The following is a 57,671-nucleotide window of genomic DNA, read 5'->3' as shown; positions in this document are numbered from 1 at the left end:
AGTGGTGTTTCTTGCCTGTCATATTGTCAAGAACAACCGCACATAGCAGCGACTCGATCGCGCCAAGGACAGCCATCGAGAAAGCCGCGGGCATCAATGCGGTGATCATCGACCAGCTAATAGGGGGGCTGCCGGGAAGCTGCCATGGCAAAATAAACTGAGGTAAGATAGGGGGGATACCGTTACCTTCTGAGCCATCGGGCAATAAATAGCTAAATTGTGAGCCGATGGTAGCAACGTTTTTATCAAACAGAGAAAGCACCCACATAACCAGTGTACCTGCTACGAGAGCAGGTAAGTGACCCGGTAACTTTAGTCCTAGCTTAGGCCATAAAATTAAAACGAAGAGTGTCACTAAACCAATCAAAGTATCGCTGAATTGGAGTGTCGGCAAAGCGTTGACTAAGGCGATAACTTTATCGACATAGTTTTCAGGAACATATGCCATTTGTAAGCCAAAAAAATCTTTAATTTGCATGGTCGCAATGGTAATTGCGATACCAGAAGTAAAGCCTAGCGTGACAGAGACAGGAATGTATTCAATAAACTTACCAAAACGAGCGAACCCCATTGCAAGCAAAATAATACCAGACATTAAGGTTGCAACGAGTAGCCCACTTAACCCGAATTGCTGTGAGACGGGATAGAGAATGACGACGAAAGCGGCCGTTGGCCCTGAAACACTGTAACGTGAGCCGCCAGTGATTGCGATAACAATACCCGCGATAGCAGCAGTATAAAGGCCATATTGTGGTGGAACTCCACTTGCTATTGCCAGTGCCATTGCTAATGGAATGGCGATAATCCCAACGGTAACCCCGGCAATTAAATCTTTAATAAAGCGAGCAAATGTATATTTCTCTTTCCAACACGAATCTATTAATGCGCTAAATAGGCGCAAGCTATTAATTTTTTTTGTACTCATTGTACCCCACCAAAATAACAGGGTTAAATAACGGAAAACAGAACCAAAGGATACGCGGAACTTACACAAAAAAATCTGCTATGTGTCAATGAACTCGCAATTATCATAACGTTTACGGGTACAAAAGTAAAAAAACCTGCGAATATTCTGTATGAATATATCTAAAAATGAATTGTTGAAGTTTTTGTTATAGCGCAAGTTATATTTAAGATAGTGTGTATAATAAATTAAATTTCATTATTAATTTCCCGTTAATAATGAAATTAAAACCCACAACCAGAGTAAAATAGTCAATAATAGTGTGTAATTGAATAATCTCTTTGTGCCAGCCCAGCGCTGCTCCATAGTAGCAACGGGTTGTTTTTTAGGGAAAAGGTAATGTAGAGCAAGGTCAAAATGATAGGGCTCTTGTCGCTGGTATAATATTTTAAAAAGATGGCTGTCAAACCATAACCGGAAAATAAAATAGTGGCTCACAATAAAAAGGAGTGTGCTAATAAAGAAGGTGAGATTATCAATTAATGAGTAAATAAATAAGATAAATTGACAAATAAAAGCGAGTAGTGATGCACAACAAAAATAACGCCAACTTGTTGTAAAAATAACCATGACATCGCCACATTGTTTATCAGATAAATGATTCATGATGATGCTCGCTTTAAATAATAGTGTTGATACCAATAATGTAATTGTTCAAGAGTTGCTGAGTTTAGGATCACTTTTGGTCTGGCTTGAGTGATTAGCGCAATCGCATCATCAATCGTTTTAGATTGTTGACTATGAACTAACCATGCAGCGGCGACGGTCGCACTGCGCGAATAGCCTAATTTGCAGTGAACATAAATTGTGCCGCTTTCTGCAAGCTCATCCATTGTGTGCACGGCGCTTTCAATATCCTTTGCACTTAGTGGTAACAAATCGATTTGAGGTTGGCTACGATAATTTAAATCGTGGCTATAGGAATTGCGAGGCCACTCGCAAGTCATATCGAAAACGGCTTGAGCTTGCAAAGGATAAAGCGGGCGTCCACCCAAAATAAGTTTATCGTTAATTTTGCTAGGTTGTCGACACGCCTTGGCATAGTAATGATAAGTTCCTACGGCAATTAATCGATACGGGAGTAGCAAGAGGAGCGCCGAAGGTGACATGCTACCCATCGGAGTTTTTTGGAATACAGAAGCGCCTAGACCTAAGTAGCCAATCGCGACGATAAATAACGCAATAGCAGGCCATAGGAGTAGCCATGCGATACCTTGAAGCGTTATTGCGAGTAACAAACAGGCAAACGCCCCTAAGCCATAATTCGTGCTCATTTTAAAGCTACGACGGCTGCCGGTGTAGTGCCAGTGCCATTGGCTTTCAATAGGCAATAGATAACTAATAAGGACACCAACGGCAAAGCCACTGATAACATCAATAAAATGGTGTTGCCACGTCGTGAGGACAGAAATGAGGATCAGTAGCGACCAGCTATGTAGCAACCAATGCCATTTAGTCGGCATATGAGCTCGGAAACGTAACCACAATAGCCACAGTAAAATAATATGTAATGAGGGGGCTTGGTTATAAGGGAGGTCAAATAATTCAAGGCTATCGAACATCCAACCGGTGATACCGCTTGTGTCAGGCCGAGGGAAGCTAAATTTTAAGGGGAATAATAAAAAGCCAACACAGGCGGCTAATGAGGCAGCGATTAAGCGTAGCCCTTGGATTGTTTGCTCTCTTAAAGAGGTGCAAATAAAAAGGGATAGGCCATAAAACAGGTCAATACTCCAATAAGGGATAATCGTCCAAGGTAAAAAAGGAATATGTGTTTCCCATGAATAAACATAAGAGGGAACATTGGCTAGCGTAGACGTATAAGTGTTAACTTGCCCATAGGTAAGAAAGAAAAAAGGGGCTAAAAAGACTAACCAAAAGAAACCGTATAACCAAATTTTTCGCCGCGGCGAGGAAGGCAAGGGCTTATGTGTGGTTGTCATTCATCTATCCGTTTAGCTAGTTTAATTGATATTGAGATGGGAATTAAAAAGAGTATCGCGTTCACTCAGTGAGTTGTTGCAAGCTATTAGTATATCAGCTTTATTGAATATTAAAGGGGATAAGGTAGTGATGGTTGTCACCACCTTATCAAGCAAAATATCAGGTTCGTTTATGCTCAAATACGCTTAACGGCGTCGAGCAATAGAAACACTGAATATGCCCCAGTTATCAATTAACTGATTAAGTTTTTCGAATCCAGCTTCGTCGACAAGTGCGTCCATTTCACCTTGGCTCCGGCAACGCATCACCCATGCTTGTCCACCTTGGTGACTTGGTAAGACGCGAGCGATCATTTCAACCTGAGGGTGCCAAGGTTGGCAGGTGTAGATAAGTAGGCCACCAGAAGGGATCGCCTGAGATAAACCACTCAGTGAAGCTCGAATCAGGTCATTACTTGGGAAAAGTTCGTATAAACCACTTACGATACCAAGTGTAGGGGCTGGCGTTATGGAAGCTAAGTCATTCGTATCAAAGGCATTGCCTTCTTCAAAACGCACTTTATCTTCAAGATAGCGCTCTTTAATATGTGAACGACCTTGCTCAACATTGACAGGGCTATAGTCTCGCAGTAAGACGGACTCCACTTTGCCATAGTCATTAATAGCGTCGAAGACGTAACGACCTTGTCCGGCGGCTATATCGACAATACGCACTGGCTGGTGTTGTTCAGTTAGCTCACGAATAGCTTGTCGAATGATATTTTCGATGTTGGTTTTACGTTGGCGGATCCCTTGCCAGCCGATGCTATTGAGGTATTGCCTATCAATGATTCGGCCAAATAACCCTTTACCTTGTGCTTTATCACGGTAAATGTAGTCAAGGGTCGACCCAGAGTCAAAACCTTTGTCATAACCAATGCGGACACCTTCTGAAGCCTTGCCTAGTGTACTCATAGAACGGCTAAGTAGCTTATAACCAAGGTTTTTAGGGCACCATGCAGGCAGAGGTTGCGTTAGCTCGCGATAAGCGTCTGCACTCACGCTCCAAGTATCTTCATATTGGTAATCATGTTGATAGCGAGGAACTGAGAATAGTTTGCCAATGAATTCACGGATTTTGGCAATAGGGATATGGCGCTCTTTTTCACCCAGTGTATCGTGATAGAAGCCAGGTAAAATATGTTTCTCTTTAATGGGAGTATTAAGGCGCTCATAAAATTGATGCTGTGGTTTATGGTGTACCACATGATCACTACCAGAAATAAACAGTTGTGTTGGGAGGGTAATCGCACCTGCATCAGCCACTATTCTATCAGCAGTTTTGTACAGTTCGAGCAGGATATTAACTGCAATAGGGCGCGTAATTAATGGGTCACGGTTGAATGAGGCTATGCGGCTTTGGTCGTGAGTTAGGAATTTAGCTTTCACATATGAGTTAACATAAAACAGCCCCCGCATTTTTTGCATCAAAGCAAGTCCTGTGCGCGCAAATGGTACATACAACTTAACTTTAAAAGCTGGGGATGCTAATACCATCCCTCTAATAGGAGGGGCATAGTCATGTACCCAAGCAGAGACTAACACGGCACCAACGCTTTGACCAATGACGATAATATTTGCTAATGGTATTTGGTACTGGGATGACACATAACGTACAAATTCATCCACATCATGAATAGAGGTGCCAAGGGATGGGCTATAACCACGAGGGCCATCATTTCTGCCATGGCCTCGGGCATCCCATGCGAACATGGCGTAGTCAGGCAAGTCTAACTCATCGACAAGATGAGCAACGCGTCCTGAGTGTTCGTGGCCGCGGTGAAATAGAATAATGGCTTTATCTGTTGATTGTTCTGTTGGCCAGTAACGATAAAACAGCGGAGTACGGTCACTGGTGATAAACTGAGATTCAATGACAGGACGTTGAGTTAAATAGTCTGTCTGAGCGTTCATAATGGTTCCTTATGATGATCCGTTTGTGTATTAAGCTCACTTAAGGCCTTACGGATACGGTTGTAGCAGGTGTAAAACAGCAACAATGAAAGGACAATAAAAATAGCAGTAAACCAGTTAGAAGAAGTGATTTGGGGAAAGAGTGCGACTAATAGCCCAAAAGTACCGAAAATAAATGCACGGTCACTCTTACCGATAGGGCCATCATAGCGACGTGAAGCGCCAATAGCTTGTGCGATAACCCCAATAAACTCTGTTAATAATGACAAGAAAAGGATCAGTAAAATCCATCCAAAATCATGAGGGAACAACAAAACAAAAGGGATATACAAGGCCATATCGGAGATAACATCCCCCGTTTCATTTAATATTGCACCGAGATGACTTTTTTGGTGATGTTCACGTGCGAGCATACCGTCAATGGCGTTCAGCGCCATGCGAATAAATAAAACAAAGGGTAATAAAATAAACAGGTGTGGGTTAGGAAAAATAAATAGCAGTGCTCCGATCAAAATAGATAATAGCATTGCAGCCAATGTTACCTGATTTGCTGTCACGCCTGCGTCATAAAGCTTTTGTACGATAGGCCGTAGCAGGTTCTGAAATTTAGGTTTCAGATCATAAATTGTCATTTATTCATCCTTGCAAATTACAACCATAATGGTGCAAATATAGCGTATATGAATACGCGATTATTTTTTAGCTGCAATAAGAGCTATCCTAAGTTAGATTTCTCTCTTGTGATGATAACCTGTGTTCGTGGATATTGCCTTTCTATAATATATTGATTGTAAATGAATAATTCATTATCGTAAAATTAAGTGTTTATTTATTGTTCATTTACTTTTATGTTTCGTAATTGTAATAAATTAATTAAGTCGATTTTATAAAGTAATAGAAAATTTTAATCAAAAAGTGAATCAATAACGTAAAAAGAATGCTCAAGTGGCGTATAAAAATCATCCATTGCAGAAATAATAGTATCGCCGAGCTGGATATCATGAGTGTTGAATATCGAAAGTAAAAAAACATCTTAAAATAAGATGTTTTCTGTAATAAAACAGTTTCTATTGGGATGAGATTATTTAAACAAGTTGCTCTTCAACGCGATATCTATTGGCAATATTCAACCTCATCCGTTTAAATTGGCTTGGGGTCATTGTCGTCATTTCTTTAAATTTCCGACAAAATGCACTGTGATCAGCATAAGCACATTTTATGGATATTTCAGTAATCGAATAATCTTCTTCGAGTAATTCAATCGCATGTTCAAGACGTTTTTTTTGAATATATTGTTGGGGAGTTATGTGGAATATGGCTTTAAATTGGCGATTTAGTTGGGATAAAGACAAGCCCGATATATCTGCAAGAGTGGTTATTTTTATTGGCATATCAAAGTGTTCGCTAATAAATTGTTCCACCTGACCCAACTGCTTGTTTAATTTTTGACTGACCGACTTGACATCTTGCAAATCTACCGAAATCCCAGCCACACCAATCACTTGGTTATGCGTATTGAAGATAGGAACTTTGGTTGTGACGCACCAACCTAATATGCCTGCTTTATATAAATGCAATTCTAATTTGTTAATGACGCTGATCTTTTTTTGCATCACCAGATAATCCTGAGAGCTATAACTGCGACCTAACTCATGATGAAAAATATCTTCGGCTCGCTTCCCAATGACATCGTTAGTCGTAGCCATTTTACAGCGTTTGGCTAGGTTCTCATTAGCAAGAAGATATTTAGCATTACGATCTTTAACAAAAAAAGTGACATTCGGTAATGTGTTAATTAATGGCATGACCAGCCCGAGGTGATTTAAAAGTATTTCAATATTATCAACGGGAAACAGCATATTTTCCTGACTAATTAATAGCAGCTTATTTAAATTAATCATGCGGCCTCCAACAAGTTCAACAAATATGATTAGTTCTCTGAAATATTTTTATATTGTGCCGAATTGCGCATCAGTGAGCACGAAAGATATCAAGATCCTTTAACAAAAATCAAGCATTCTGTTAACAATTAAAGTGAGCAGAGGATGCAATATGCACAAGCGCTATACACAAATTGAGGTAATTGATTCACATACGGCGGGTGAACCAACTCGATTAGTTATTGATGGTTTTCCTGATCTTGGTAATGGCTCTATGGCATCTCGTTTACAGCGTTTAAGGCACGAGCATGACCTATGGCGTACCACCACCATATTAGAGCCACGAGGCAGTGACATTTTAGTCGGTGCGCTACTTTGCAAACCTCAAAATCCACAAGCCACTGCGGGCGTCATCTTTTTTAATAACGAAGGATATTTAGGCATGTGTGGGCATGGCACGATTGGCCTTATTGCTTCGTTAGCTTACCTAGGAACAATTACGGTTGGCGAACATACCATTGAAACGCCAGTGGGTGATGTTCAGGCGACATTGCACCCAGACGGCAGTGTCAGTATCCAAAATGTTTACTCTTATCGCTACCGCAAATCGGTCGCGGTGAAGGTTCCTGACGTGGGAATGGTGACGGGGGATATTGCTTGGGGAGGAAATTGGTTCTTTCTGGTTGAGCAATCACCGGTAGAGATACATCACCGCAATACCAAGGCGTTGACTGAAACGTGCTTAAAAATAAAAGCGGCCTTAGTTGAACAACATATTTATGGCAAAGATGACCAAGAAATTGACCACATTGAACTTTTTGCTGCGTCTTCACAGGCCGATAGCCAAAGTTTTGTGTTATGCCCCGGAGGGGCTTATGACCGTTCACCTTGTGGAACAGGCACGAGTGCCAAACTCGCGTGTTTAGCCGCTGATGGCAAGTTAAACGAAGGGGCGATTTGGCGTCAAGCGAGTGTCATCGGTAGCCAATTTGAAGCCAGTTATCTCTGGGCTGATGGGAATGGCATTATCCCAACCATTCGAGGTACGGCCTATATCAGTGGGCGTAATACCTTGCTTATCGATGAAGCCGATCCATTTCGTTGGGGGATCACGGTGTCGTGAGAGGTTGATATGGATAAGAAACGTTCAGTGATTGTTATCGGTGGCGGCATTATTGGCTTAAGTATCGCGCTGACATTACAAGCGGATGGAACAGATGTTTTGCTGGTCGAGAAAGAGCAGGTCGGCGCTGGAGCATCAATGGGGAATGCTGGACATATCGCGACGGAGCAAGTTTTCCCTGTAGCTGACCCATCAATTTTAAAATCGATTCCTGCGATGTTGTTTGATCCTCTAGGGGCACTGCGTCTCGATTGGCGTTATTTATTGCCATTGACGCCTTGGTTACTACGTTTGTTGGGAAATATGCGACATAAACCCTTTCAACGTATTCATCATGCGTTATCCACAATTAATGGTGCATCACTGGCTGCGTGGCAAGCGTTCAGCGATGACTGGCAACTGGCTGATCTTGTAAAAATTCAAGGTTCACTGCTGGTGGCAGAGAGGGAAGCTTCCTATGAAAAACTGCAAAAGCAAGGTGAGTACCTCAACTCCATAGGAGTGAAAAATCAACTATTAACTCAGGCACAACTATTGGCACGAGAGCCTGCTTTGGCTGGTAATCAATTAGGTGGGCTTTATTACCCAGATACGGGGCATGTCGTAGATCTCAATGCACTACATACTCAATTAACAAATCACTTTTTGAGATTGGGGGGTGAGTTACTTTCTCAGTGTGAAGTTACGGGCATTCATACCACTTCAGGTAATACAGTGCGCCTGACAACCTCACAAGGACAATTGGTGGCGCAGCGAGTAGTGATTTCAGGAGGCGCATTTTCTAAATCATTGGTCAAGATGGTTTGCCGTATACGTGTTCCACTTGAAACAGAGCGTGGCTATCACCTTATGTTGCCTAAAGAGACAAGTAGGTTAAGCGTTCCTGTTTCAAGTATCGATAGGCGCTTTATCATGACGCCCATGAAAGGTGGATTGCGCCTTGCGGGTACGGTTGAATATGCGGGATTGAAACGTCCAGCCAATATGCAACGTGCTCGACACTTTATTCCTCTAGCTGATCCCATGCTTAACACACCGCTAAATAGCGAGCAAGCAACTGAATGGATGGGATTTAGACCGACTCTCTCAGATTCGTTGCCAGTGATTGATAAAAAAGGACCTTATATTTTTGCCTTTGGTCATCAACACTTAGGTCTAACTCAAGCGGCCATCACGGCAAAAATTGTACATAGCTTATTCAAAGAACAGCCGACACCGATCGATTGTTCACCTTATTCCATTGAACGATTTATATAAAAGTTAAGGAGATTTCACATGAATTTTCACGGCATTATTGTTCCAATTGTGACGCCATTTCACAGTGATTTTTCATTAAATGTTAGTGGGCTAGCACAATTAACTGAAACCTTAATTGAACAAGGTGTATCAGGACTTGTTGTGTGTGGCACGACTGGGGAGTATTACGCATTAAACGAGAAAGAGCGTGAAGTGGTGCTGACTACCGTGAGTAAAGTCGCCAAAGGGCGAGTTACCTTGATTGCAGGGATTAATGACCTATCGACAGAAGGGGCGATTAAGCGTGCAGAGCAAGCGGTTTCATTAGGTTATGAAGGCTTGATGTTAGCACCGCCACCATACAGTTTACCGGATCAGCAAGGGGTAATTGCGCATTATGAGCAGGTTGCTTCAGCAACACCATTACCCATCATCATGTATAACTTCCCTGCGCGTATTGGGATCGAAATCGAATACGACACTGTCATACACCTATCTAAGGTGAAAAATATTGTTGCGATTAAAGAAAGTAGTGGTGATTTCAGCCGAGCGCTACGTTTATTACAAACTCAATTCGACAATTTTGAGGTGATTTGTGGCTGTGATGATCAGCCTGTCGATTTCTTTTTTTGGGGCGCGAAAAGTTGGATTGCGGGGGCTGGAAATGTATTCCCAGCAGAGCAAGTGGCAATTTATCAGGCCGCACAGCAAGGGGATTGGTCTACGGCGAAACGGATCATGTCAGAAATTTATCCTGCAATTTATTCGATGGAATCTGGGGATTATAACCAAAAAGCCAAAGCGGGTTGTATCAAGGGTACTGTCGATGTTGGGCCAGTTAGAATGCCACTTTCCAATATTTCACCGCAACAACAACGTGAATTTCTCGCCTTGATAAAATAAGGAAAAACGCCATGAAAGTGACCAAAGAAGCAGTATTTGAGCGAGCTCGTTCAGGTTTATTGTGGGCGGGTAACTTGATAGAAAACTACCAAGGGAGCAATGAAAAATTAGAAACCAGAACGCCTATTGATGACAGCATTATTGGATTTATTGCCGATGGTGATGCTCAAGATGTCGATGCCGCAGTTTCAGTGGCAAGAAAAACCTTTAGTGATGGCTGTTGGCAAGGTTTGTCGCCGCAAGAGCGCAAACAAGTCATGCTGCGTTGGGCACAGTTGATTGAGTTACATCAGGAAGAGCTTGCTGCATTAGATTGTGTTGATGCGGGTAAGCCAATCACAGAATGCTTAAATACAGATATGCCAGCGACCATTGAAACTTTTTATTGGTATGCCGAAGCACTGGACAAAATGTTTGGAAAAGTTGCGCCGACAGGTCATCAGGCGTTGGGGTTGATTGTACATGAGCCAATAGGTGTTGTGGGGGCTGTTTTACCGTGGAATTTCCCCGCACAAATGTTTGCATGGAAAGTTGCTCCAGCGTTAGCTGCGGGGAACTCAGTGATTGTAAAGCCCGCGGAGCTGACCTCATTGAGTGCTTACCGAATGGTTGAATTGGCTTATGAAGCTGGGGTGCCAAAAGGTGCTCTGAGCTTAATTTGCGGATTAGGGGAAAAAGTGGGTGAGGCGATAGGTCGACATAGGGATATCGATATTGTCTCTTTTACCGGTTCGACTGAGGTGGGGCGGTTATTCCTTAAATACTCTGCTGAAAGTAACTTAAAAGAGATCGTGTTGGAGTGTGGTGGGAAAAGCCCGCAAGTGGTCTTTGAAGATGCCGATCTTGATGCTGCTGTGCCTCATATTCTATCAGCCGCTTTCTGGAATATGAGTGAAAATTGCAGTTGCGGCTCTCGCCTAATTGTTCATGAAAGTATCCGTCAAAAGCTATTAGATAAACTCGTTGCAGCATTAGCTGAGTGGAAAGTTGGTGATCCCATGGATGAAACTGTCTCCATTGGGCCAATGGTTGAAAAAGCTCACTTTGAGAAAGTGAAGTCATTTATTGATCTTTCTGTGAAACAGGGCGCAAACATTGTTGCAGGTGGAAAAATCCACAGTGAAATGGGCAGTGGTTGGTACATTGAGCCGACAATATTCGATAACGTCACTCCAGAGATGTCATTATTCCAAAATGAGGTTTTTGGACCCTTACTTGCCGTGTCAACGTTCGCAACAGAAGAAGAAGCGATTGCCCTCGCTAATAATACTCACTATGGGTTAGCGGCCTCATTCTATAGTCAAAATATTCATCGAGTGATGAAAGTTGCTCGGCAAATTAATGCAGGCACAGTGTCGGTGAATGGATTTAGTGAAGGTAATATCACGACGCCTTTTGGTGGCTTTAAGCAGTCAGGCTTTGGCGGCAAAGATAACGGATTAGAAGCTTTCGAACAATATACTCAAACAAAAGTCATTTGGATGATTAATCATTAATTTATTCACAACCTGAACAGCGTTAAGTTCAGGTTTTTTTATCCCTACAAATACATAATGACAATAACGAAGGAGTACTCATATGGAAGCCATCGTTAACACACTCGTTGGATACATTTGGGGCAACGCATTAGTGATTTTATCGCTCGGTGTCGGGCTCTATTTTACATTAGCTACACGCGGTGTTCAGTTTCGCTATTTGATTAAAATGGTCTGTTTGCTCAAAGAAAATAAATCATCAAAAGAGGGCATATCTTCATTCCAAGCTTTTTGTCTTGCGCTATCAGGGCGGGTAGGTGTAGGTAATATTGCTGGTGTGGCTACTGCCATTGCGGCGGGCGGGCCAGGGGCGATATTTTGGATGGTAGTGATGGGGCTTTTAGGTGGTGCTAGTGCATTTATTGAATCGACACTCGCTCAGATCTATAAGCAACGCTCCGATGGGCAATACCGAGGTGGCTCGCCTTACTATATCGAAAAAGGGTTAAAACTAAAGCCATTTGCGATTATTGTCGCTGCTGTGATCTGTCTATCTTACGGTGTGTTAGTGCCGGGGATCCAAGCGAATACCATTGCTGACTCTTTCCAAACGTCTTTCAACATTCCGCCTATCGTTACAGGTGTGATTATTACCTTATTGATGGCGTGGTTGATTTTCGGCGGTGTTAAGCGTATTGCCAGTGCTGCCGATAAAATCGTTCCTCTGATGGCGGTCGCTTATATTGTCATGATGGTGATAATTTTAGGTAGCCATTATGACAAAGTACCTGCCATGTTTAGCCTAATCTTTCGGAGCGCTTTAGGGATGGATGCCGTTTTTGGTGGCATCGTCGGTACCGCGGTTTCGTGGGGTGTTCGACGCGCTGTATTTTCTAATGTCGCGGGTGCGGGGGAGGCCACGTTTAGTTCGGCGGCGGCTGAAGTGAGTCATCCGGCGAAGCAGGGGTTGATTCAAGCGTTCTCAATCTATATTGATACTCTTGTGGTGTGCACGGCTTCAGGGCTCATGATCCTAGTCACCAATATGTACAATGTTTTTCCCGATGGAGGAGCAACGGCGCTGATTGAACATGTCCCGGGAGTGGCTGCAGGAACTGCGTGGACACAAATGGCCGTCTCAACAGTATTTGAATCAACGGGCTCTGGTTTTGTCTCAATTGCCGTGTTTTTATTCGCATTTACCACCTTGATGGCATATTACTATATCGCAGAGACAACCATTGTTTATCTAGACCGTCAACTCAAATACCCCATTCTCAAGTTGGTCCTAAAAATGGTCTTTTTGCTTATTCTGTTTATGGGGAGTGTGCAGTCCGTTAGCATGATGTGGAGCCTTGGTGATATTGGGTTTGGTAGTATGAGTTATCTTAACTTAATCGCGATAGTCTTTTTATCTAAACCAGCACTTCGCGCACTACGTGACTATGAACGCCAAGAAAAATTGGGAATCGATCCGGTTTTCGACCCGAAAGTCGCGGGCGTTGAAAATGCACAATTATGGGAAGAGATCAGTCGCGAATATCAATCGCAAACACAATCACCACAACATAAACAGATAGGAAAATTAACCGAAGAGCAGGAATAACATAAGAGGGCATTGATTTGATTAAAAATGGCGGTGAGGGAGGGATTCGAACCCTCGATACGTTGCCGTATACACACTTTCCAGGCGTGCTCCTTCAGCCTCTCGGACACCTCACCGTATTTTTAAATGCAGGTTGCTAACAAACGATATAACTTGTGTTGCAACGGGGCGCTACTATAGGGAAAAGCCGGGCTTGCGTCAACTCCCTATTTGCGCTTTTTACAGTTTTACTGCTTGTTTAGTTAAATATAAAACAATTTGGTTATTATCTAATCTTGAATGGTGAATCTGTGATCGACTTAAACTTCAAGTATTAATTATAAAATTCGTTAGCGGCTTAACAAAATGCTCATCATAACATTCATCAACCGTTGTATTCGCTTGAAAATGAGACATTTTCGGCACACTCTGTTGTAAACATAAGAGGAGTTGTCATGAATATTCTATTTTATCATCCATTTTTTGATGCTAATGAGTGGATCGACGGCATGAAAGCTAGACTTCCACAAGCCAATATTCGTCAATGGGTTAGGGGCGATAAACAAAGTGCCGATTATGCTATGGTTTGGCTCCCTCCTTATGAATGTCTAGCAGGGCGAAAAGATCTGAAAGGTATATTTGCGTTGGGGGCGGGTGTTGACGCCATTTTGAAGCAAGAGCATGAGAACCCAGGAACATTACCTGCTGGCGTGCCTTTAATGCGCTTAGAAGACACGGGCATGGCATTACAAATGGAAGAGTATGCGATGGCGAAAGTCCTCTATTACTTTCGTCGAATGGATGAATACCGCCAATTTCAATCGCAACGTCAATGGAAACCGTTGCCAGCCTATCGCCATGATGAGTTTGTCGTCGGGGTAATGGGGGCTGGCGCATTGGGGCAAGCGGTGGCTAAAAGGCTCGTGGAATTTGGTTTTCATGTGAGAACGTGGAGCCGAAGCGCAAAACAGCTCAACAACGTAAAGAGCTATTATGGACAAGAACAGTTAGGGGCGTTTCTGCAAGGTACACGGGTGATTATTAATTTATTGCCAAGTACCCCCCAAACAGTCGGAATTTTGAATCAAAGCTTATTTAGTCAGTTACAAAAAAATGCCTTTATTATTAACCTTGCTCGTGGCTCGCATCTTATTGAACAAGACTTATTGGCAGCATTAGAGTCGGGGCAAGTTGCAGGTGCCTCTTTGGACGTATTTGCCAGTGAACCTTTACCACAAATGCATCCTTTTTGGACACACCCGCGCGTTGCGATTACACCCCATATTGCCGCGATTACACTACCGCAAGAAGCGATGGACATGATCAGCAGCAATATTCAACGCATTGAAAATGGGCAAACACCTGTCGGGATTGTTGATATGCAACGCGGTTATTAAGGTATACTTATTTTATTTCAGGTTGCAGCTTGGTTGATGGCACTGCTTTATATTCTTCATGCCATCATTTCTTATCCTTGCTGCGCCTCAAATGACTTAGAGTATGCTGGTGATAAGCCACCGTATAATGCGAAAACAGGAACCTGACATGAACGAATTTTCGATCGTCTGCCGTATTTTGGGAACACTCTTTCAGCGCTCCCCCGATGATAGTGTGGTAAAGCCATTACTGGATATGATAGCCCAAGATAAATTAAAGGCATCTTGGCCATTGGAGCAAGATGAGTATTGGGCGCGCATGGCAAAATCGGTTGATATGGCAGCGATTACCGCCGACTATCAAACGTTATTTGGTGGAGAAACACCTGCGGTTTCGGTGTTTGCCCATGATTATGATGATGAAATCGCGGAAGCGGAAATCCGTGAATTTCTTGTTGAGAGGGGGATGGCTCTGACAAACGCGAGAACCGATGCCTTTGGTGCGCTCTTATTGGCGGCATCTTGGCTTGAGGATCAAGCGGCAGAAGATGAAACAGCGGCGCAAATTGAGCTATTTGATAGCTTTATATTGAGTTGGTATGGTGCATTTCTAGGCAAAATGGAAGCTCATGCGACAACGGCATTTTATCGTACGCTGGCGCAAATTGCGCGTGATGCAGTGATTGCATTACGTGATGAATTAGAGTCAGAGTGACAGCGTCACTTTTGGTGTAATAAAATCCGCCTCTAAGCGAACCTTGTCAATGTAAATTGGCTATCAGAAAAACGAGGTAAGCCACTTAAGAGGTTTTTGTATTGGTATTAAGTATAACGCGTAGCATTTTGATAAACGCGTATATAGGTAGATAAAGAAAAGGCAACGTCTAAAAACGTTGCCTTTTGTGCTGTTTTCAATCGAAAATTTTTATGGATGTTAGTCAACTAAAGGAATAACGAGCTTGCCTGGTTTGATTTCAAGCCCTTTTGCTAATTTTTTAGCCGTTGCCTCAGCTGCACTATTTTCTGGATTCAACACATAAACCGGTTGTGTCTCAAAAAAGGTTTCTAATGAACTGTTGAGGTATGGGATCACGGCAGCAATAGCGGTATCCATACTCTCAGGAGTGACAGTGTATTGGCTGATGTTCAGCTCTTTTAAGTAAATGGCGCCTGCTTGAGCGTCAAAATAAGGGCGAGCCGTTAGGGTAAGCGCTATTTTGGCCTCGGCTTTACCTAATAAAGTATCTAAGTTGACTGCGGCATCCCCCGTTAAGGCGATTTTCCCCGGCTCACTGCGACCAATTTCTGATTTCAAGTTGGTTAATTGGATGTCTGCATCCGCGACGCCAGAAATACCAACTTTATTGTTATATTTAACTTTATTTGCAAGATACTGATTAACCGTATTTTCGCTAATCGAAAATTCAGTAAGTTGGCTACAGCCAGTGAGTAAAGTCAAACAGCCAATCAGAGCCGCCAATATAAATTGTTTCATAAACACTCCTTTTACAGTAACTTGACTATCTTATCCTATAATTATGGTTAATTGGCCTTTTACCCACATTTTTGTTAGTTAAAGTTTAAATTTATGGGCGTGTAGAGTCTAAATATCTCCGTTATTAACCACTTAACATGGCAGATTCAATTTTCTTACGGTTAAATTGTTTATGCAGTGCCCAAAGAGTGATGAAACCAATTACACCTAATAAAAACCACGGTAATTGTGGCAGATCCCATTGGTGACCAATATCGTACATCCAACCTCCACCAGTGTAGCCAACAGCACCTCCTAAAGCTAATCCTAAGCGGCTAAACCCCATATAACTACCGCGTGCACGTGGATCTGCCAGTGAAGCACTTAATGTTTCTCGTGCAGGATCGGCGGTTACAGTGCCTAAATAAAATAAGCATATTAATCCAAATAAAACAGGTAAAGAGCTCGTCATACCGATAGGAAACATGCTTAAACTCATTAAAAACAATCCAGCCATTAAACGCTGCTCAAGGCGAAAATATTTTTCACTCCAACGGGCGATGGGATAAAGTAACGTTAATGAAATAACGGCTTCAATGGCATACATCCATTTCACTGCGGTTGGCGTGCCTGCGATTTCATTCACAACAATAGGGAACATCAGCATAACCTGTACAGAGAGCATAAAATAACCAGCTAACGTGACCACATAGGTCACAAAACGGGTATCTTTGAGTACTCGGCTCATACCTTCTTTGATTGGTGTTCTTACCGTTGAAATACGGTAGGCCGGGAGTAGCCAAGCATTACAAATAGCGGCAAGTACAAAGACGGCCGCGCCAGCCCAACAGACATAATGGAAATCGTATTGCAGTAACCAACTACCAATCAGTGCACCAATAACGGCGCCCGCGCTGTCTTGCATGAGCAGCAGAGAATAAAAGCGTCCACGCTCATAAGGCCTTGTTAGCTTAATAACTAATGCGGTTCTTGGAGGATCAAATAGTGTTCCACCTAATGCTGACAAGACACAGGAGAGCCACAACACCCAAGGGTCATTGGCAATTGCCATGAGCACAAAGCCACAGGCTCGCAATAGCATCCCTATGACTATCATTGGCTTAGCGCCAAAGCGGTCTGCAATAGCACCACCAAAGATCCCAAGTCCTTGCTGAACAAATTGTCTCAGACCTAAAGCAAAGCCAACAATGACGGCGGCCCAACCTAGCTGGTCAACAAAGCGAATAGAGATCAATGGAAACACTACAAAAAAACCGAGAACAACCAGCATGTTGTCTAGGAGTAAAAAATATTTACCTAGACTTCTTGCCTGTGACACCTGCGCCATGACACACCATCGTAAAAAATAATAAAGAGGGAAGGATTCTTAATGTTTCTCATCAATAATATCAGTAGAATAGAAAGGGGAAGATGATATTTTTTTATCGTTATACCTAATGGTTATTGATAATGTGTTTTTATCCTTATGCCATTTCTGGCGATTTAATTTTTAAAAGGGTTAACGATGTTTGGTTATCGGACAAATGAACCAAAAGTGCGTCTTGTGACAGAAAGGATGGTTGTACGGTTAGCATATGAGCGTGACGGCTATCGATTAGCAGATTACTACAGCGAAAACAGAGAATTTTTGAAACCTTGGGAGCCAACCCGAGACAGTTCACATTTCAATCCATCAAGCTGGAATAGTCGCCTACATTTAATGACCGAGCTGCATCGTCAGGGAAACGCCTATCATTTTTTACTCTTAGACAGTCAAGAAAATGAAGTGATGGGTGTGGCGAATTTCAGTAATGTATTGCGTGGTGCTTTTCATGCGTGCTATCTAGGCTACTCATTAGGTGAAAAGTGGCAGGGGCAAGGGTTGATGTATGAAGCCCTTTCACAAGCTATCCGTTATATGCAAAAACATCAAGGGATGCACCGCATTATGGCTAATTACATGCCACACAATTTGCGTAGCGGTAACCTTTTGGCTCGTCTCGGTTTTGAGCGAGAAGGGTATGCCAAACAATATTTGCAGATTGACGGCCAGTGGCGTGACCATGTACTTACGGCGTTAACCGATGCAAATTGGAAACCGGTGAAACCCTAATTAACGGTATACGCCTAATAATTCGAGTGCAGCGTATCAAAATTATCAGCTTGCTGCTCTCGGACTCGGGCAAGTAACCTCTGATTTTATCATCCAATCATAGTCAGTCATGCTCCACGCTGATAAACTGGCATAATTGTTTTCTTTTAGTCTACCTATCATGAATTTATTAAAATCATTAGCAGCGATAAGCTCTATGACTATGATGTCTCGGGTTCTTGGATTTATCCGTGACGCAATTATCGCTCGGGTATTTGGTGCAGGGGCAGCCGCGGACGCCTTTTTTGTCGCCTTCAAATTACCTAATTTATTACGCCGTATTTTTGCAGAAGGGGCGTTCTCACAAGCATTCGTGCCAATACTGGCGGAATATAAAAACCAACAAGGCGATGAAGCAACTCGTACTTTTGTGGCGTATATTTCGGGGATGCTTACCCTCGCACTAGCGATTGTCACCGTGATCGGTATGATTGCCGCCCCTTGGATTATCTATGTGACGGCACCGGGCTTTGCTACCGATGCCGATAAGTTTGCATTAACCACAGACCTACTGCGGGTCACCTTTCCTTATATCTTTTTAATCTCACTCGCGTCGTTAGCTGGTGCAATTTTAAATACATGGAATCGTTTTTCGGTTCCTGCGTTTGCGCCAACGTTGTTGAATGTGAGTATGATTTTCTTTGCAGCATTTGCGGCGCCTTACTTTGATCCCCCCGTAATGTCATTAGCTTGGGCCGTGATTGTGGGGGGAATTTTGCAACTGGTGTATCAACTCCCGCATTTGAAAAAGATTGGCATGTTAGTTCTGCCACGGATCTCTTTTCGCGATAGTGGTGTTTGGCGAGTAATGAAAATGATGGGACCTGCCATTATTGGGGTATCTGTTAGCCAAATTTCGTTGATTATCAATACTATTTTCGCATCATTTCTGCAATCTGGCTCAGTGTCTTGGATGTATTATGCGGATAGGTTGATGGAGTTGCCATCAGGGGTGCTGGGTGTTGCATTAGGAACCATTTTGTTACCTTCGCTATCGAAAAGTTTTACTAGTGGTAACCATCAAGAATATCGTCATTTAATGGATTGGGGCTTACGCCTCTGTTTATTGCTCGCCTTGCCTTGCGCGATTGGTTTAGCGATCCTTTCGGAAGCGCTTACCGTATCGCTGTTCCAGTATGATAAGTTTACAGCTCATGACTCATTGATGACGCAATACGCATTAATGGCCTATTGTGTAGGGCTGACAGGGATGATCCTAGTGAAAATTTTGGCGCCAGGGTTCTATTCACGTCAGGACATTAAAACACCAGTTAAAATCGCTATTGTCACATTAATTCTAACTCAGTTAATGAACTTAGCATTTATTGGGCCAATGAAGCATGCCGGATTAGCACTGTCGATTGGTTTAGCAGCGTGTTTTAACGCGGGTGTCCTTTATTGGCAATTACGCAAGCAAGAAATTTTCAAACCACTTGCCGGTTGGCGAGGTTTTATTTTTAAACTCGTCATTGCCCTTATCGTGATGTCAGCGGTTCTGTTTGGTGTATTGCACTTTATGCCAGAATGGCAAGAAGGCAATATGGCCATGCGTTTATTGCGCTTAATTTTTGTGGTGATTATTGGTGCTGGGAGCTATTTCGCCGCGCTATTCGCTTTAGGTTTCCGCCCAAGAGATTTTAAAAAGCAGAGTATTTAAGCCACAATAAATAACTGAAACGCCCCATTGGGGCGTTCAGAAATTCTTATTGTAGCAATTTTCTCACTACCCATTTGCTTGGCAATAGTATTAGGCATACACAAAGCGCTTAAGTAGCGCCTTATGCCACCCGCAGTATTTAACAGGTTGTTAAAATTTTGTCAGTAATGACAGGGCCATTTGAGCTGGATTATTAGTCAAATAGTCCTGTAATAATCCATTCATTGGAAGATCATGTACGTCGAGTCTTGGCCTTTCCCCATGGGGTAGCGATACATGCCACCTTGCCACGGCTTTGCCGATCAATATAACAGCAGGATTAACAGGGGGATTATTGGCTCGTATGTCTCAACGTAATAAAAAAATGACCATTGCACTTAACTATATATCGGGGATAGCGCTGGTATTGATTGGTTTAATACTTCTATATGATAATTTCATTTTCAAGAAATGAATTTAAGGTTAAATGTGTCAAAACAGTATCGGCATCTTTGCCTGACTATAATGATACATTTAACCAGAGAAAAATAATTACTAACATTTGCTGTAAAAAACGTCATAACAGCTGGTAAGAAGCTTCGTGAAAATTTTAAAGAGAGGGGCTTTCGTCTAATAAATAATATCGCTGATTCATATAATGAGGCCGCTTTTTATTACGGTATTGGAGGGGCATGCTATTTCGTCTCTCAGCTCTAACGCTCATATTGAAATAAGGCGGTCTAAAGAGCACGAAAAAAATTTCCTGAAATTGAGTCGACAGAAACAATAAACCCTATGCACAGCATAGGGTTTATTATCAATATGACACTTAGATATCAGCTTACATACGTTCGACGGTATCGATCCCTAAAGTATCCAGCCCAGCTTTTAATGTCTTCTGGGTCAATAGCGCTAATTTTAAGCGGCTTTGGCGCTGAGCTTCATCTTCGGCGCTTAAAATAGGACAGTGTTCATAGAAGCTTGAGAACAGGCCGGCTAAATCATAAAGGTAAGCGCACATAACATGTGGCGTACCATCACGTGCGACCATCAAGATGGTTTCTTCAAATTGCATCAAACGTGTAGCAAGTGCAATTTCACGTGGGTCTTGTAACACGATAGGCAGTGTGAGATCCGCTTGTGTCACGTTTGCTTTTTTGAAGATTGAGGCGACACGCGTATAAGCATATTGCATATACGGTGCGGTATTACCTTCGAAAGCTAACATGTTATCCCAATCAAAAATATAATCCGTTGTACGGCTTTTTGATAAGTCTGCATATTTCACTGAACCAATACCGACAACATTTGCAACGTTGTTTAACTCATCTTCTGGCATATCGGGGTTTTTGCTGCGGATGAGTACTTGCGCACGTTCAATCGCTTCATCTAATAAGTCAGAGAGGCGAACAGTACCGCCTGAGCGAGTTTTAAAAGGCTTGCCATCTTTACCGAGCATCATACCAAACATGTGATGTTCGAGAGACATTGATTCTGGGATATAACCGGCTTTACGTACGATTGTCCATGCCTGCATCAAGTGTTGGTGCTGACGTGAATCAATATAGTAAAGTGCACGGTCAGCATGCAGTACTTCATGACGATATTTTGCACAAGCGATATCTGTTGTCGTATATAAGAAGCCGCCATCTTTTTTCTGGACAATAACGCCCATAGGCTCGCCTTCTTTAGTTTTAAATTCGTCAAGATAAACGACAGTAGCACCTTCGCTTTCTACTGCGAGCCCTTTGGCTTTCAAGTCAGCGACAATCCCAGGCAGCATATCGTTATATAAACTTTCGCCCATGACGTCATCTTCAGTTAACGTCACGTTCAAGCGACGATAGGTTTCTTGGTTTTGCTGCATGGTGATATCAACCAGTTTACGCCACATTTTACGGCAGTACTCATCACCTGATTGCAATTTAACCACGTAACCTCTTGCGCGCTCAGCGAATACTTCATCGCTGTCATAGTGTTGTTTTGCTTCGCGGTAAAACTCCTCGAGATCTGCCAATGCCATGTCACTTGCATTTTCATTTTGCATTTTTTCGAGGTAAGCGATCAGCATACCAAATTGCGTACCCCAGTCACCAACATGGTTAGCACGGATCACTTTATGCCCTAAAAACTCTAAAGTACGTGCGGCAGCATCACCGATAATTGTCGAACGCAAATGGCCTACGTGCATCTGCTTGGCCACGTTTGGCGCGGAATAGTCGATGACGATAGTTTCTGATTTAACAGGGGATAGGCCAAGGCGATCACAGGTTAATGCTTGTTCCACTTGTGTGGTGAGCCAGCTTGGCTCAAGGAAAATATTGATAAAACCCGGCCCTGCGATTTCTACCTTGCTTGCAATACCTTCAAGATCTAAATGGCTGACAATCTGCTCGGCCAGTTGTCGGGGATTGATGCCCATTTTTTTAGCAGCGCCCATTACACCGTTGGCTTGATAGTCACCAAACTGCGCTTTCGCTGATTGACGCACAAGGGCATCACTGCCTTCTGGAGCTCCCGCTGCCTGCATTGCAGCACTGATTTTATCTGAAAGAATAGCCTGAATATTCACCGGATTACCTTAAATAACGAACCATAGTTATCGCATTGTGCCATCACATGCGTAGAACTAAAAGAAAGAAGAGAAAATTCGGCAGGTTTTATACCATATTTTAAGGGAGTCGTGCTACAGTCTGGCAGTTTTATTCACGGTATAGCTGTCATATTTCAATAGCGTTGATAACACAACAGACGAAAAATTGAGAGTATATCGCGAATGCGAAGAGATAAACGGTGTTTAGAAAAGAGTGTGTTGAATGACTGAATTTGCCAATGTGCCTGAACTGCAAGATCTATGGAACACGTTGCCTGAGTTTGAGCAAAAATTAACGCAAATGGCTAAAGTATTAGCTTTATCCTTAAACGATCACCTGATAGACCATGTTTCTGTCCGTTGTCATCATAATGAAACAGCAGAGCGCTGGCGGAAAGGCCTCCACCAATGTGGTCAGTTACTGTCTGAAAATGAAATTAACGGGCGTCCGATCTGTTTATTCGAGTTGAACAAACCATTAATAATCGCATCTCAACAGGTTTATGTGGTCGAATTGCCTTTTCCAAAAGGAAAAATGTACCCACAAGAGACATGGGAGCACGTTGAGATGGTCATTAATGTCGCCCCAGAACAGCTAGAGCAGAGTGCATTGGCATTACTGCCACATCCGCTTCCAGAAGGCTACAGCTTGAAAATGAGTCAACCGAAAGGGCAGTTAGAAAGATTGCCTAATCCGACATTAGCAGTGACAAATGGGATAATTACTTTGAAATATCACCCTTACGCGCTGAAACAGATTATTGAAAGCGAAAAATAAGTGATGTAATTAACGTTATTACGAACAATTCGTAAAAAACTGTTAATGGTGTGATGTTAATCCGGTAACGTTCAAAAATTAGTGGCATCATTAATCGAATGTTAACGATTAACAAGTTCCTTTAAGTTATTAATTAGATGTTAAAGCAACGCTTTAATCCTACGTTTTGGAGGTGGTCATGGCAAAATTGGAAATTTGCTGTTTCGGTATCGAATGTGCACAAGTTGCACAAGAATACGGCGCTGATCGTATTGAATTATGCTCCGGTGCAGCAGATGGCGGCCTGACACCAAGTTATGGCTATCTAAAATTAGCAAGCGAAAAACTTCATATCCCCGTTCATCCTATTATTCGTCCGCGCGGAGGCGATTTTTGCTATAACACGAATGAATTTGAAGTAATCTGTGAAGATCTGCGGATGGTGAAAGAGATGGGCTTCCCTGGGGCAGTTATCGGAATCCTCGATACCGAAGGGCGTATCGATATCGACCGCATGGCGGTATTGATGGAAATAGCAACGGGAATGAATATCACGTTTCACCGCGCATTCGATATGTGCGTGAATCCCTTATTAGCCTTTGAACAACTAAAAAGTTTAGGGGTTGCTCGTATTCTTACATCGGGGCAGCAGCAGAATGCAGAGTTGGGATTACCGTTACTTAAAGAGTTAAACGAAAAAAGTATTGAAATTAACGGCCCAGTGATTATGGCTGGTGCAGGGGTTCGGCTGGCTAATTTAAGTAAGTTTATGGAAATAGGGCTGGTAGAATTACACAGTTCGGCGGGGAAATCAGTTCCGTCAAGTATGAGTTATCGTAAAGCAGGGGTGACGATGGCATCAAACAGTGAAAATGATGAATTTACTCATTACTGCGTTGATGGGCCAACCGTTGAAGCGATGAAAGATTTTATTTCGATCACTGAAAAGATTTCAGCATAAAAACGAAATTATTCAATAATAATTAATAAAAAGGGAGAGTTTTATCTCTCTTTTTATTTTGGGTCATGTAATCAATACAGAAAAGAGATAGTAAGTAATAAATCGTTCAATATAGCCTTTTACCCATAAAACAGTATTCAAAGTCATTTTAGAGATCATGCTAAATAAGAATTAAATGATAAGGCAATATCGATAAGATATTAAAAAGGGGAATAGTTTCGCGCTTTAAAGAGAACAGTTATATGCTGTTTTTCTCGAGGTAATAAGGCATAAGAAACCGCGTATAAGATAATCTTCTTTATCCATAAATACACGTAAATTGATTGGGCCGTTATAGAAAATAAGATAATAACGTGCCCAATAAAATTACCTTGAACTAGGATTTGGCTGGAAAAACAGCGTTTGCATAAGAAACACCATTTTCTAGGATCTCAATTGCCAATGGTAGCAGCTTTGAGGGTTTTTCACCGTTATCTTCAGTCGTATAATTTCCTAATACAACGAGGTTCTTATCTTTTTCAGCCCCATGGATATATTTTACGACGGAATTTTTTATAGGCTCTAACTCATAGATCTTTTGATTCAGTATGGAAGCAAAATAGACATCATCACCTTTTTTATAGGCAACAACAGTAACCAAACGTCCTTCTGTTGAGTCAACGACCTTGAGTGTTTCAGGGCTTAATTCATTGTCGTAAATCTCTTTTGCTCTATTAATGAGATGAGCTCTCACTCGATTACCGACTGATGAATCGTTAATATAGTTTTCGATTTGAGCTAACCCATTCATATTATCTATAAACGCTTTATTTTGAAGGTTCTGCGCTTTAATACCACCCTCATAACCGCCGTGCTCACAAACTAAGGCAGGAAAGCTGTCTTTACGGATGCGATTGCCAACACGAACAGAGTTAATTACGATATCGTCACCGATATAGACTTCACTAATAAATGGCCTAAACCCCATAAATTCATTTTGATTATTCTTTGCATTAAACTCACCACAAACGATGGCTTCATCGGCATTCCTATGAACAACAATATCTTTATATTGTATTGAGTCAGGATCAGGATAATGTGTGGCAATCTCTTTTTTTATTGCAGTATGAATTTTATTTTCTGGGGGGGAGCAAGCGAATAAGAGAAAAGAGAGAGGAAAAATAAAAAAATGGGGCAGTTTCATGATCGTATCCAAATGAGTCTGTCATTAATAAAGGCTAACCGCTATTTAATTTTTGTATAAGTATATTATATCAATAAATATTGAGAGATAAAATGTTTGCAGGGTTTGATAAATGTAATATTACTATTTGGGCAACTACAGATTTAAAAATACGGAGAATAAATTGAGAAAAGAATAAGAGTGAAACAAGTCACCCTTATTCGATGATTTTAGGGTTTACGTGCAACGAGGATAGCGCGTAATGGAGCAGGGTAACCTTCGATGGTTTTTGTTGAGTCATTAGGGTCTAGAAATTCTGCTAATGAATCCGTTTTCATCCACTCAGTACGGCGCTGCTCTTCAACTGTGGTGACGGCTTGGTCAACGATCCGCACATCGACAAAACCACATTTTTCTAACCAAACTTTAAGCATTTTAGCCGATGGAATAAAGTAAACGTTACGCATTTGTGCATAACGGTCACCGGGTACTAAGCACTGGAACTCATCCCCTTCAACAACCAAGCTTTCTAAAATTAGCTCGCCTTCACTGACTAATTGATTTTTTAGCTGCCATAAGTGGTCAAGAGGAGAACGACGATGATAGAGTACTCCCATTGAAAATACGCTATCAAAGGCATTAAGTGCGGGGAGCTGTTCGATGCCTAATGGTAATAAATGAGCGCGTTGGTCATCGCCCAGTAATTTCCTAACCGCTTCAAATTGGCAAAGAAACAGCTGTGTAGGATCAATCCCGACGACAAATGAGGCGCCTTCGCCTAACATGCGCCACATGTGGTAACCACTACCACAACCCACATCAAGGATCATTTTATCCTTTAAAGGGGAGATGTGAGGTAAAACCCGATCCCATTTCCAATCAGAGCGCCATTCCGTATCGATATTGATGCCGTATAGAGAGAAAGGGCCTTTACGCCAGGGTTTTAATTGCTCAAGAATACTATTAAGACGGCGAGTTTCCCCTGCGGATAATTCAGGGTCACGTATCGCAGTTACGCTATTTTTTAAATCGAGTTGGGTGGGGGTCATGATGGGTAAATTTTCTAACATTTTTTCCCATGATTTGAATCCACCGTGTAATTGCGAGTTTTTCCACTCGCTAAGTTGAGCGGGTAATGTTTCAAGCCAATGACTTAAAGGGCCTGTTGCAATTTGCTGATAAAAGCGCCCGAAATCAATCATAACTGTGCCTCTTTAAGTGCTAATAAGGAGCCAAAGTTAAAGCATTGGAACCATACTTCACAATGCGTAAAGCCGGCTTGTTTTAACCGTAACTTATGTGTTTCAACAGAGTCGGTCAGCATAACATTTTCTAACATGCTGCGTTTCTGGCTGATTTCTAATTCGCTATAACCATTTGCACGTTTAAAATCATGATGCATATTGAATAACAATTCACCAATCTCTTTGTCTTCAAAATTGAATTTTTCTGACAGCACAAGGATACCGCCGGGTTTGAGGCCTTGATAAATTTTAGTTAATAGCTGTTGGCGGTCATTAGGATTAAGGAACTGCAACGTAAAATTGAGTACCACCATCGATGCATTTTCAATAGGGATATCGCGAATATCACCTTCGATAACCTCGACGGGCGTTGCGGCTTTGTAAGCGTCAATATGACGACGGCAACGTTCAACCATTGCAGGTGAATTATCGACAGCAATGATTTGGCAATGTTGCGCGGTAATATTGCGGCGAATTGACAGCGTTGCTGCTCCCAATGAGCAACCAAGATCATAGACACGGCTGTTTTCGGTGACAAAGCGCCCAGCTAGCATCCCAATCATCGTGATAATGTTTGAATAACCCGGCACCGAGCGCTGGATCATATCGGGAAAGACTTCGGCAACTTTTTCATCGAATTGCCAATCACCTAAGTTGGCAATCGGAGCGCTAAAGAGGCTGTCTTTATTGTTGGATTCCTGACTTGACATAAGATCTGTGTATGTAAAACAAAAGTAGTTGCGGATTGTAGCAGAAAAGGCGCGTAACCTGAAAATCAATCAGTCAAAACAGCAATAAAAGTTTTACGACACTTAAATAAAGTGCCGCGTTGATAATAAAAATTAAAGATTGAAGGAAAAAATTTGGATCCAAGGTAGGTAATAGATATTGGCGATAACCATCAATGTCATGGCAATATAGGTTGCCGCCATGCCTGAGCGACGATAAGAGATATCATGATTTTTCAGGCCATAAGAGTGGAGTATACGCCCTGCGATTAAAACTAAGCCACATAAGTGGATCATCCAAACCTGCGCGCCGTTCATCTCCATAAAAAGCAATAATATCAAAGCAATGGGGATGTACTCTATAGCGTTACCATGAGCGCGAATCGCTGTTTGTAGCTCATAGAAACCCCCATCACCATAAGATACTCGATATTGATTTCTGAGCTTCACAACATTCAACGATAGTTTAAGTAGTAACAAAGCGCCCAGTACAGCATACAGAGAGCTGACCATTTATTCACTCCATTGCTTAACCAAATTGATTCACTGATTGATTAAAACTATTCACTATATTAATAGATATTAGTAAAATTTACTAATAGTATAATGTCTAATTAGTTTACCCTTAAATTAAGGCTCCACAACAACGTAATCTGTTGGTGATTAACTTAATTAATTAGGCCATCTTGTTGTAATTTCGCCATAATGATCGCAGCAGTGGCTGAACATTTTGCTAGGTCATGGCTATCAAACCAAGCAAGCTCCGCAATTTCTGCGGCAGGGCGAGGGGTACCATTATAATGCGCAAAATAGCAACGAATACGTACCTGAGTTCCATCTTGTTTACCATCAGCAGCGCCAATAAATTCATCATAAAATTGAAGAGAATCTTTATGTAAGGTTAAGGTTAACTCTTCTTCAATTTCTCGACATAAGGCTTGTTCATCACTTTCGTTAGGTTCGCGCTTTCCGCCCGGAATATAGAAGAGTGTCTTATTATGAGAACGAACCATTGCTACTTTGCGGTCAACAAGTGTAATTAAGCCTAACTTATCGATAATTTTATTGTCCATTGCCTTTAACTCTTTGTTTTAAGTGTTGGGGCCACTATGATGTGATGTTAATAATATTACTCAAATATAATGAAAACAATGGGTTTTGTATGGTTCCCCATTAGTAGACAGAATCATGCTCCACTAATGGGTAATATAAAATTTTATATGAATTATTTGGCTTTATTAATAATTTCAACTAACTCATATCTGACATTTGGGGCATCAGCAGGCGGATTAGCAACGTCAAATTGTTTGACTTTCAAAGTGTATTGGTAGCCTGGTTCATATTCAAACCCTTGGATATTGCCATAAAAAAATTCCCACTCGGCATTTGGGGCTTGTTTGACTTTCATACATTTCATGGGAGCAACACCAACGCAATCAGCCAATGTTGAATCAATATAAAAAGTTTTTGTGTTATCAGCAGGTTTCACGGTTTGGCAGCCTACAAGCAGTAGAAATAGAGAAGAAACGAAGAGACTTTTTTTCATCGGATGGCCTTATATGCAGTTCAAATAAGTATGATTATAATAAATAACAGCAGGTAATTATTCTTAAATCAATTCAAATTGAACAATTATTTTGCTCGTATGCAGTTAAATAGGTTTTTGTTTGTTATCACATTCATCGTCGTGCAGTGATGAGCTAGAATAACCTAATTATCTATTTTGTTTGAAAATTAAGCATCATTTTGTTTCGAGCGCGTAAGGATAATGGATAACGCAAACACCATTGTCTATGTTGCGGTCATGAAACAGAATAACGCAATTAAATAAACCCGCCTTGCAATATGTACATAATTCGCGGAGTCACTTAAAATCACCAACAGTCATAAATTCTGTTTATAGCCATGTACAGTCATCGTTACGTGTTTCGATTAACTTTTAATCGATTAAAAGATGATTAAAAACAAAAATATTAGCTGTGTCCGCTAATACGTAACTGTTTGTGCAACAGAATTTCCTGTATAATGTCTGCCTTTTTGACATTCTGAATGTTCAGCAAAATGCCAAATTTCCGCAGCAAGTAAAATGCACAACAAGCTGAGTAAAAAAGGATATTGTATGCGTACTAACTATTGTGGGCAGTTAAACATTGCTCATGAAGGCCAAAAGGTCACTCTTTGTGGATGGGTAAACCGCCGTCGTGATTTGGGTGGTTTGATTTTTATCGATATGCGTGACCGAGAAGGTGTCGTGCAAGTATTTTTCGACCCTGAGCGCAAAGACCTCTTTGAAAAAGCTTCGGAATTGCGTAATGAATTCTGTATACAAATTACAGGAACTGTCCGCGCTCGCCCAGATAACCAAAAAAATAAAGACATGGCGACGGGGGAAATTGAAATCTTTGCTGAAGATCTCAACGTTTTTAATAAATCAGAGCCACTGCCGTTAGATAGCAACCAATCTAATACGGAAGAGCGCCGCTTAAAATACCGCTATCTTGACCTACGTCGCCCTGAAATGTCAGAGCGCTTACGCACTCGCGCAAAAATTACCAGCTTCGTCCGTAACTTTATGGACAAAGAAGGCTTTATCGATGTCGAAACGCCAATGCTGACCAAGGCAACGCCAGAAGGTGCTCGTGACTACTTAGTGCCAAGCCGTGTGCATAAAGGTAAATTTTATGCGTTGCCACAGTCACCACAATTGTTTAAACAATTGCTGATGATGTCTGGCTTTGACCGCTATTATCAAATCGTTAAATGTTTCCGTGATGAAGACTTGCGTGCAGACCGTCAGCCTGAATTTACCCAGATCGACGTCGAAACGTCATTTATGACGGCAGAACAAGTACGTGAAATCATGGAACGCATGATCCGCCAATTATGGTTGGACGTTAAAGGTGTTGATCTCGGTGATTTCCCAATAATGACCTTCGCAGAGGCAATGCGTCGCTACGGTTCAGATAAACCTGACCTACGTAACCCAATGGAATTAGTGGATGTAGCTGATATCGTTAAAAATGTCGAGTTTGCCGTTTTTTCAGGGCCAGCGAACGATCCAAAAGGCCGTGTTGTGGCATTGAAAGTGCCTAACGGTGCTGTCATGACTCGTAAACAGATTGATGAGTATGGTCAATTTGTTAGCATCTATGGTGCCAAAGGGCTAGCATGGATGAAAGTAAACGAACGTGCAAAAGGTTTAGAAGGTATTCAAAGCCCTGTCGCTAAGTTCTTAAATGAAGACGTTATTAACCAACTTCTTGAAAGAACAGAGGCCGCTGACGGTGACATTCTGCTGTTTGGTGCAGGAGCAAAAAATGTTGTGACCGATTCAATGGGGGCATTGCGACTGAAAGTAGGTCGTGATTTTGAACTGACAGACTTAAATAGCTGGAAGCCACTTTGGGTGATTGATTTCCCAATGTTTGAAGAGGATGGCGAAGGTGGCCTAAGTGCAATGCACCACCCATTCACTTCACCACGTGACTATTCACCGGAAGATCTGGCCAAAAACCCAGAAGAAGCTGTTGCTAATGCCTATGATATGGTCATCAATGGCTATGAAGTCGGTGGTGGCTCTGTGCGTATCCATCGTAGCGAAATGCAACAAACCGTGTTTAATATTCTAGGTATTAATGAACACGAACAACGTGAGAAATTTGGCTTCTTGCTAGATGCATTAAAATACGGTACACCGCCACATGCCGGTTTGGCGTTTGGTCTCGACCGTTTAGTCATGCTATTAACGGGAACTGATAATATTCGTGATGTTATTGCATTCCCTAAAACAACGGCTGCGGCGTGTTTACTAACTAGTGCACCAAGCCAAGCGAATCCAGATGCACTAACAGAATTAGCTATTTCAGTTGATGCAAAAAACGCTGAAGACTAATTTATTCGACATGAATAGTTTTAAACGCCCAGAGTCGGTGTTAGTGATCATTACCGCTGAAAGCAGCGGTAATGTGCTTATGCTACGGCGCAAAGATGATCCCGATTTTTGGCAATCCGTAACGGGTAGCTTAGAAGATCATGAAGGTGCGTTTGAAACCGCAATGCGGGAAGTCCGTGAAGAAACGGGCTTCCTCCCCCAAGAGGGGCAACTGTATGACTTGGCGCGTGAAGTCACTTTTGAAATTTTTGCGCATTTCAGGCATCGTTATGCTCCCGGTGTAACACATTGCAAAGAGCACTGGTTTAAAATGGTACTGCGTGTTGAACAAGTACCACTTTTGACGGAGCATACTGAGTTTTGTTGGGTTCCACCGCAGAAAGCGGCGGAATTAACGAAATCTTGGAGTAACCGTCAAGCTATTTTAGAATTTGCTATTTAATTATTTTATTGACGTTTTTGGAGATATTTCATGGCAGGTCATAGTAAATGGGCCAACACCAAACACCGTAAAGCGGCACAAGATGCTAAGCGCGGTAAGATTTTTACTAAAATTATCCGTGAGCTGGTGACAGCGGCGCGTTTAGGGGGCGGTGATCCTGCTACTAACCCGCGTTTGCGTGCTGCTGTGGATAAAGCATTATCGAACAACATGACCCGTGATACTTTAAACCGCGCAATTGCGCGTGGTGTTGGGAATGATGAAAACGATAATATGGAAACTATCATTTATGAAGGCTATGGCCCAGGCGGCACAGCGGTGATGGTTGAATGTTTGAGTGATAACCGTAATCGTACCGTTTCTGAAGTGCGTCATGCTTTCACCAAAACAGGCGGTAACCTCGGAACAGATGGTTCAGTTTCCTACTTATTTACTAAGCGTGGCGTTATCACTTATGCACCGGGCGTTGATGAAGATGCCTTGATGGAAGCTGCATTAGAAGCGGGCGCTGAAGATGTTGAAACTTATGACGATGGCGCTATCGACGTTTACACCACACCAGAAACTTTTGGTGAAGTGAAAGATGCTCTGGATGCAGCTGGCTTTACTAGCGAAGCGGCCGAAGTTTCGATGATCCCATCAACTAAAGCAGAGCTGGATGTTGAAACAGCACCTAAATTACTGCGCCTAATCGATATGTTGGAAGATTCTGACGACGTGCAGGAAGTTTATCATAACGGTGATATCTCTGACGAAGTAGCAGCACAACTGTAATCAGCTATCACTCGCGTAGAGAAAGCGGGCTGAATTCAGCCTGTTTTCTCTAACGCATCTCTAATAATAGCTGCTCCTTTATCTACTCTGCGTGGCTTACTGGTTTGCCATCTAGCGCTTTTGTGCATTTTGTCTTTCCTGTCTGTTTTTTTGGCCTAATGATATTGGGAAATAGGCTATTTCTGTGCTTTTTTATCTCAGCTTAGAGAGACTCGCTAGTCATAGTCGCTTATCAATACGATTATTAAGGCACGGCATGAGTATTGTCGCCGCGGAAAGATACAGATAAGATGATATTAAAAGTAATAATGGATATTAATAGGCTTTGATATGGCGATTATTTTAGGTATAGACCCCGGTTCACGTGTAACGGGCTATGGTGTTATCCGCCAACAAGGCAGGCAACTTTTTTATTTAGGAAGTGGTTGTATTCGTACTCAGGTTGATGATTTACCAAGCCGTCTGCAACGTATTTATGCGGGAGTCTCGGAAATTATCACTCAATACCAACCCGATGTATTAGCAATTGAACAAGTGTTTATGGCAAAAAACGCCGACTCAGCCTTGAAATTGGGCCAAGCTCGTGGTGTAGCGATTGTAGCAGGTGTTAATCAAAATATTCCTGTGTTTGAATATGCTGCGCGGCAAGTGAAGCAAACCGTTGTCGGTACAGGCGCCGCGGAAAAAAGCCAAGTACAGCATATGGTTAAATCGATACTTAAACTTTCTGCTAATCCTCAATCAGATGCAGCGGATGCCTTAGCGATTGCCATAACGCATTGTCATTTTAATCAGAATTTGCTTCGTGTTGGCGATCCTCGCTTAGTGTTAACGCGTGGGCGATTAAGATAGTGACTGGATATACGTCCAGCCTTTTTTATGGTATAAACAGCGCTATCAATAAAATAAACTGAGGGCTTCAAGGTGATAGGTCGTTTACGCGGTATTGTATTAGAAAAACAACCCCCCATTGTTTTGTTAGAATTGCAAGGTGTTGGCTATGAAGTCCATATGCCAATGACCTGCTTTTATGAATTACCCGAAATCGGTCAAGAAGCCATTGTATTTACCCATTTTGTGGTGCGTGAAGATGCGCAATTATTGTATGGTTTTAATGACAAACAAGAGCGTGCACTATTCAAAGAGCTGATTAAAGTGAATGGTGTTGGGCCTAAACTGGCTTTAGCGATATTATCAGGGATGTCGGCTCAACAGTTTGTTTCTGCTATCGAACAAGAAGCGATTTCATCATTGGTTAAATTACCGGGAATTGGTAAAAAAACGGCTGAACGCTTGGTCGTTGAAATGAAAGACCGCTTTAAAGGCCTCAATGGTGATCTGTTTAACCAACACAGTGATATTAAGCTGCCGGATGTCAATGTCAAAGTATCAAGCCGCGCTGATATTGAAGCGGAGGCGGCAACCGCACTGGTCGCTTTAGGTTATAAACCACAAGAAGCCAGTCGTATGGTCAGCAAAGTGGCTAAGCCAGACAGTGATTGTGAGTCATTGATCCGTGATGCATTACGTGCAGCACTTTGATTGAGAGAAAATAACGATGATTGAAGCTGATCGCCTAATTTCTGCTGAAGTGATCCATGATGAGGAAGAAGCGATTGATCGCGCGATCCGCCCTAAATTACTCAATGAGTATATCGGGCAGCCACAAGTTAAAGAGCAGATGGAAATCTTTATTCAGGCGGCTAAGTTACGAGGTGATGCTCTTGATCATCTATTAATTTTTGGCCCCCCAGGTTTAGGTAAAACCACGCTTGCAGGGATAGTCGCGAATGAAATGGGGGTAAATTTACGGACGACCTCCGGCCCAGTACTCGAGAAAGCAGGGGATTTAGCGGCGATGCTCACCAACTTAGAGCCGCATGATGTGTTATTTATTGATGAAATCCACCGCTTATCTCCCGTTGTTGAGGAGATCTTGTATCCCGCAATGGAAGATTATCAACTTGATATTATGATAGGGGAAGGGCCAGCAGCGCGCTCGATCAAAATTGATTTACCGCCTTTTACTTTAATTGGGGCAACAACACGGGCTGGCTCTTTAACTTCACCATTACGTGATCGTTTTGGTATTGTGCAGCGCCTTGAATTCTATAATGTCGATGATTTGCAATACATTGTGAAACGTAGCGCTCAGTTTATGGGTGTAGAAATTAGTGAAGAAGGGGCTAGACAAGTCGCCATGCGCTCGCGAGGTACACCGCGTATTACTAACCGTTTATTACGCCGTGTACGTGATTTCGCACAAGTCAAAGGTGATGGCAGCATCAATGAGCTAATTGCTAGCCAAGCACTCGATATGTTGAACGTCGATGCCGCGGGTTTTGATTACCTTGACCGGAAACTGTTAGTCGCCATTATTGATAAATTTATGGGTGGACCTGTGGGGGTTGATAACCTTGCAGCGGCTATTGGTGAAGAGCGGGAAACCATCGAAGATGTTTTAGAGCCATTTTTGATCCAACAAGGTTTTATCCAGCGCACTCCTCGTGGTCGGATGGCAACAGCTCACGCTTATCTACACTTTGGTTTAACTCCGAAAGAAGTTTAAGTGCTTAATGTCAGAAATTTCCCCCTTTACGGATAGGAAAAATAAAGGGGGAATATGATGCTACACGATCATTTACTCATTTGAATTAGGATCAAATGAGTAAGGGGAATCATATAACTCTAATGCTGGATCTGTACGAATCTGATAATTTAAAATATCGTATAAATCAAATGAATTCCAATTTTGGCACTCTTTCTTATTGATTAACTTGTTATTTTTATAAACAGCTAATCCCTTAAATGCCCAGCCGCGCCCCTCGCCTTGATACAACAAATAGCTGTATGGGCCATTTTGAAAACGAATATATAGAGATTCACCAGCAATAAAATGTCCTTGCCCAACAAAAATATTTTTCGCTCCTTTTTCATTAAGCGGTAAGGTTATCTCTGGCTTAGCCAAAGTTCCGTATCGATATTGTGGTGTTTTCCCCGGGTCGACTATCAAGCTAACATACTTTTTATTCTCCAGTTGGCAGGTAAATTCTGCGGCCATCACTGGTGTTGCAGATACCCCAATTATAACCATCCCAAGTAATGTTTTATTCATTTCGATACCTTGATACTTAATATTATTAGAGTATTAAGTATTTATTTTTTATTTTAATTAACGAGATGGTTAAGACTGAAAATAGCAAAAGTGTGAAGTTGATATAAAATAAAACCGCTCAATGGGGTATCACCTATTGAGCGGTAAGAGAAAAGCCTCAGTCGGTATTAATTTTTCGTTTTGACTAATAAGCTAAAGGCAAACAAGATTGCAGCGGTTAAGACCACTGAAGGGCCGGCTGGCGTATCGTAAAACGCGGAGAATGTGAGGCCTCCTGTCACCGATAACATACCAATTAAAATCGCGATCAGTGCCATTTGCTCTGGTGTTTTAGCGAAACGGCGTGCTGTGGCGGCAGGGATAATTAATAAAGATGTAATAATTAGCGCACCGACAAATTTCATTGCGATCCCAATGGTCAATGCAGTGACTAACATCAGTAGCAGACGTAGGCGTTGAATATTGACACCATCAACAAAAGCGAGCTCTTGGTTAACCGTCATGGAAAGCAGCGCCCGCCAGCGCCAGCAAAGTAAGCCGCAGACTACAATCACACCAATAAAGATAGTGATAATATCCTCGTAATTAACCGAAAGGAGATCCCCGAATAAGTATGCCATTAGGTCAACACGCACATTGGCCATTAAGCTGACAACGACGAGACCGAGGGATAAGGCGCTATGAGCCATAATGCCTAATAAGGTGTCAACAGCCAGCTGAGGGCGTCGTTCTAACCACACTAAAATCAAAGACAGCAGCAAAGTGACAGCAATTACGGCATAGAATGGGTTGATATTCAGCAATAGGCCAAATGCCACACCTAATAAAGAAGCGTGTGCAAGGGTATCCCCAAAATAAGACATGCGACGCCATACCACAAAGGATCCTAACGGGCCGGCAGCAATCGCCAATAACATCCCCGCAATCCAACCGGGTAACAGTAACTCAATCATGACGGCACTCCTTATTATGAATATGAGGAGCCACAACGTTACCTTCTAAATCATGTTGATGGTTATGATGGTGGCGATAAACGCCGAGTTGTGATGCGCCACGATAGCCAAACATCGCAACAAACTCAGGGTGGTTCGATACAACATCGGGTGTCCCTGAACAGCAAATATGCCCATTAATACATAATACTTTATCCGTTTTCGCCATGACTAAATGCAGGTCGTGAGACACCATAAGTACAGCACAACCAAGCTCTGTGCGTAATTGGTTAATTAAGTCATAAAGTGCGACTTGCCCATTCACATCAACCCCTTGAGCGGGTTCATCCAGAACCAAAAGGTCGGGTTTATTCAATAAAGCACGTGCTAATAACACACGCTGTGTTTCGCCACCAGACAGTTTCTGCATTGGCTGTGTCAATAAATGGGCGGCTTTAACACGTTCAAGAGCAGGTAACAGTTGGTCTGAACGAACAGCAGGTTTTAGCATTAAAAAACGCTTTACGGTTAATGGTAAGGTGGCGTCTAAATGTAATTTTTGTGGAACATAGCCAATAGACAGTGAAGCGGCTCGCTCAATGATACCTGTAGTCGGCGCTAACAGTCCTAGCACGACCCGAACAATTGTCGATTTGCCCGCGCCATTAGGGCCTAACAAAGTGACAATATCGCCTTTATTTAAGGTAAAGCTGACGTCTTTGAGCACCTGTTTCTCGCCAAAAGAAACGGAAATTTTATTTAAATTCAGTAATGGTTGCATGTGAAAAACATCTTGCAGAATTCATGTTGTGTTATATTATAACATTTCAAAATTAAAATCACGGAAAAAGACGTCTATGATACATAAATCTCAATTCAATGCCCGACAATTTATTTTAGGCGCCGTTGCGGCATCTGTCCTTAGCACAACGTTGGTCACTGCGGCAAAGGCGGATGTTGTGACCTCTATTCGCCCACTTGCCTTTATTGCCGCGGGTATCGCTGATGGTGTGACTGATACTCAGGTCTTGCTGCCAGATGGTGCATCACCCCATGATTATGCGCTTAAACCTTCTGATTTGAGGAAAATTAAACAGGCAGATCTTTTTGTTTGGGTAGGCCCCGATATGGAGATGTTTTTAGATAAGCCACTCAAGACGTTACCACAGGATAAACGTCTGGCGCTGGCAGAACAAGCAAATATTATTCCCTTGCTGATGAAAGGGGATGAGGAAGAGGCGCATGACCATGAACAGGGTGATGAAGCTAATCATGATGAGGATCACGAACATCACCACCACGGTGAGTATAATATGCATATTTGGCTGTCGCCCGAGATTGCAAAACAGGCTGCGTTAGACATTCACGATCGTTTAGTAGTGCTTTATCCTGACCAAAAAGATAAGCTGGACGTAAACCTTCGTAAATTCAATGAAAAAATGACGCAAAACGATAAGAAAATTGTTAATATTTTAGAACCAGCCAAAAACAAGGGCTATTTTGTTTTTCACGATGCCTACGGCTACTTTGAAAAACACTATCGGTTGGCTCCTTTGGGGCATTTTACGATAAACCCGGAAATTCAGCCTGGTGCACAGAAATTACATAAAATACGAACTCAATTGGTTGAGCATAAAGCACAATGTGTTTTTGCTGAACCCCAATTCAGGCCAGCCGTCATAGAGAGCGTAGCAAAAAATACGGGAGTCAAAATGGGAACTCTCGACCCGCTAGGTAGCGGGCTGGAAATAGGACCAGATAGCTATATGCAGTTTTTAACGCAACTGTCTAAGCAATACGCGAGCTGCCTGAATTAAACAAGAAGGAATTGTTTAGTGCAGCAAATGGCTAAAGGGCTTGCGCAGGTTTACGGTAGCCTGTCCAAGTCTCACAAAATAATGTTAGGAACATTAACAGTAGCAACATTGGCCGTCGCGATTTGGCGGCCAGCGCATTTACCATCAACTAACACAGATACTGAAGGTTCAGTCGATACCGTTATTCCTCTTGCATTTGTACCTTTGACTGATGCAACTGATGATATTATTCAAGATAGTAGCGAGCAACTTCCTGATGAAGGCGTCGCTGATAGCACTGACGGTGAAACGGATGGTGCGCCAATCCCCCATGAATATGTTGTTGCAAGCGGCGACAACCTCACTAGCATACTGACTCAATTCGGTATTGAATCAGGTGATGTGGCGACGTTAGCTAATCAACATAAAGCGTTGCGTAATCTAAAAATTGGTCAAACGCTAAACTGGAGCCTGACCGATCAGGGGGAGCTCGACACTTTAACATGGGAAGTTTCTCGTCGTGAGACCCGTGTGTACACCCGTGTTGGTAGCACAAATAAATTTGAAGAAAAGAAAGAGATCCGTTCAGGTGAATGGACAAATAGCGTCCTTGCGGGGGTGGTAAACGGCAGTTTTGCGCAAAGTGCCAGCCAAGCAGGTTTAACACGCAGTGAAGGCCGTGAAGTGATAAAAGCACTTCAATGGCAAATTGATTTCCGTAAACTGAAAAAAGGCGATAAGTTCACCGTGTTAATGAGCCGTGAAATGCTTAATGGACGTAGTGAACAAAGCCAGTTGATCGGTGTTCGTCTACGTAGTGGTGGGAAGGACTATTATGCTTTCCGTGCTGAAGATGGTAAATATTACGATAGCGAAGGTAATGGTTTAGAAAGAGGTTTCCTGCGTTTCCCAACAGCCAAGCAGTTCCGAGTATCATCACAGTTTAACCCACGTCGAGTTAACCCAGTAACAGGGCGTGTAGCACCGCATAAAGGGGTGGATTTTGCAATGCCAGTGGGTACCCCAGTGCTTGCAGTAGGTGATGGTGAAGTGATTGTGTCGAAATATAGCGGAGCCGCGGGGAACTTTATCGCGATTCGTCATGGGCGTCAGTACACCACGCGCTACATGCATTTACGCCAATTACTGGTGAAGCCAGGGCAAAAAGTTAAACGGGGTGATCGTATTGCACTTTCTGGTAATACAGGGCGCTCAACAGGACCACATCTGCATTTTGAAATGTGGGTCAACCAACAAGCGGTTAACCCATTGACAGCGAAATTACCGAGTTCAGGTGGTTTAACTGGTAAAGAACGTAAAGAGTACTTAGCCATGGTTAAAGAAACTAAACCACAGTTAAAACTCAATTAACTCTTCATTACTGGCAGGTACAGTGTATCTGCCAGCTTTCTTTGTAACGCTTTCACTTATTATCATTTTAAGCTATAAAAGAGCGCGAACAGTTCTTTTAGGTACATTATGAATAAAGATAAAGATACCGACAGTAAATTAGGCTATGTGCCAACCTTTCATAAATCCTATTTACATCCTAAATACTGGGGAGTTTGGGCTGGGGCTGGCGTTTTTGCCGCTTTAGCCTATATTCCTGTTAAAATTCGTGACCCCATGCTGGCAAAAGTGGGGAAATGGGTAGGAAAATTGGCAAAAAGCGCAAGGCGCCGCGCAAAGATAAATCTATTATATTGCTTCCCTGAGCTTACCGAGCAGGAAAGGGATCAATTAGTGGATAGAATGTTTGAAACTGCACCTCAATCGTTTGTGATGCTTGCAGAGTTATGTATTCGTGGCGCTGATAAAACGTTAGCAAGAACACATTGGCATAACCAAGAGATTATTGATAACTTAAAGCAACAAGGCAGTAATGTTATTTTTATGGTGCCACATGGGTGGGCTGTAGATGCTCCAGCCATGTTACTTGCTGCAAAAGGCTATAAAATGGCGGCAATGTTTCACCACCAAAAAAACCCAGTAGCAGATTATTTATGGAATAAAGCACGTTACCACTTTGGTGGTCGCTTACACTCTCGAGAAGCAGGAATTAAACCTTTCATTGCTTCTGTACGGCAGGGATATTGGGGGTTTTATCTTCCCGACCAAGATCACGGCGAAGAGCATAGTGAATTTGTCGATTTTTTTGCGACTTATAAAGCAACATTGCCTGCTGTGGGCCGCCTAATGAAGGTATGTAAAGCGAAAATTGTGCCTCTGTTTCCGGTGTATGATCATCGTACTCATCAACTGCATATTTATATCCGTGAGCCTATGGATGATATTGATGGGCAGGATGATGAATATATTGCAAGAAGGATGAATGAAGAGCTGGAATATCTCGTCGGTCCAAATCCTGAACAATATACTTGGATACTTAAGTTATTGAAAACACGGAAGGGGGATGAAATTGAACCCTATCAACGTGATGATCTATATCGATAGTTTTACGTTCAATTCACTTAAATAATTATATTTTCTATGAATAGCACCTCGACTGAATTGTTATGTTAGAGGTGCTTTTTTTATATTTGGGGAATGCCTTACCTAAGAATCACCAATCTTTTATTGATTGGCTAATTATGATAATAATTTAGTTAATTGAGAAGTGAATAGAAAAAAAGATATTTATTTTTCTCTTTTATACTTTATTTATGATCGCTATTTTATCGATTTGCCTTATATCAAATGTTTTATAACACCATGATAAATAAGTGAATTATATATTTTTGGGGTTTGTTTATAACTTATTTTTTGTAAGGTTATAACTGCTTAACTGCATAAAACGAAGCCTTTTATCGAGCGGAAAGGTCAAAAATCCTTATCAATAGTTAATATCAATTATATGGTAAATGAAATACACGTAAAAGGTTATTTTTATGAGATGATATAAATTGTTGTAATGCAGATAATGTGAGTTTAGTTGATAGCGCGTATTTGTCAGAGTAAAAATAGGCAATCAGAGGTGGAAGGTTGTATTGAGATGCTCATACATTTGCGTTATTTTTCTTTGTAACTAAAGAGTCGTGTGTATTGATGAATGATAATGGAGATATAAGTTTTTTCTCTTTTTCATAAGCTCACTAGAGTTAACCGTTAACTTATTGGAACAGTAATAAGATTAATCTAATAGAGCACTAGTTTGATAAAATTTTGATGAAATAAGTATTAATTAAAAAGGTCATATTGTCTGCCATTCCCCCCTAGAACCCCACATTTGCTAATAAATAACAAAAAATTATTAGATTAATATCCTGATTTTCTTTACTCTCAATAGGTGTTTAACGAGCCATAAATTTGCAAGCATTTGACGAGAACATTAAATGTTAAATCATAATTTAATTTAAAGTTAAACATCATACCAAATATTTATTAATAAAATAATTAATTAATTTAAATTACGCTGGGATTTTTTTAATGATTTAACGCTAAGACAAAACGCTATATTAACGAATAGTTTTTATGTTTTAAATATAAAATAAATGGCAATAAATTTATTGTATATTTTATTTTTACTGATGATTAAATGATGGAAGAAATAAGAGTAAGTTTAAATTAATAAAGCCCAAAAAAGAGATTCTTTTTAACTAAGATGAAATTTGTACTAAAAAACATACAGACTTAAATAATATTTAACTAATGATGACAAAATGATCTGTAAGTGCATATACCTATTAACGGTGATGAAATATGTTGCTATATTTTTATTAAATAATAAAAATTGAGTCCAAAACTCTATTTGGAGACGCTATGGAAAAAACGAGAACGACATTGGACCAATGGATTACCTTGCAAGCTGTTGTAGATTGCGGGGGATTTGCACAAGCCGCTGAAGTATTACATCGGACTCAATCCGCTATTAGTTATACAATCAGCAAACTTGAACAAACACTAGAAATTGAAATCTTTTCATTAGAAAAAAGACGCGCTGTTTTAACACCGAAAGGTGAAATGTTATTAGCGTTATCTCGGGAGTTAACGAATAAAGCGATATTATTGGAAACAAAAGCTAAATTACTGAATAGTAAATGCAATATAAAGATTAAACTCGTGATAGACACGCTTTATCACACAGATAATCTTTTAGATAAAGTGGCTAATTTTATTAAAAGGCATAAAGATTATGACATTGATATAATCAAACAAAACATATCTAAATCAGATGTGTTTGCTTTAAAGGATTATGATATTTTGATTACAGATCAGCATGTTGAGACTTTAAATCCTATTTTTTTAGAAACGGTTGAATCTGTTATTGTGACTTCACCTGACCATATATTACAGAGTATTGAAGAATCTAACTTATTGGATTATCTATCTAAATATACAAAAGTTGTTCTTGATCCTTCATTGGAAGATACCGTTAAAAGTGCACAAACTATCAGCGCTGCATCACTAGAAACAGTTATTAAACTTGTCGAAAATGGAACGGGCTATACATGGTTGCCTAAAAATCTAATAAAAAACCAGTTGAATAATCATTCACTAAAACAGCTAAAAATTGCCAATAAAAATATTTACTATGATTTTTATATGTATGTGAATAAAAATTCATTGGTGCAAGATGTTTTAGGTGAATTTATAAACCATTTAGAGTTAACTGAGATTAAATAAACGTTAATCATTAAATGAGTAATCAAAAATAAACATTAAGTGTTTCGATATAATAACAAAAAATTCAATGTAACAAGATATTAACTAAATTAAATTGTGATGCTATATTTCGCTTGCACTCATGCACTGAGTAAATATTTATTAGTGCTGTGGCAATTAACATCAGAATATCTAATTATAGGAATCGATATGAGTATTCTAAAAAAATCCCTAACTGCTTTAGGGGTGGCTTTAGCTGTAACAACCGCTCCAGCTGTTTTTGCTTCAGGAACAATTGACTTTACTGGTGAAATAACTGATTCAGCTTGTGCAGTAGATAGTAGCTCTCAAAACTTAACGGTTGACCTTGGTAAAGTGTCAGTGAAAAGTTTAGCAGCAGCAGGGCAAATTGCTGGTTTAAAAGATTTTACTATTAAACTCATCGATTGCCCTGAAAATGCTAAAGTGGCAGTAAGATTTGGTGGCTCTCGTGATAACGATGACCGCGATATTTTACAAATAGCACAAGCTGGGGGTCACGCAACCAAAGTAGGTATTGCTTTATTTGAAAAGGATGCGACAACACAAATTAAACTATTTGAAGATTCAAAATTAGTTGAATTTAAAAATGCAGCAGGTGATTCAGTAGAATTGAATTACGTAGCTCGCTATAAAGCAACAGGTGCTGCAACTGCTGGTAAGGCAGATGGTACGGCTGTTTATAGCATTCAATATCAATAATAAATATATACCCTAAATAATTTGAGTTGCATCTAAAAGACAGACCTACATATTCTGAGAAGCATCGTTATTTAATGCCTCTTGGAGGGGATGGTGCACGTCAATCATGAGGCAATTTGAATATAGTGTGTATAGAGGGTAACGCTGTTACCCTCTCATTTTTAATAAATAAAATGGCCGAATTATGAAAAAAATAATTTTTTCAGCAGTTTTTCTTTTATTTTCTATTTCTCATTTTGCTTCTGCGGCGGGTGTCAGTGTGGGAGGAACTCGTTTTATCTATCAAGAAAATAAACGTGAAATTGATATCCCTATTTTTAATAGTGATAAAGAAAAGCCATTCCTTATTCAAACTTGGGTAAGTCCATTTGAAGGTGAAGGAAAAACACCATTTATTGCAACGCCACCATTATTTCGCATCGAGCCAGATAGTAATGCTGCTGCACGTATTTCTTATGTAGGTGAACCTATTGGTTCAAACCAAGAAAAATTATATTTGCTTAATGTAAAATCAATACCACCTAAAGACGTTAAAATTGAAAATCAATTACAGATTGTTATCAATTCTCAGTTTAAACTATTTTTAAGATCAAAAGATATTGTTCCATTTGACTTTAATAAAGTTGAAATTATCAAAAAACCTGACGGTATTATTATTAATAACGATACTCCCTATCATTTATCAGTTAGGGATATATTGGTGGACGGGAAAAACATCCAAGGCGGTGATCTCGTTTACCCTCATACAAAAGAATACATTGTTAAACACAGCATAAATAATAATCAAAAAGTTGTTGTTAAATTTATTAATGACTATGGCGCGATTATTGATAAAACATCTAAATAAGAGTATAAAAAATGTCTGCCTCATGTTTTAAAAATAAAAGTTTATACCACTCAAAAGTTTTTATTGCAGTCAGTATTATATTATATTCTAACAATACTAAAGCAGATGATGTTTTTGACATTAATGCAATCAATACAGGGATTGAAAGCCACGTTGCGGATGTAAATAATTTAGATTATCTGTCATATTCGGGAGGGCAGCTACCCGGAACTTATCATGTCGCTATTTATATTAATAACAAATTTGTTGATGAACAAAATTTACGCTTTATCTTTGATAAGCAAAATAAAAAGCTTGTTCCTGAAATAGCAAAGAAGATGCTATTAAGCTGGGGGGTTAAAAATACCGCGAGCCAAGCTTTTAGCGATGCAAAAGATGATCAAGCAATCACTGATATCGCCGCGACTATACCCGGTGCGTTCTATAAATATGACTTTGGGAATGGCCGCCTTAATATCAGTATTCCTCAAATAGGGTTAGATAATTATAGCCGCGGTTACGTTGATCCTAAAGAGTGGGATGATGGTATTAATGCCGCCTTCGTAAATTATAATATCCGACACAGCCAAAATTGGTATAAAGATCGTGACGATACCAATAACACATTTATTGGCTTACGCAGCGGTATTAATTTTGATGTGTGGCGATTGAGAAACCACAGTACTTATAGCCGGACTTCAGGGAAAACGGATTGGAATAATCTACAAACTTATGTGGAAAGGGATATTCGTCCATTAAAAAGTCACTTAACGATTGGTGAAACAGCATCGGATAACGGTGTTATGGAAAGTAACCCTTATCGAGGCGTAAAGCTAGCCTCCGATGAAAGTATGTTACCGCAAAGTCAACGTGGGTTTGCGCCGGTAGTTAAAGGCATTGCTCAAACGAATGCTGTTGTGACGATCCGCCAAAATGGTAGCGTGATTTATCAAACGACAGTACCACCCGGCGAGTTTGAAATAAATGACCTTTATCCTACGTCATATAGTGGTGATTTGGATGTACAAATAGAAGAAGCAAATGGAACGATCCGTTCGTTTATTCAACCTTTTTCTGCCGTTCCTATGATGCAGCGAGCGGGATCATTAAAATACAGCATTGATATTGGTAAATACAATGTTGATAACGCGCTTCGGAAACCTAATTTTGCGCAAGCCTCTGCTATTTATGGTTTGCCTTATAACTTGTCGGTTTATGGTGGTTTTATTTTATCAAAGGACTACCAAGCTTATACCGCAGGGACAGGGATCAACTTGGGGAGTATTGGGGCAATTTCAGCCGATGTGACCCAATCTAAAACAGAACTACTTGATAAAACGAATGCGCAAGGTCAGTCCTATCGAGTGCAATATTCGAAATATATGCCAGGAACAGGTACGTCATTTTCTCTTGCATCTTATCGCTATTCGACAAAAGAATATTACGATTTTTCTGCATCAAATAATGACCCTTATGAGAGCGGAAGAAAGAAACAGCAGTTCCAAGCTTCTATTTCTCAGTCATTAAAAGATATTGGTTATTTATCCATTAATGGTTATCAACAATATTATTGGGATAGAAGCGGCGTCGATAAAAATTTAACCGTAGGCTTTAACTCTAATTATCGACAAATAAACTATGGTATTTCTTACTCTTATACTAAGCAGGAACATACTAATAGTAAAAACGAAATGTTATCTATCAATTTTAGTGTTCCATTTACGCTTGGACAAAAAAATAACTGGGTCAATTATCGTTACAATACTAGCCAGAATGGTGATTCGATTAGTTCGGTCAGTGTGAGTGGTACACGTTTAGAAGATAACAATTTGCAATTTGATATCACGCAAAACTATAACCATAGCCGACATGAAAATAGCGGTTCGGTGAGTGGTAATTATATTGTTTCATCAGGAGAGTATAACGGGGGCTATAGTTATGACCCACGTTATCAGTCCGCTAATATCGGGGCAACTGGCGCGTTACTATTACACTCTGGTGGTATCACCCCAGCTCGAGCGATTTATGACTCTGCGGTTTTAGTCAAAGCCAATGATATTAATGACCTGAAAGTCAATAATGCGCAGTCGCTTTATACTAACTCTTGGGGATATGCTGTTGTACCGAGTGCTACACGTTATGAAAGGAATAAGATCAGCGTTGACCCTTCAACATTAACAGGAAATAACGATGTTGGGTTAAGCACGACAACAGTTGTACCAACTCGTGGTGCTATCGTATTAGCCGACTTTAAAGGTAAACGTGGTGCGAGAGTCATGCTTAAATTAACTCACCATGATCAACTCATTCCATTTGGAGCACAAGTGTCTGTTTTAGTTGATAAAGAAGAGGTTACAACAGGTATTGTCGCTAATGATGGTGAAGTCTATTTAAGTGGTGTACCTGAACAGAGTCGTATTGTTGTCAAATGGGGAAGTCATGCGGATCAGCAGTGTGAACTGCCACTTCAGCTTGATTTAAGTAACGACAAAATTCAATTTATTGAGCGAATTTGCCAATAGGAGCAGACATGAATAAATTATTTTTAATTGGGGGTATTTCGACGCTTCTATTTTCACAATCCGCTTTAGCCGAATTTAGAGCATTATTTAATGAATTATCTCATACAGTGAATGAACCTATTTATGTTTCAAGAACAGCACCAATTGGATCAGAAGTCGGAACTATTGATTTAGGAAGCTATACCGCTTGGAGTTGGAGTAACATAACAGACGAAGTTCAAGTGGGAATTTATTTACCTGAAACGTATGGCAGTAAACAATATTATAATAACAGATACATTAAAGAAATTAATAATTCTGGTGTGGGCTATGCGCTACATGGGACAGTGTCAACACCTTGCACAGGTAGTGCTTATGTTGATGGAATTAATACCATTGATGGAAATAATGCGAATAGGATGATCTGTAGCACTACCCAGAGTTCAGGTGTGTATACCGTTTCTTTAAAACTTGTTTTTTATAAGCTCAAAGATAACGTAAAAACGCAAGTACTACCTGCTAGCCGAGCGGCGATGTTAATTATTTATAATAATGGATTTCAAACATCGGATAGCTACGGTAATATGGAGCCTAAGGTTAGTATAGGGCCGGTTAATATTATTTCGACAGGTTGTGAAGTGCTGAATAAAAATATTCTTGTGCCTTTTAATAAGATTGATAAATCGAGTTTTTCAGGGGTAGGGAGTGTTAGCCCAAATAGCGTGAAAGATTTTCAAATCAACCTTAGTTGTGATCCCGTGTCACCCATAAAAATCACCTTTACTGGAACACCTGTCAATAATAGTATGACACCCGGAACAATCGCATTAAATAATCCAACAGACGTCAATACTGCGAAAGGGTATGGTATACAAGTTAAGTATAAAAATGACCCCATTAAAATAAATCAAATGATGACGATCGAAGAAAAAAATGTATCGTCGGAAAATTATAGTATTCCATTACAAGCAGCGTATATTCAAACTTCGAATGATACACAAGCTGGCCAAGCTAATGGAACGTTACAGTTTAATTTGCAATATCATTGATTCCCAGAAAAATCGGACAGATTAAACGGTAACTATTCAATATAAATTATGATGAGCACAATATTTATTACAATGTTGTGCTTATTTTTATTTTAGTGATGCCAAAGACGAACGTAGGAGAACTTGGTGGCATTGGACCGAATGGATTGGCATTTACTGAATTTTATTATTCAACAGAGAATGGGAGCTATTTTGATGACTATCATCGTGTTTTAGCACAAGCATTGCCATCAGTATACCATGTTGAAAATTCTTGGGAAAACTATGACAAAATAGCTTCGGTGATTGCTGCTGTATTTAATAATTGGAAAATGACTCACTCTAAATAAGCATACAGCATTATCTATATCGATTGAAAAAGGGAGCAAATGCTCCCTTTACACCAATATTGATTTATTCGACTTCCAAAATACGGCAAGTATTCGTACTACCAATTGTGCCCATCAAGTCACCTTGAGTAACGAGAACGAGATCTCCAGTCATTAAATAACCATTATCACGTAGGCGTGTGATAGCTTCATTCGCAGCCGCAATACCATCGGTGTGAGTGCTACAGAAAACAGGTGTAACACCACGGTACAGTGAAGACTGATTGAGTGTTTTTTCATGGCGCGACATAGCGAAAATAGGTAAGCCAGAACTGATACGTGACATCATACGAGCAGTACGGCCTGATTCAGTCATCGCGATAATGGCTTTGACCCCTTTCAGGTGGTTAGCAGCGTACATCGTTGACATCGCGATAGCTTCTTCAGGTGAATCAAACTCGGCATCTAAGCGGTGCTTGGAGACATTCAGTCCAGGCATTTTTTCAGCCCCTAAACAGACTTGTGCCATGGCAGCAACAGTTTCAGCTGGGTATTGCCCCGCAGCGGTTTCTGCTGATAGCATAACGGCGTCTGTACCATCTAGAACGGCGTTAGCGACATCCATCACTTCAGCACGAGTCGGCATTGGATTTGTGATCATTGACTCCATCATTTGAGTTGCGGTGATCACTACTCGGTTGAGCTGACGTGAACGGCGGATCAGTTTCTTTTGTACCGCAACTAATTCTGGGTCACCGATTTCAACGCCTAAATCACCGCGAGCAACCATGACAACATCCGATGCAAGGATAACTTCATCCATAATTTCATCGGTTGCCACAGCTTCAGCGCGCTCTACTTTCGCGACGATTTGGCATTCACAGCCTGCATCACGAGCCAAACGGCGCGCATAATTTAAATCTTCGCCTGAACGAGGGAAGGAAACGGCAAGGTAATCGACACCGATTTTAGCGGCGGTGATGATATCTTCTTTGTCTTTATCGGTTAGTGCTTCAGCCGATAAACCACCACCAAGTTTGTTGATGCCTTTATTATTGGAGAGTTGACCGCCAACGGTTACTTCAGTGAAAACTTGTAAGCCTTGGACTTCACGGACTTTCAGTTGTACACGACCATCATCAAGCAATAAAATGTCACCAGGTACAACATCAGCAGGTAAACCTTTATAATCAATACCCACTTTTTGTTGGTCACCTTCACCTTTGCCGAGAGTGGCATCAAGGATAAATTTATCACCAACATTTAAGAATACTTTGCCATCTTTAAACGTAGAAACACGTATTTTAGGGCCTTGTAAATCGCCAAGGATCGCAACATGGCGACCTAAACGAGCAGCGATTTCACGCACTTTGTTAGCACGAAGAATATGGTCTTCTGGAGTTCCGTGAGAGAAGTTTAGGCGTACAACGTTGGCGCCGGCGTTAATAATCTTTTCAAGGTTATTATCACGATCGGTAGCTGGACCTAGGGTAGTAACAATTTTAGTTCTTCTAAGCCGTCTAGTCATGTATTACTCCGTTGACCTGTAATGGTGTTGATTTATTGAGTGAAATCTTTTCATACTTCAAGCGGTATGTAGTGCTCGTGGCGTAAGCCCCTATCATATTATGTCGACATACAACTTGAATCATTTAGCGTATTTTCGAGACCTTTTTACGACAAGTCGTCATGCTGACACGAGCACAGCTATTATATACTGCTAATTCGTTTATGCTATCAGGTCTGTAAAACTATTAAAGCCCACAGCAAGAAAAGAATACTTTTTAACGTTTACACACTATCAAACCGCGAATCACGTAAAGCTTCTTTGACCCGTTTCAAGTTATCTCTAAATTTTTCACCTCTTCTTAAGGTAAAACCCGTTGTGAGGACATCGATCACTGTGAGTTGAGCAAGTCTTGAGACCATTGGCATATAGACGTCGGTATCCTCTGGTACATCAATAATAATTGAAAGGGTAGCGACTTGAGACAATGGAGAGTTTTCTGAGGTGATGGCAATCACAGTGGCATCGTTATCACGGGCTAGGCGAGCCATATCAACTAAGGCTTTCGTTCTTCCTGTATGCGAGATTAAAACGATAACATCCCCCTCAGTACTATTTATACAACTCATTCGTTGCATGACAATATCATCGAAATAAATGACGGGAATATTAAAACGGAAAAATTTATTCATCGCATCATGTGCTACAGCCGCCGATGCGCCAAAGCCAAAAAAGCTGATTTTTCTTGCTTGAGTGAGAAGGTCAACCGCACGATTAACGGCCGCAATGTCTAAAGTATGTTTGACATTATCTAAACCCGCCATTGCTGATTCGAAAATTTTATGGGTATAGGTGTTAACCGTGTCATTCTCTTCAACATTTCGGTTCACGTAAGGGGTGCCGTTAGCGAGGTTTTGCGCCAATCGAAGTTTAAAGTCAGGAAACCCTTTGGTATCCATTTTACGGCAAAACCGGTTAACGGTGGGTTCACTCACATCAGCAAGTTGAGCAAGGCTCGCAATGCTAAGATGAATAGCTCGCTGTGGCATACCTAAAATCACTTCGGCAACTTTCTTTTCTGATTTACTTAAAAAATCGAGGCTGTTCTTCATTTGTTCTAAAATATTCATATAACGAAAGTGCCTATTTCATCAAAAGGAGAAATTTTTCTGCCATAAAGATACGCTGTATTTTATTAATATCGTTTTGAAGGCAGTGTGTATATAAAAGGAATATACTATGGGTAATGGCTAACCTATCTGAATGAGAGGCGTTTGTGATGTAATTTTTTACAAAACTATGAGCTGTATCTAATTTTCATATCAGTAAGTTCGTTAGCTGTTTTGTCATTTTATTACAAATGCTGTCACCATTCAGTTAACATGACATGGTTTAGGTTTGCTGCTTTTTTCAGCATAAAAACTGTGATCTGTATCATCAATATTTACTGAATACCCTCAAAAGGGTACATTAGCGGAACATCTGGCTAATTTTGTAACAAAATTACAATAAATTCCGCAAATTGAGGAGAACCAATATGGCGGTAAATAATGCTGCTCAAGCCTGTGACTTGATTATTTTCGGCACCAAAGGAGACCTCGCTCGTCGTAAGTTGCTTCCATCCCTTTATCAGTTGGAGAAAGCAGGCTACATTCACCCAGACACCCGTATCATCGGTGTAGGGCGTGCGCAGTGGAGCCAGAGCGATTATGTTGAGTTTGTTGAAAAGGCGTTCAGCGAATTTTTAAAAGAAGATCTCGACCCAGTACTTTGGGAGAGGCTCAGTGCGCGTTTAGATTTCTGCAATTTGGATGTTAATCAAACCGAAAATTTCGATAGCTTGGCACAAATGTTGAAGCAAGACTGCCATCCCGCTATCCACTATTTTGCTATGCCGCCGAGCACTTTTGGGGCAGTTTGCCATGGACTTGGACATGCAGGTTTAAATAAACAGCCTAACCGTGTTGTGATGGAAAAACCGTTAGGTACAGATTTAGCGTCTTCTCAAGAAATCAACAATGAAGTAGCGAAATATTTTGATGAAAGTCAGGTCTATCGTATCGACCATTACCTCGGTAAAGAAACGGTACTTAACCTGCTGGCTCTACGTTTTGCTAACTCATTATTTATCAACAACTGGGATAATCGCACCATTGACCATGTGCAGATCACCGTTGCAGAAGAAGTGGGTATAGAAGGGCGCTGGGGGTATTTTGATCAGGCAGGTCAAATGCGCGATATGGTGCAAAACCACCTATTACAAATTCTCACCATGATCGCGATGTCGCCACCTGCTGATCTCACCACTGACCGGATCCGTGATGAAAAAGTGAAAGTGTTACGTTCATTACGTCGAATTGACCACACTAATGTCAGAGAAAAAGCGGTTCGCGGGCAGTATACTGCGGGCTTTGTTCAAGGTAATAAGGTTCCCGGTTATCTTGAAGAAGAAGGCGCTAATAAACAAAGTATGACAGAAACCTTTGTTGCGCTACGCGTTGACATCGATGATTGGCGCTGGGCAGGAGTACCTTTTTATTTACGCACAGGTAAGCGCTTACCTGCTAAGTGCTCTGAAGTTGTTGTTTATTTTAAAAAGCCAGCACTGAATATTTTCTCTGAAAGTTATCAGGAATTACCGCAAAACAAGCTCACTATTCGTCTGCAACCGGATGAAGGGATTGATATTGAGATCATGAATAAGGCACCGGGCCTTGATCACAAACATCGCTTGCAAACCACTAAGCTGGACTTGAGTTTCTCAGAAACCTTTAATCAAACACACCTTGCGGATGCTTATGAGCGCTTATTGCTTGAAGCAATGCGCGGTATTCAAGCGCTGTTCGTACGCCGTGATGAGGTTGAAGAGGCTTGGAAGTTTGTTGATTCCATTATGGATGCGTGGGCTATGGATAATGAAGCCCCTAAACCATACCAAGCGGGTACTTGGGGGCCTATCGCATCGGTTGCGATGATCACTCGTGATGGGCGTTCTTGGAACGAATTTGAATAAGCTATAGTTGATTTATCTCGTAGGCCAGCTTGCTCTAGAAGGAAGCTGGCCTTATTTTTATCCATGGTGCGAGAGCATCTTACAGCACTAACTCACTTCTTCCTGTCGCCGCCATATGAATAATACCTTGCTCTATCCGTAAACAAGCCATTTTAGCCGCATCGGGAACAGACAGCCCCGCGAGTAATTGAGCTGTTAACTCTGCACCAAATAGATCGCCGGTGCCTTTTGGCGTGACAGGGTAACGTTTATGGCGAATAACCGCGACATCCTGTTTGGTGACACACACGACCTCAATACTTTCATCATCGGGTTGGAATGCACTGGTAATGATCACCCATTGCGTATGGCCTTTTAGTAATGAACGAGCAGCTTGAGTTGCATCATCAAGGGTCTTTATCTGTTGACCACTTAGTGTCGCGAGTTCAAATTTATTGGGGATGATACCCGTTGCAAGCGGCAATACTTCATCGCGATACACATCGGCAATTTCTGGGGGAATATAAAAACCGCTATCTTCATCCCCCATAACAGGATCGACAATGACAGGTATAGAAGGGTATGACTGACGTACACTTGATAACCATTGTGCAAGATCATGGGCTTTATCTCTAGAGCCTAAATATCCCGTTAGGATCGCACGTACACTGCCAAGGCAATCGCGCTCAACTAATCCAGACAGATAGCCTCGAAACCATTCACCCGGTAATTCGCCGCCGTGACATGTCACATAATGGGGGGTATTGCTTAAAATCACTGTCGGTACAGCAGCGACCCTTAGCCCTTGCTTCATCAGTGCCGGAACCGCAATACTGTTACCGACACTGCCGTAAATAACTTGCGACTGGATGGAGATGACATCATAAGGCAGCGGCGTGGCATTTGCATCGTTTTGAAAACTGTTAGAGGTGAGGTTAAAGGTGTCCATTTATCTCTCTTTCGGCCAAAATTAAGCAGTTAGCTAATATAAGATGCCTGTTTGCTGTTGAAGTCAATCATAAACAATGGATAGGACTACGTAATAAAAGAAAACAATGAAAAATTTATTTTTTTCAATAAAAAGTATGGTTATCTAGTGAGAAGTTTGTGGTTGATTATTCGTTTCACTTGAGAATAGGTCAAGGTTAGTTGATTATTTCCTGCATAATTATGCAATAAATATTCATTTAAAAAAGCTTTTTATATTCATTGACTTAATATTTTTGGCATGATAAAAATAACCTGTAATCAACAATTATATGAGGGTTCGGAGTAACTTGGATGGATGTCCATCCGATGAAATGAATGAGATATCATGCTTAGCGTGAATAGCATTAAAATCAGTAAGTCCCAAAGAAGAACTACCCATCGGCTTTTCCTTTCAGCGATCCTTTCCAGTGAACACCACTGGTGCGGTGCATTATAGCGTCTCTCTCTATTATTCATTTTGCTGAATAAAATCAGCATCACTTTGATATTTATTTGTTTTTTATAATTGCACAAAATTTTTCTTAGCCGAAAAGTTTGCTATTTCTGTATGAAAAATAAGCAGTCGTGCGATTATCCATAGAGAGATTATATAATGATATATTGGATATTTTTAGCATTAGCTATCATTACCGAAGTGATCGGTACATTATCGATGAAACACGCCAGCGTGAGTGGTGATTTTACTGGGATGGCAGTAATGTATGTCATGATTGCATCTTCTTACATTTTGCTGGCTGTTGCTGTGAAAAAAGTTGCCCTTGGGGTTGCATACGCCTTATGGGAAGGGATCGGTATTCTATTTATCACGACGTTTAGTGTGTTGTGGTTTGGCGAGTCGCTTTCCCCTATGAAAATCGGTGGCTTAGTATTGTTAATCGCAGGAATTGGGTTAATTAAATCAGGTACTAAAAAATCGACCGTCACTCAGTCTGCTCAAAAAGTGAAAGAAGCGGCGGGGCGTGCGGTCTCTGCGGTTAAATCAGGTGGTTTGGCACAAGAACGTGCTAAAACGGAGGCCTGATTATGGACGTCCAATTTGAATGGTGGCACGGCGCATTTTTAGTTCTTGCTGTGGTACTGGAAATTCTTGCAAACATCCTCTTAAAAATGTCGAACGGCTTTAAACGTTACTGGTTAGGCATTTTATCTTTAGTGGCAGTATTAGGCGCATTTAGCTCGTTGGCTCAAGCAGTCAAAGGTATCGAATTGTCGATTGCTTATGCGTTGTGGGGCGCTTTTGGTATTATTGCGACGGTAGCCGCGGGGTGGATCCTTTTCAATCAGCGGCTAAATTATAAAGGTTGGGGAGGTATCGTCCTGTTATTGTTGGGGATGGTGCTTATTAAAATGTCTTAAAAAATAGAGCGCCAATTGATGATTGGCGCTCTATTTTTTTATGATAAATCGTTTGCTAGGTGTCGTTATTCAATAGCGGCAACAATTTTGATTTCGACTTTATATTCCGGTTTCATCAGCGCCGCTTGTACAGTACAACGAACCGGTGCGCTGCCTTCAACAACCCAAGCATCCCATGCTTGATTCATTCCCGCAAAATCGGCTTTGTCAGCAAGGAAAATCGTTGCATCAAGGATTTTACTTTTGTCAGAACCCACGCGTTGTAAAAGAATATCAATCGCTGAAAGGGTATTCGCTGTTTGAGCAATAATATCAGCATCTAAGTTATCCGGTACACTGGTGTAGTAGACAACATTGTTGTGAATAACCGCTTCAGACCAACGTTTGTCAGGGTCAATTCTTTCAATCGTCATCATTATTCCTTAGTTCATTTCATTAGTGAGTCTTTTTAAGGATAACAGCTTGCTTTATTGATGAAAAATCCTTTCTATGACGATTGGATGATTTAGCTCAGCAGGCAACATCAAGACATGATAAAGTAGACGCCTTCAAAGAGAACAATAAATAGGTTTGCGGTGCACGACGATTTTTCTTCTAATGGCTTTTTGGCGAGAACAATCCCAGGTTTTCAACCACGAGCAGCCCAAGTCAAAATGTCACATGCTGTCACGGAGGCAATTGAAAAACAGCATGTGCTAGTGGCTGAAGCGGGAACAGGAACAGGCAAAACATACGCTTATTTGGTGCCCGCCTTACGTTCGGGTAAAAAAGTGATTGTTTCGACTGGATCGAAAGCGTTACAAGATCAGCTTTATCACCGTGACTTACCCACGATTATAGACGCGATGAAATTTAATGGGCGGACAGCGTTATTAAAAGGCCGCTCAAATTATCTTTGCTTAGAGCGTTTAGATCAGCAGTCATTAGGCGGTGGGAGCCTTGAGCCAGAAATATTGTCTGCCGTTGTCCGCTTACGCAACTGGTCCATTGAATCGGAGTCTGGGGATATCAGCACTTGTCACGATATCGCGGAAGATCATGCCGTTTGGCCATTAGTCACCAGCACTAATGACAACTGTCTCGGCAGTGATTGCCCTCGTTATCAAGAATGCTTTGTATTAAAAGCGCGCCGCAAAGCATTAGATGCTGACATTATCGTTGTTAACCATCATCTCTTTATGGCTGATCGTGTTGTTAAAGATACGGGGTTTGGGGAGTTAATGCCACAAGCTGATGTGATGATTTTTGATGAAGCACATCAAATCCCCGATATTGCTAGCCAATATTTCGGTCAACAACTCAGTAGCCGCCAGCTTCTTGATCTCGCACGTGATATGGTTATGGCCTATCGCACAGAGCTAAAAGATCTGGTTCAGCTACAAAAAAGTGCAGATAGGCTAACTCAAAGCACATTGGATTTTCGCTTAAATTTAGGTGAGAGCAGCTTTCGTGGTAACTTGCGTGATCTATTGAAAAGCCCTGTGGTGCAGCGCGCGTTGACATTACTCGATGATTCTCTCGAGTTATGTTATGAAGTGATCAAGACATCATTAGGGCGCTCGCAAACATTAGATTCCGTTTTTGAACGGGTGACTCTCTACCGTAATCGTTTGAATCGGCTAAAAGATGTCACAATTCCAGGTTATAGCTATTGGTTTGAAAGCTATGGCCGGCATTTTTTATTAGCGATAACACCACTGACGGTTGCGGAAAAATTCAGTGAAATGATCTCCAGTACGCCAGCAAGTTGGGTATTCACATCGGCAACGTTATCCGTTAATGAACAACTCAATTACTTTACCGATAGATTGGGTTTAACGTCAGCGAAAACCTTGCTATTGGCGAGCCCTTTTGATTATCAAAGCCAAACTTTACTCTGTGTGCCACGTTTTTTACCGGAAACAAACCAAAAAGGGGTGGCACAAAAACTTGCGAATATGTTGCGACCACTGATTATAAAAAACCAAGGGCGCTGCTTTTTCTTGTGTACATCACATATGATGATGCGTGAATTAGCCGAAGAGCTGAGAACAACACTCGTGTTACCTGTGCTTATGCAAGGCGAAAGCAGTAAAAATAAGTTACTTGCTCAATTTATTGCGGCGGGAAATGCAGTGCTTGTTGCAACGAGTAGCTTTTGGGAAGGGGTAGATGTCAGAGGGGATGAACTGACATGTGTGATTATCGACAAATTACCGTTTACAGCCCCTGATGACCCATTATTACGGGCGCGTATTGAGGATTGCCAATTAAGAGGCGGTGACCCATTTGCGGATGTTCAAATTCCTGATGCGGTGATCACCTTAAAGCAAGGTGTTGGGCGTTTGATCCGTGATACCAGTGATTACGGCGTTATTGTGATTTGCGATAACCGTTTAGTAACACGTCCATATGGTAAGGTTTTTTTGAATAGTTTACCGCCGTCACCAAGAACTCGCAGTTTATCTAAAGCAATTGAGTTTCTTGAGAAAAAACGAATAGAACATAATAATAGCAATTAAACCAAGGTCATAAGCGGTTTTTTCTGCTATTTCATTTTGAGTTTATGCTACTATAAACGTCATTTTCAGGTCACTGTACAGGTACAGTGGCATCAAATCTAATCATTTGCCGGAGTTGTGGCATGTCGAGCCGTATTCTTGCTGTTGATACAGCAACAGAAGCATGTTCAGTCGCATTGTTATGCGATGGAGAAATTATTTC

At 41.2% G+C, this 57,671-nt stretch carries 52 protein-coding genes and 1 tRNA gene (2 of these 53 running past the window's edge); 31 read left to right on the top strand and 22 right to left on the bottom strand.

What is annotated here, in order from left to right:
- The 5 genes from dauA to PR675_RS09540 form a co-directional block, all read right to left on the bottom strand.
- A protein-coding gene (gene dauA, locus PR675_RS09560; RefSeq protein WP_004919397.1) for a C4-dicarboxylic acid transporter DauA crosses the window boundary here: on the bottom strand, nucleotides 1–925 show its 5' portion. It extends 764 nt beyond the left edge of the window; the window shows 925 of its 1,689 coding nt (coding positions 1–925); the start codon lies at nucleotides 923–925; its stop codon lies off the left edge, out of view.
- Between the two features lie 641 nt (nucleotides 926–1,566).
- Nucleotides 1,567–2,907 carry a phosphatase PAP2/dual specificity phosphatase family protein gene (locus tag PR675_RS09555; RefSeq protein ID WP_036940096.1) on the bottom strand — a complete coding sequence of 447 codons (1,341 nt, stop codon included), beginning with the start codon at nucleotides 2,905–2,907 and terminating at the stop codon, nucleotides 1,567–1,569.
- A gap of 186 nt (nucleotides 2,908–3,093) precedes the next feature.
- Complete coding sequence (locus PR675_RS09550) at nucleotides 3,094–4,860, bottom strand: bifunctional alpha/beta hydrolase/class I SAM-dependent methyltransferase (protein WP_053110883.1); 1,767 nt, start codon at nucleotides 4,858–4,860, stop codon at nucleotides 3,094–3,096.
- On the bottom strand, nucleotides 4,857–5,492 hold the full coding sequence (locus PR675_RS09545; protein WP_004919403.1) for a CDP-alcohol phosphatidyltransferase family protein: 636 nt from the start codon (nucleotides 5,490–5,492) through the stop codon (nucleotides 4,857–4,859). The genes PR675_RS09550 and PR675_RS09545 overlap by 4 nt, the downstream gene beginning before the upstream one ends.
- A 453-nt stretch (nucleotides 5,493–5,945) precedes the next feature.
- The gene (locus PR675_RS09540) at nucleotides 5,946–6,761 is read right to left on the bottom strand and encodes a helix-turn-helix domain-containing protein (RefSeq protein WP_004919404.1); all 816 of its coding nucleotides are present in this window, start codon (nucleotides 6,759–6,761) and stop codon (nucleotides 5,946–5,948) included.
- A 151-nt stretch (nucleotides 6,762–6,912) separates the two neighbouring features.
- Here PR675_RS09540 and PR675_RS09535 point away from each other — a divergent pair, with 151 nt between their 5' ends.
- The 5 genes from PR675_RS09535 (at nucleotide 6,913) to PR675_RS09515 (ending at nucleotide 13,083) form a co-directional block, all read left to right on the top strand.
- Nucleotides 6,913–7,863, top strand: a complete 951-nt coding sequence (locus tag PR675_RS09535; protein ID WP_004919407.1) for a 4-hydroxyproline epimerase — start codon at nucleotides 6,913–6,915, stop codon at nucleotides 7,861–7,863.
- A gap of 9 nt (nucleotides 7,864–7,872) precedes the next feature.
- Complete coding sequence (locus PR675_RS09530; protein ID WP_060560580.1) at nucleotides 7,873–9,120, top strand: NAD(P)/FAD-dependent oxidoreductase; 1,248 nt, start codon at nucleotides 7,873–7,875, stop codon at nucleotides 9,118–9,120.
- An 18-nt stretch (nucleotides 9,121–9,138) separates the two neighbouring features.
- Entirely contained in the window at nucleotides 9,139–10,002 is an 864-nt protein-coding gene (gene dapA, locus PR675_RS09525; protein ID WP_004919411.1) for a 4-hydroxy-tetrahydrodipicolinate synthase, read from the top strand.
- Between the two features lie 11 nt (nucleotides 10,003–10,013).
- Nucleotides 10,014–11,498, top strand: a complete 1,485-nt coding sequence (locus tag PR675_RS09520; protein WP_060560581.1) for an aldehyde dehydrogenase — start codon at nucleotides 10,014–10,016, stop codon at nucleotides 11,496–11,498.
- A gap of 82 nt (nucleotides 11,499–11,580) precedes the next feature.
- Complete coding sequence (locus PR675_RS09515; protein ID WP_004919417.1) at nucleotides 11,581–13,083, top strand: alanine/glycine:cation symporter family protein; 1,503 nt, start codon at nucleotides 11,581–11,583, stop codon at nucleotides 13,081–13,083.
- Between the two features lie 28 nt (nucleotides 13,084–13,111).
- Here PR675_RS09515 and PR675_RS09510 read toward each other — a convergent pair.
- A tRNA-Ser gene (locus tag PR675_RS09510) sits at nucleotides 13,112–13,199 on the bottom strand.
- Nucleotides 13,200–13,517: 318 nt separating this feature from the next.
- On the opposite strand from PR675_RS09510, the gene ghrA reads away from it, so the two are divergent.
- Together ghrA and PR675_RS09500 are read left to right on the top strand one after the other, a co-directional pair.
- Entirely contained in the window at nucleotides 13,518–14,459 is a 942-nt protein-coding gene (gene ghrA, locus PR675_RS09505) for a glyoxylate/hydroxypyruvate reductase GhrA (protein ID WP_014658283.1), read from the top strand.
- A gap of 148 nt (nucleotides 14,460–14,607) precedes the next feature.
- On the top strand, nucleotides 14,608–15,153 hold the full coding sequence (locus PR675_RS09500; RefSeq protein ID WP_014658284.1) for a TorD/DmsD family molecular chaperone: 546 nt from the start codon (nucleotides 14,608–14,610) through the stop codon (nucleotides 15,151–15,153).
- A gap of 219 nt (nucleotides 15,154–15,372) precedes the next feature.
- Here PR675_RS09500 and PR675_RS09495 read toward each other — a convergent pair whose 3' ends face one another.
- Nucleotides 15,373–15,933, bottom strand: a complete 561-nt coding sequence (locus tag PR675_RS09495) for a lipoprotein (RefSeq protein WP_004919424.1) — start codon at nucleotides 15,931–15,933, stop codon at nucleotides 15,373–15,375.
- Nucleotides 15,934–16,057: 124 nt separating this feature from the next.
- Nucleotides 16,058–17,260, bottom strand: a complete 1,203-nt coding sequence (gene mdtH / locus PR675_RS09490) for a multidrug efflux MFS transporter MdtH (RefSeq protein ID WP_004919425.1) — start codon at nucleotides 17,258–17,260, stop codon at nucleotides 16,058–16,060.
- Between the two features lie 177 nt (nucleotides 17,261–17,437).
- Between mdtH and rimJ the strand changes: the two genes are divergently transcribed.
- Together rimJ and murJ are read left to right on the top strand one after the other, a co-directional pair.
- Nucleotides 17,438–18,025: a ribosomal protein S5-alanine N-acetyltransferase gene (rimJ, locus tag PR675_RS09485; RefSeq protein ID WP_004919428.1), complete on the top strand. Its 588-nt coding sequence runs from the start codon at nucleotides 17,438–17,440 to the stop codon at nucleotides 18,023–18,025.
- Between the two features lie 160 nt (nucleotides 18,026–18,185).
- Complete coding sequence (gene murJ, locus PR675_RS09480; protein WP_036940107.1) at nucleotides 18,186–19,721, top strand: murein biosynthesis integral membrane protein MurJ; 1,536 nt, start codon at nucleotides 18,186–18,188, stop codon at nucleotides 19,719–19,721.
- An 820-nt stretch (nucleotides 19,722–20,541) separates the two neighbouring features.
- Here the strand turns inward: murJ and argS are convergent.
- Complete coding sequence (gene argS / locus PR675_RS09475) at nucleotides 20,542–22,272, bottom strand: arginine--tRNA ligase (RefSeq protein WP_014658286.1); 1,731 nt, start codon at nucleotides 22,270–22,272, stop codon at nucleotides 20,542–20,544.
- A gap of 244 nt (nucleotides 22,273–22,516) precedes the next feature.
- Here argS and PR675_RS09470 point away from each other — a divergent pair, with 244 nt between their 5' ends.
- Both PR675_RS09470 and cutC read left to right on the top strand, forming a co-directional pair.
- Nucleotides 22,517–23,071 carry a VOC family protein gene (locus PR675_RS09470; protein ID WP_004919436.1) on the top strand — a complete coding sequence of 185 codons (555 nt, stop codon included), beginning with the start codon at nucleotides 22,517–22,519 and terminating at the stop codon, nucleotides 23,069–23,071.
- Between the two features lie 178 nt (nucleotides 23,072–23,249).
- Nucleotides 23,250–24,011: a copper homeostasis protein CutC gene (gene cutC, locus PR675_RS09465; RefSeq protein WP_004919437.1), complete on the top strand. Its 762-nt coding sequence runs from the start codon at nucleotides 23,250–23,252 to the stop codon at nucleotides 24,009–24,011.
- Between the two features lie 376 nt (nucleotides 24,012–24,387).
- Here the strand turns inward: cutC and PR675_RS09460 are convergent, their stop codons facing one another.
- From PR675_RS09460 to PR675_RS09435, 6 genes are all read right to left on the bottom strand, one after another.
- Nucleotides 24,388–25,194: a hypothetical protein gene (locus PR675_RS09460; RefSeq protein ID WP_060560582.1), complete on the bottom strand. Its 807-nt coding sequence runs from the start codon at nucleotides 25,192–25,194 to the stop codon at nucleotides 24,388–24,390.
- A gap of 209 nt (nucleotides 25,195–25,403) precedes the next feature.
- Complete coding sequence (gene cmoB / locus PR675_RS09455; protein WP_004919439.1) at nucleotides 25,404–26,375, bottom strand: tRNA 5-methoxyuridine(34)/uridine 5-oxyacetic acid(34) synthase CmoB; 972 nt, start codon at nucleotides 26,373–26,375, stop codon at nucleotides 25,404–25,406.
- Nucleotides 26,372–27,127, bottom strand: coding sequence for a carboxy-S-adenosyl-L-methionine synthase CmoA (gene cmoA, locus PR675_RS09450; RefSeq protein WP_004919440.1), 756 nt, complete (start codon nucleotides 27,125–27,127; stop codon nucleotides 26,372–26,374). The genes cmoB and cmoA overlap by 4 nt, the downstream gene beginning before the upstream one ends.
- Before the next feature lie 132 nt (nucleotides 27,128–27,259).
- The gene (locus PR675_RS09445) at nucleotides 27,260–27,658 is read right to left on the bottom strand and encodes an MAPEG family protein (RefSeq protein ID WP_004919441.1); all 399 of its coding nucleotides are present in this window, start codon (nucleotides 27,656–27,658) and stop codon (nucleotides 27,260–27,262) included.
- A 155-nt stretch (nucleotides 27,659–27,813) separates the two neighbouring features.
- A complete protein-coding gene (locus PR675_RS09440) occupies nucleotides 27,814–28,218 on the bottom strand; it encodes an NUDIX hydrolase (RefSeq protein WP_004919442.1) in 405 nt (134 codons plus the stop codon).
- A gap of 152 nt (nucleotides 28,219–28,370) precedes the next feature.
- Nucleotides 28,371–28,691: a DUF4377 domain-containing protein gene (locus PR675_RS09435; protein ID WP_004919443.1), complete on the bottom strand. Its 321-nt coding sequence runs from the start codon at nucleotides 28,689–28,691 to the stop codon at nucleotides 28,371–28,373.
- Nucleotides 28,692–29,264: 573 nt separating this feature from the next.
- Between PR675_RS09435 and aspS the strand changes: the two genes are divergently transcribed.
- The 6 genes from aspS to ruvB all read left to right on the top strand — a co-directional run bounded on the left by aspS (nucleotide 29,265) and on the right by ruvB (nucleotide 34,822).
- Entirely contained in the window at nucleotides 29,265–31,037 is a 1,773-nt protein-coding gene (gene aspS / locus PR675_RS09430) for an aspartate--tRNA ligase (RefSeq protein WP_053110887.1), read from the top strand.
- 10 nt (nucleotides 31,038–31,047) lie between these two features.
- On the top strand, nucleotides 31,048–31,479 hold the full coding sequence (nudB, locus tag PR675_RS09425) for a dihydroneopterin triphosphate diphosphatase (RefSeq protein WP_169342169.1): 432 nt from the start codon (nucleotides 31,048–31,050) through the stop codon (nucleotides 31,477–31,479).
- A gap of 30 nt (nucleotides 31,480–31,509) precedes the next feature.
- Nucleotides 31,510–32,253 carry a YebC/PmpR family DNA-binding transcriptional regulator gene (locus PR675_RS09420; RefSeq protein WP_004919448.1) on the top strand — a complete coding sequence of 248 codons (744 nt, stop codon included), beginning with the start codon at nucleotides 31,510–31,512 and terminating at the stop codon, nucleotides 32,251–32,253.
- Between the two features lie 330 nt (nucleotides 32,254–32,583).
- Nucleotides 32,584–33,105 carry a crossover junction endodeoxyribonuclease RuvC gene (gene ruvC / locus PR675_RS09415; protein WP_004919450.1) on the top strand — a complete coding sequence of 174 codons (522 nt, stop codon included), beginning with the start codon at nucleotides 32,584–32,586 and terminating at the stop codon, nucleotides 33,103–33,105.
- 72 nt (nucleotides 33,106–33,177) lie between these two features.
- Nucleotides 33,178–33,795, top strand: a complete 618-nt coding sequence (gene ruvA, locus PR675_RS09410) for a Holliday junction branch migration protein RuvA (protein WP_004919453.1) — start codon at nucleotides 33,178–33,180, stop codon at nucleotides 33,793–33,795.
- A 16-nt stretch (nucleotides 33,796–33,811) separates the two neighbouring features.
- Nucleotides 33,812–34,822, top strand: a complete 1,011-nt coding sequence (gene ruvB / locus PR675_RS09405) for a Holliday junction branch migration DNA helicase RuvB (protein ID WP_004919456.1) — start codon at nucleotides 33,812–33,814, stop codon at nucleotides 34,820–34,822.
- Nucleotides 34,823–34,894: 72 nt separating this feature from the next.
- On the opposite strand, the gene PR675_RS09400 is transcribed toward ruvB, so the two are convergent.
- The 3 genes from PR675_RS09400 to znuC all read right to left on the bottom strand — a co-directional run bounded on the left by PR675_RS09400 (nucleotide 34,895) and on the right by znuC (nucleotide 37,081).
- Nucleotides 34,895–35,368, bottom strand: coding sequence for a hypothetical protein (locus tag PR675_RS09400; protein WP_060560583.1), 474 nt, complete (start codon nucleotides 35,366–35,368; stop codon nucleotides 34,895–34,897).
- A gap of 167 nt (nucleotides 35,369–35,535) precedes the next feature.
- Nucleotides 35,536–36,321, bottom strand: a complete 786-nt coding sequence (znuB, locus tag PR675_RS09395; protein WP_014658292.1) for a zinc ABC transporter permease subunit ZnuB — start codon at nucleotides 36,319–36,321, stop codon at nucleotides 35,536–35,538.
- Nucleotides 36,314–37,081: a zinc ABC transporter ATP-binding protein ZnuC gene (znuC, locus tag PR675_RS09390; protein WP_004919464.1), complete on the bottom strand. Its 768-nt coding sequence runs from the start codon at nucleotides 37,079–37,081 to the stop codon at nucleotides 36,314–36,316. The genes znuB and znuC overlap by 8 nt, the downstream gene beginning before the upstream one ends.
- A 76-nt stretch (nucleotides 37,082–37,157) precedes the next feature.
- On the opposite strand from znuC, the gene znuA reads away from it, so the two are divergent.
- From znuA to PR675_RS09345, 9 genes are all read left to right on the top strand, one after another.
- Complete coding sequence (gene znuA / locus PR675_RS09385) at nucleotides 37,158–38,117, top strand: zinc ABC transporter substrate-binding protein ZnuA (RefSeq protein WP_004919466.1); 960 nt, start codon at nucleotides 37,158–37,160, stop codon at nucleotides 38,115–38,117.
- Between the two features lie 27 nt (nucleotides 38,118–38,144).
- A complete protein-coding gene (mepM, locus tag PR675_RS09380; RefSeq protein ID WP_154598745.1) occupies nucleotides 38,145–39,467 on the top strand; it encodes a murein DD-endopeptidase MepM in 1,323 nt (440 codons plus the stop codon).
- 108 nt (nucleotides 39,468–39,575) lie between these two features.
- Complete coding sequence (gene lpxM, locus PR675_RS09375; RefSeq protein ID WP_004919471.1) at nucleotides 39,576–40,550, top strand: lauroyl-Kdo(2)-lipid IV(A) myristoyltransferase; 975 nt, start codon at nucleotides 39,576–39,578, stop codon at nucleotides 40,548–40,550.
- A gap of 1,305 nt (nucleotides 40,551–41,855) precedes the next feature.
- A complete protein-coding gene (locus PR675_RS09370) occupies nucleotides 41,856–42,719 on the top strand; it encodes a LysR family transcriptional regulator (protein ID WP_040133096.1) in 864 nt (287 codons plus the stop codon).
- 189 nt (nucleotides 42,720–42,908) lie between these two features.
- A complete protein-coding gene (locus tag PR675_RS09365; RefSeq protein ID WP_014658296.1) occupies nucleotides 42,909–43,439 on the top strand; it encodes a fimbrial protein in 531 nt (176 codons plus the stop codon).
- A gap of 184 nt (nucleotides 43,440–43,623) precedes the next feature.
- Nucleotides 43,624–44,286: a fimbrial biogenesis chaperone gene (locus PR675_RS09360; protein ID WP_004919478.1), complete on the top strand. Its 663-nt coding sequence runs from the start codon at nucleotides 43,624–43,626 to the stop codon at nucleotides 44,284–44,286.
- An 11-nt stretch (nucleotides 44,287–44,297) separates the two neighbouring features.
- A complete protein-coding gene (locus tag PR675_RS09355; protein ID WP_040133097.1) occupies nucleotides 44,298–46,787 on the top strand; it encodes a fimbria/pilus outer membrane usher protein in 2,490 nt (829 codons plus the stop codon).
- Nucleotides 46,788–46,795: 8 nt separating this feature from the next.
- Entirely contained in the window at nucleotides 46,796–47,815 is a 1,020-nt protein-coding gene (locus tag PR675_RS09350; protein ID WP_014658298.1) for a fimbrial protein, read from the top strand.
- A gap of 98 nt (nucleotides 47,816–47,913) precedes the next feature.
- Nucleotides 47,914–48,144 carry a DUF7832 domain-containing protein gene (locus PR675_RS09345; RefSeq protein ID WP_036943896.1) on the top strand — a complete coding sequence of 77 codons (231 nt, stop codon included), beginning with the start codon at nucleotides 47,914–47,916 and terminating at the stop codon, nucleotides 48,142–48,144.
- Between the two features lie 64 nt (nucleotides 48,145–48,208).
- On the opposite strand, the gene pyk is transcribed toward PR675_RS09345, so the two are convergent.
- Nucleotides 48,209–49,651, bottom strand: coding sequence for a pyruvate kinase (gene pyk / locus PR675_RS09340; RefSeq protein WP_004919488.1), 1,443 nt, complete (start codon nucleotides 49,649–49,651; stop codon nucleotides 48,209–48,211).
- A gap of 263 nt (nucleotides 49,652–49,914) precedes the next feature.
- Nucleotides 49,915–50,760, bottom strand: coding sequence for a MurR/RpiR family transcriptional regulator (locus tag PR675_RS09335; protein ID WP_004919490.1), 846 nt, complete (start codon nucleotides 50,758–50,760; stop codon nucleotides 49,915–49,917).
- Between the two features lie 407 nt (nucleotides 50,761–51,167).
- Between PR675_RS09335 and zwf the strand changes: the two genes are divergently transcribed.
- Entirely contained in the window at nucleotides 51,168–52,643 is a 1,476-nt protein-coding gene (gene zwf / locus PR675_RS09330) for a glucose-6-phosphate dehydrogenase (RefSeq protein WP_004919491.1), read from the top strand.
- A 79-nt stretch (nucleotides 52,644–52,722) separates the two neighbouring features.
- Here the strand turns inward: zwf and pdxK are convergent, their stop codons facing one another.
- Nucleotides 52,723–53,571, bottom strand: coding sequence for a pyridoxine/pyridoxal/pyridoxamine kinase (pdxK, locus tag PR675_RS09325; RefSeq protein WP_004919494.1), 849 nt, complete (start codon nucleotides 53,569–53,571; stop codon nucleotides 52,723–52,725).
- A gap of 633 nt (nucleotides 53,572–54,204) precedes the next feature.
- Between pdxK and mdtJ the strand changes: the two genes are divergently transcribed.
- Both mdtJ and mdtI read left to right on the top strand, forming a co-directional pair.
- Nucleotides 54,205–54,633, top strand: coding sequence for a multidrug/spermidine efflux SMR transporter subunit MdtJ (gene mdtJ, locus PR675_RS09320; protein ID WP_004919496.1), 429 nt, complete (start codon nucleotides 54,205–54,207; stop codon nucleotides 54,631–54,633).
- 2 nt (nucleotides 54,634–54,635) lie between these two features.
- The gene (gene mdtI, locus PR675_RS09315; RefSeq protein ID WP_004919498.1) at nucleotides 54,636–54,968 is read left to right on the top strand and encodes a multidrug/spermidine efflux SMR transporter subunit MdtI; all 333 of its coding nucleotides are present in this window, start codon (nucleotides 54,636–54,638) and stop codon (nucleotides 54,966–54,968) included.
- 65 nt (nucleotides 54,969–55,033) lie between these two features.
- On the opposite strand, the gene PR675_RS09310 is transcribed toward mdtI, so the two are convergent.
- Nucleotides 55,034–55,381 carry a RidA family protein gene (locus PR675_RS09310; RefSeq protein ID WP_014658300.1) on the bottom strand — a complete coding sequence of 116 codons (348 nt, stop codon included), beginning with the start codon at nucleotides 55,379–55,381 and terminating at the stop codon, nucleotides 55,034–55,036.
- A 162-nt stretch (nucleotides 55,382–55,543) separates the two neighbouring features.
- On the opposite strand from PR675_RS09310, the gene PR675_RS09305 reads away from it, so the two are divergent.
- Together PR675_RS09305 and tsaB are read left to right on the top strand one after the other, a co-directional pair.
- Nucleotides 55,544–57,469, top strand: a complete 1,926-nt coding sequence (locus PR675_RS09305) for an ATP-dependent DNA helicase (protein ID WP_036940136.1) — start codon at nucleotides 55,544–55,546, stop codon at nucleotides 57,467–57,469.
- 122 nt (nucleotides 57,470–57,591) lie between these two features.
- Nucleotides 57,592–57,671: the 5' portion of a tRNA (adenosine(37)-N6)-threonylcarbamoyltransferase complex dimerization subunit type 1 TsaB gene (gene tsaB, locus PR675_RS09300; RefSeq protein ID WP_004919503.1), read on the top strand. 619 nt of this gene lie beyond the right edge of the window; the window shows 80 of its 699 coding nt (coding positions 1–80); the start codon lies at nucleotides 57,592–57,594; the stop codon falls past the right edge of the window.

It is taken from the genome of Providencia sp. PROV261, from assembly GCF_028477945.1.
GTDB classification, from domain to species: domain Bacteria; phylum Pseudomonadota; class Gammaproteobacteria; order Enterobacterales; family Enterobacteriaceae; genus Providencia; species Providencia stuartii.
The sequence above is the reverse complement of the archived record's forward strand: the minus strand, read 5'-3'. Positions and strand labels throughout refer to the sequence as shown.

Bases quoted from the DNA above. Each gene is read 5' to 3' on its own strand.
- PR675_RS09420 (WP_004919448.1), top strand. From the start codon at position 31,510: ATGGCAGGTCATAGTAAATGGGCCAACACCAAACACCGTAAAGCGGCA.
- lpxM (WP_004919471.1), top strand. From the start codon at position 39,576: ATGAATAAAGATAAAGATACCGACAGTAAATTAGGCTATGTGCCAACC.
- dapA (WP_004919411.1), top strand. From the start codon at position 9,139: ATGAATTTTCACGGCATTATTGTTCCAATTGTGACGCCATTTCACAGT.
- znuA (WP_004919466.1), top strand. From the start codon at position 37,158: ATGATACATAAATCTCAATTCAATGCCCGACAATTTATTTTAGGCGCC.
- PR675_RS09555 (WP_036940096.1), bottom strand. From the start codon at position 2,907: ATGACAACCACACATAAGCCCTTGCCTTCCTCGCCGCGGCGAAAAATT.
- ruvB (WP_004919456.1), top strand. From the start codon at position 33,812: ATGATTGAAGCTGATCGCCTAATTTCTGCTGAAGTGATCCATGATGAG.
- mdtJ (WP_004919496.1), top strand. From the start codon at position 54,205: ATGATATATTGGATATTTTTAGCATTAGCTATCATTACCGAAGTGATC.
- ruvC (WP_004919450.1), top strand. From the start codon at position 32,584: ATGGCGATTATTTTAGGTATAGACCCCGGTTCACGTGTAACGGGCTAT.
- murJ (WP_036940107.1), top strand. From the start codon at position 18,186: ATGAATTTATTAAAATCATTAGCAGCGATAAGCTCTATGACTATGATG.
- PR675_RS09535 (WP_004919407.1), top strand. From the start codon at position 6,913: ATGCACAAGCGCTATACACAAATTGAGGTAATTGATTCACATACGGCG.
- mdtI (WP_004919498.1), top strand. From the start codon at position 54,636: ATGGACGTCCAATTTGAATGGTGGCACGGCGCATTTTTAGTTCTTGCT.
- nudB (WP_169342169.1), top strand. From the start codon at position 31,048: ATGAATAGTTTTAAACGCCCAGAGTCGGTGTTAGTGATCATTACCGCT.
- PR675_RS09365 (WP_014658296.1), top strand. From the start codon at position 42,909: ATGAGTATTCTAAAAAAATCCCTAACTGCTTTAGGGGTGGCTTTAGCT.
- PR675_RS09350 (WP_014658298.1), top strand. From the start codon at position 46,796: ATGAATAAATTATTTTTAATTGGGGGTATTTCGACGCTTCTATTTTCA.
- PR675_RS09355 (WP_040133097.1), top strand. From the start codon at position 44,298: ATGTCTGCCTCATGTTTTAAAAATAAAAGTTTATACCACTCAAAAGTT.
- PR675_RS09310 (WP_014658300.1), bottom strand. From the start codon at position 55,381: ATGACGATTGAAAGAATTGACCCTGACAAACGTTGGTCTGAAGCGGTT.
- PR675_RS09360 (WP_004919478.1), top strand. From the start codon at position 43,624: ATGAAAAAAATAATTTTTTCAGCAGTTTTTCTTTTATTTTCTATTTCT.
- cmoA (WP_004919440.1), bottom strand. From the start codon at position 27,127: ATGTCAAGTCAGGAATCCAACAATAAAGACAGCCTCTTTAGCGCTCCG.
- PR675_RS09545 (WP_004919403.1), bottom strand. From the start codon at position 5,492: ATGACAATTTATGATCTGAAACCTAAATTTCAGAACCTGCTACGGCCT.
- znuB (WP_014658292.1), bottom strand. From the start codon at position 36,321: ATGATTGAGTTACTGTTACCCGGTTGGATTGCGGGGATGTTATTGGCG.
- zwf (WP_004919491.1), top strand. From the start codon at position 51,168: ATGGCGGTAAATAATGCTGCTCAAGCCTGTGACTTGATTATTTTCGGC.
- mepM (WP_154598745.1), top strand. From the start codon at position 38,145: ATGGCTAAAGGGCTTGCGCAGGTTTACGGTAGCCTGTCCAAGTCTCAC.
- ghrA (WP_014658283.1), top strand. From the start codon at position 13,518: ATGAATATTCTATTTTATCATCCATTTTTTGATGCTAATGAGTGGATC.
- PR675_RS09335 (WP_004919490.1), bottom strand. From the start codon at position 50,760: ATGAATATTTTAGAACAAATGAAGAACAGCCTCGATTTTTTAAGTAAA.
- znuC (WP_004919464.1), bottom strand. From the start codon at position 37,081: ATGCAACCATTACTGAATTTAAATAAAATTTCCGTTTCTTTTGGCGAG.
- PR675_RS09500 (WP_014658284.1), top strand. From the start codon at position 14,608: ATGAACGAATTTTCGATCGTCTGCCGTATTTTGGGAACACTCTTTCAG.
- PR675_RS09370 (WP_040133096.1), top strand. From the start codon at position 41,856: ATGGAAAAAACGAGAACGACATTGGACCAATGGATTACCTTGCAAGCT.
- PR675_RS09400 (WP_060560583.1), bottom strand. From the start codon at position 35,368: ATGAATAAAACATTACTTGGGATGGTTATAATTGGGGTATCTGCAACA.
- PR675_RS09520 (WP_060560581.1), top strand. From the start codon at position 10,014: ATGAAAGTGACCAAAGAAGCAGTATTTGAGCGAGCTCGTTCAGGTTTA.
- PR675_RS09460 (WP_060560582.1), bottom strand. From the start codon at position 25,194: ATGAAACTGCCCCATTTTTTTATTTTTCCTCTCTCTTTTCTCTTATTC.
- PR675_RS09515 (WP_004919417.1), top strand. From the start codon at position 11,581: ATGGAAGCCATCGTTAACACACTCGTTGGATACATTTGGGGCAACGCA.
- PR675_RS09440 (WP_004919442.1), bottom strand. From the start codon at position 28,218: ATGGACAATAAAATTATCGATAAGTTAGGCTTAATTACACTTGTTGAC.
- pyk (WP_004919488.1), bottom strand. From the start codon at position 49,651: ATGACTAGACGGCTTAGAAGAACTAAAATTGTTACTACCCTAGGTCCA.
- PR675_RS09495 (WP_004919424.1), bottom strand. From the start codon at position 15,933: ATGAAACAATTTATATTGGCGGCTCTGATTGGCTGTTTGACTTTACTC.
- cmoB (WP_004919439.1), bottom strand. From the start codon at position 26,375: ATGATTGATTTCGGGCGCTTTTATCAGCAAATTGCAACAGGCCCTTTA.
- PR675_RS09550 (WP_053110883.1), bottom strand. From the start codon at position 4,860: ATGAACGCTCAGACAGACTATTTAACTCAACGTCCTGTCATTGAATCT.
- PR675_RS09470 (WP_004919436.1), top strand. From the start codon at position 22,517: ATGACTGAATTTGCCAATGTGCCTGAACTGCAAGATCTATGGAACACG.
- mdtH (WP_004919425.1), bottom strand. From the start codon at position 17,260: ATGGCGCAGGTGTCACAGGCAAGAAGTCTAGGTAAATATTTTTTACTC.
- PR675_RS09540 (WP_004919404.1), bottom strand. From the start codon at position 6,761: ATGATTAATTTAAATAAGCTGCTATTAATTAGTCAGGAAAATATGCTG.
- aspS (WP_053110887.1), top strand. From the start codon at position 29,265: ATGCGTACTAACTATTGTGGGCAGTTAAACATTGCTCATGAAGGCCAA.
- PR675_RS09530 (WP_060560580.1), top strand. From the start codon at position 7,873: ATGGATAAGAAACGTTCAGTGATTGTTATCGGTGGCGGCATTATTGGC.
- rimJ (WP_004919428.1), top strand. From the start codon at position 17,438: ATGTTTGGTTATCGGACAAATGAACCAAAAGTGCGTCTTGTGACAGAA.
- pdxK (WP_004919494.1), bottom strand. From the start codon at position 53,571: ATGGACACCTTTAACCTCACCTCTAACAGTTTTCAAAACGATGCAAAT.
- cutC (WP_004919437.1), top strand. From the start codon at position 23,250: ATGGCAAAATTGGAAATTTGCTGTTTCGGTATCGAATGTGCACAAGTT.
- PR675_RS09435 (WP_004919443.1), bottom strand. From the start codon at position 28,691: ATGAAAAAAAGTCTCTTCGTTTCTTCTCTATTTCTACTGCTTGTAGGC.
- PR675_RS09445 (WP_004919441.1), bottom strand. From the start codon at position 27,658: ATGGTCAGCTCTCTGTATGCTGTACTGGGCGCTTTGTTACTACTTAAA.
- PR675_RS09345 (WP_036943896.1), top strand. From the start codon at position 47,914: ATGCCAAAGACGAACGTAGGAGAACTTGGTGGCATTGGACCGAATGGA.